51 protein-coding genes, 1 tRNA gene and 1 riboswitch (1 of these 53 running past the window's edge) are annotated in these 56,771 nt (G+C 72.8%); of the genes, 39 read left to right on the top strand and 13 right to left on the bottom strand.

The genetic code is table 11. The features are described 5' to 3' along the window. On the bottom strand, window positions 1–504 hold the 5' portion of the coding sequence (locus ACFQ8Y_RS11670; RefSeq protein ID WP_430585543.1) for a class I SAM-dependent methyltransferase. 318 nt of this gene lie to the left of the window's left edge; 504 of the gene's 822 nt are visible here — the first part of the coding sequence; its start codon is at window positions 502–504; the stop codon falls past the left edge of the window. Window positions 505–711: 207 nt separating this feature from the next. On the opposite strand from ACFQ8Y_RS11670, the gene rpsA reads away from it, so the two are divergent. After that, the gene (gene rpsA, locus ACFQ8Y_RS11665) at window positions 712–2,205 is read left to right on the top strand and encodes a 30S ribosomal protein S1 (RefSeq protein WP_430585542.1); all 1,494 of its coding nucleotides are present in this window, start codon (window positions 712–714) and stop codon (window positions 2,203–2,205) included. A gap of 101 nt (window positions 2,206–2,306) precedes the next feature. Here rpsA and ACFQ8Y_RS11660 read toward each other — a convergent pair whose 3' ends face one another. After that, on the bottom strand, window positions 2,307–4,190 hold the full coding sequence (locus tag ACFQ8Y_RS11660) for an ABC transporter ATP-binding protein (RefSeq protein WP_430585541.1): 1,884 nt from the start codon (window positions 4,188–4,190) through the stop codon (window positions 2,307–2,309). 78 nt (window positions 4,191–4,268) lie between these two features. Between ACFQ8Y_RS11660 and coaE the strand changes: the two genes are divergently transcribed. After that, window positions 4,269–4,901 carry a dephospho-CoA kinase gene (gene coaE, locus ACFQ8Y_RS11655; RefSeq protein ID WP_430552006.1) on the top strand — a complete coding sequence of 211 codons (633 nt, stop codon included), beginning with the start codon at window positions 4,269–4,271 and terminating at the stop codon, window positions 4,899–4,901. A 194-nt stretch (window positions 4,902–5,095) separates the two neighbouring features. Here coaE and ACFQ8Y_RS11650 read toward each other — a convergent pair whose 3' ends face one another. Then, the gene (locus tag ACFQ8Y_RS11650; protein WP_430585540.1) at window positions 5,096–6,589 is read right to left on the bottom strand and encodes a choice-of-anchor A family protein; all 1,494 of its coding nucleotides are present in this window, start codon (window positions 6,587–6,589) and stop codon (window positions 5,096–5,098) included. A gap of 185 nt (window positions 6,590–6,774) precedes the next feature. On the opposite strand from ACFQ8Y_RS11650, the gene uvrB reads away from it, so the two are divergent. The 3 genes from uvrB to ACFQ8Y_RS11635 all read left to right on the top strand — a co-directional run bounded on the left by uvrB (window position 6,775) and on the right by ACFQ8Y_RS11635 (window position 11,287). After that, a complete protein-coding gene (gene uvrB / locus ACFQ8Y_RS11645; RefSeq protein ID WP_430552004.1) occupies window positions 6,775–8,889 on the top strand; it encodes an excinuclease ABC subunit UvrB in 2,115 nt (704 codons plus the stop codon). Between the two features lie 257 nt (window positions 8,890–9,146). After that, window positions 9,147–10,160, top strand: a complete 1,014-nt coding sequence (locus tag ACFQ8Y_RS11640; protein WP_430552003.1) for a TerC family protein — start codon at window positions 9,147–9,149, stop codon at window positions 10,158–10,160. Beyond that, window positions 10,157–11,287 carry a TerC family protein gene (locus tag ACFQ8Y_RS11635; RefSeq protein ID WP_430585539.1) on the top strand — a complete coding sequence of 377 codons (1,131 nt, stop codon included), beginning with the start codon at window positions 10,157–10,159 and terminating at the stop codon, window positions 11,285–11,287. Before ACFQ8Y_RS11640 ends, ACFQ8Y_RS11635 begins: the two co-directional genes overlap by 4 nt. 59 nt (window positions 11,288–11,346) lie before the next feature. On the opposite strand, the gene ACFQ8Y_RS11630 is transcribed toward ACFQ8Y_RS11635, so the two are convergent. Beyond that, entirely contained in the window at window positions 11,347–11,643 is a 297-nt protein-coding gene (locus ACFQ8Y_RS11630) for a YciI family protein (RefSeq protein ID WP_430552001.1), read from the bottom strand. A gap of 143 nt (window positions 11,644–11,786) precedes the next feature. Between ACFQ8Y_RS11630 and uvrA the strand changes: the two genes are divergently transcribed. From uvrA to ACFQ8Y_RS11555, 15 genes are all read left to right on the top strand, one after another. Next, on the top strand, window positions 11,787–14,813 hold the full coding sequence (gene uvrA, locus ACFQ8Y_RS11625; protein WP_430552000.1) for an excinuclease ABC subunit UvrA: 3,027 nt from the start codon (window positions 11,787–11,789) through the stop codon (window positions 14,811–14,813). Between the two features lie 17 nt (window positions 14,814–14,830). Continuing rightward, the gene (locus ACFQ8Y_RS11620; RefSeq protein ID WP_430585538.1) at window positions 14,831–15,349 is read left to right on the top strand and encodes an OsmC family protein; all 519 of its coding nucleotides are present in this window, start codon (window positions 14,831–14,833) and stop codon (window positions 15,347–15,349) included. Between the two features lie 260 nt (window positions 15,350–15,609). Continuing rightward, window positions 15,610–17,055, top strand: coding sequence for an N-acetylglucosamine/diacetylchitobiose ABC transporter substrate-binding protein (ngcE, locus tag ACFQ8Y_RS11615; RefSeq protein ID WP_430585537.1), 1,446 nt, complete (start codon window positions 15,610–15,612; stop codon window positions 17,053–17,055). Next, entirely contained in the window at window positions 17,052–18,074 is a 1,023-nt protein-coding gene (locus ACFQ8Y_RS11610) for a carbohydrate ABC transporter permease (protein ID WP_430551997.1), read from the top strand. The genes ngcE and ACFQ8Y_RS11610 overlap by 4 nt, the downstream gene beginning before the upstream one ends. Beyond that, window positions 18,071–18,970, top strand: a complete 900-nt coding sequence (locus ACFQ8Y_RS11605) for a carbohydrate ABC transporter permease (protein ID WP_430551996.1) — start codon at window positions 18,071–18,073, stop codon at window positions 18,968–18,970. Before ACFQ8Y_RS11610 ends, ACFQ8Y_RS11605 begins: the two co-directional genes overlap by 4 nt. Window positions 18,971–19,030: 60 nt before the next feature. After that, on the top strand, window positions 19,031–21,184 hold the full coding sequence (gene uvrC / locus ACFQ8Y_RS11600) for an excinuclease ABC subunit UvrC (RefSeq protein WP_430585536.1): 2,154 nt from the start codon (window positions 19,031–19,033) through the stop codon (window positions 21,182–21,184). Then, window positions 21,181–22,116, top strand: coding sequence for an RNase adapter RapZ (gene rapZ / locus ACFQ8Y_RS11595; RefSeq protein ID WP_430551994.1), 936 nt, complete (start codon window positions 21,181–21,183; stop codon window positions 22,114–22,116). Before uvrC ends, rapZ begins: the two co-directional genes overlap by 4 nt. A 32-nt stretch (window positions 22,117–22,148) precedes the next feature. Next, window positions 22,149–23,081, top strand: a complete 933-nt coding sequence (gene yvcK, locus ACFQ8Y_RS11590; RefSeq protein WP_430551993.1) for a uridine diphosphate-N-acetylglucosamine-binding protein YvcK — start codon at window positions 22,149–22,151, stop codon at window positions 23,079–23,081. Window positions 23,082–23,144: 63 nt separating this feature from the next. After that, window positions 23,145–24,125: a DNA-binding protein WhiA gene (gene whiA, locus ACFQ8Y_RS11585; protein WP_429729139.1), complete on the top strand. Its 981-nt coding sequence runs from the start codon at window positions 23,145–23,147 to the stop codon at window positions 24,123–24,125. Window positions 24,126–24,431: 306 nt separating this feature from the next. Next, window positions 24,432–25,436, top strand: a complete 1,005-nt coding sequence (gene gap / locus ACFQ8Y_RS11580) for a type I glyceraldehyde-3-phosphate dehydrogenase (protein WP_429729141.1) — start codon at window positions 24,432–24,434, stop codon at window positions 25,434–25,436. Between the two features lie 173 nt (window positions 25,437–25,609). Beyond that, window positions 25,610–26,809 carry a phosphoglycerate kinase gene (locus ACFQ8Y_RS11575; RefSeq protein WP_430551992.1) on the top strand — a complete coding sequence of 400 codons (1,200 nt, stop codon included), beginning with the start codon at window positions 25,610–25,612 and terminating at the stop codon, window positions 26,807–26,809. 73 nt (window positions 26,810–26,882) lie between these two features. Then, complete coding sequence (gene tpiA, locus ACFQ8Y_RS11570) at window positions 26,883–27,650, top strand: triose-phosphate isomerase (protein ID WP_430552021.1); 768 nt, start codon at window positions 26,883–26,885, stop codon at window positions 27,648–27,650. Window positions 27,651–27,845: 195 nt separating this feature from the next. Further along, window positions 27,846–28,088, top strand: a complete 243-nt coding sequence (gene secG / locus ACFQ8Y_RS11565) for a preprotein translocase subunit SecG (protein WP_380326827.1) — start codon at window positions 27,846–27,848, stop codon at window positions 28,086–28,088. Between the two features lie 146 nt (window positions 28,089–28,234). Next, on the top strand, window positions 28,235–28,600 hold the full coding sequence (locus ACFQ8Y_RS11560; RefSeq protein WP_430551991.1) for an RNA polymerase-binding protein RbpA: 366 nt from the start codon (window positions 28,235–28,237) through the stop codon (window positions 28,598–28,600). Between the two features lie 67 nt (window positions 28,601–28,667). Next, window positions 28,668–29,564, top strand: a complete 897-nt coding sequence (locus ACFQ8Y_RS11555) for a phenylalanine 4-monooxygenase (protein WP_430585535.1) — start codon at window positions 28,668–28,670, stop codon at window positions 29,562–29,564. Window positions 29,565–29,568: 4 nt separating this feature from the next. Here the strand turns inward: ACFQ8Y_RS11555 and pgl are convergent, their stop codons facing one another. From pgl to tkt, 5 genes are all read right to left on the bottom strand, one after another. Next, the gene (gene pgl, locus ACFQ8Y_RS11550; protein WP_430585534.1) at window positions 29,569–30,360 is read right to left on the bottom strand and encodes a 6-phosphogluconolactonase; all 792 of its coding nucleotides are present in this window, start codon (window positions 30,358–30,360) and stop codon (window positions 29,569–29,571) included. After that, on the bottom strand, window positions 30,357–31,313 hold the full coding sequence (opcA, locus tag ACFQ8Y_RS11545) for a glucose-6-phosphate dehydrogenase assembly protein OpcA (protein WP_430551988.1): 957 nt from the start codon (window positions 31,311–31,313) through the stop codon (window positions 30,357–30,359). The genes pgl and opcA overlap by 4 nt, the downstream gene beginning before the upstream one ends. 97 nt (window positions 31,314–31,410) lie before the next feature. Beyond that, window positions 31,411–32,952: a glucose-6-phosphate dehydrogenase gene (gene zwf, locus ACFQ8Y_RS11540; protein WP_429763413.1), complete on the bottom strand. Its 1,542-nt coding sequence runs from the start codon at window positions 32,950–32,952 to the stop codon at window positions 31,411–31,413. Window positions 32,953–33,031: 79 nt separating this feature from the next. Next, window positions 33,032–34,162, bottom strand: coding sequence for a transaldolase (gene tal / locus ACFQ8Y_RS11535; protein WP_430551987.1), 1,131 nt, complete (start codon window positions 34,160–34,162; stop codon window positions 33,032–33,034). Window positions 34,163–34,262: 100 nt separating this feature from the next. Further along, window positions 34,263–36,398 carry a transketolase gene (gene tkt / locus ACFQ8Y_RS11530; protein ID WP_430585533.1) on the bottom strand — a complete coding sequence of 712 codons (2,136 nt, stop codon included), beginning with the start codon at window positions 36,396–36,398 and terminating at the stop codon, window positions 34,263–34,265. Between the two features lie 407 nt (window positions 36,399–36,805). On the opposite strand from tkt, the gene ACFQ8Y_RS11525 reads away from it, so the two are divergent. From ACFQ8Y_RS11525 to ACFQ8Y_RS11505, 5 genes are all read left to right on the top strand, one after another. Beyond that, a complete protein-coding gene (locus tag ACFQ8Y_RS11525) occupies window positions 36,806–37,828 on the top strand; it encodes a heme o synthase (protein WP_430551985.1) in 1,023 nt (340 codons plus the stop codon). 56 nt (window positions 37,829–37,884) lie between these two features. Beyond that, window positions 37,885–38,898 (top strand): site-specific tyrosine recombinase XerD, encoded by a 1,014-nt coding sequence (locus ACFQ8Y_RS11520; protein WP_430585532.1) that lies wholly within the window; start codon window positions 37,885–37,887, stop codon window positions 38,896–38,898. An 89-nt stretch (window positions 38,899–38,987) separates the two neighbouring features. Continuing rightward, entirely contained in the window at window positions 38,988–39,956 is a 969-nt protein-coding gene (locus ACFQ8Y_RS11515; protein WP_429729163.1) for a ParA family protein, read from the top strand. After that, window positions 39,949–40,926, top strand: coding sequence for a segregation and condensation protein A (locus ACFQ8Y_RS11510; protein ID WP_430585551.1), 978 nt, complete (start codon window positions 39,949–39,951; stop codon window positions 40,924–40,926). The genes ACFQ8Y_RS11515 and ACFQ8Y_RS11510 overlap by 8 nt, the downstream gene beginning before the upstream one ends. Then, the gene (locus ACFQ8Y_RS11505) at window positions 40,923–41,612 is read left to right on the top strand and encodes an SMC-Scp complex subunit ScpB (RefSeq protein WP_430585531.1); all 690 of its coding nucleotides are present in this window, start codon (window positions 40,923–40,925) and stop codon (window positions 41,610–41,612) included. The genes ACFQ8Y_RS11510 and ACFQ8Y_RS11505 overlap by 4 nt, the downstream gene beginning before the upstream one ends. A gap of 20 nt (window positions 41,613–41,632) precedes the next feature. On the opposite strand, the gene ACFQ8Y_RS11500 is transcribed toward ACFQ8Y_RS11505, so the two are convergent. Next, a complete protein-coding gene (locus tag ACFQ8Y_RS11500; RefSeq protein WP_430585530.1) occupies window positions 41,633–42,055 on the bottom strand; it encodes an organic hydroperoxide resistance protein in 423 nt (140 codons plus the stop codon). A gap of 104 nt (window positions 42,056–42,159) precedes the next feature. Between ACFQ8Y_RS11500 and ACFQ8Y_RS11495 the strand changes: the two genes are divergently transcribed. The 10 genes from ACFQ8Y_RS11495 to ACFQ8Y_RS11450 all read left to right on the top strand — a co-directional run bounded on the left by ACFQ8Y_RS11495 (window position 42,160) and on the right by ACFQ8Y_RS11450 (window position 51,336). Beyond that, entirely contained in the window at window positions 42,160–42,783 is a 624-nt protein-coding gene (locus tag ACFQ8Y_RS11495; protein ID WP_430585529.1) for a TetR/AcrR family transcriptional regulator, read from the top strand. A gap of 86 nt (window positions 42,784–42,869) precedes the next feature. After that, window positions 42,870–43,730, top strand: a complete 861-nt coding sequence (locus tag ACFQ8Y_RS11490) for a pseudouridine synthase (RefSeq protein WP_430551980.1) — start codon at window positions 42,870–42,872, stop codon at window positions 43,728–43,730. A 100-nt stretch (window positions 43,731–43,830) separates the two neighbouring features. Next, window positions 43,831–44,523 (top strand): (d)CMP kinase, encoded by a 693-nt coding sequence (gene cmk, locus ACFQ8Y_RS11485; protein ID WP_430551979.1) that lies wholly within the window; start codon window positions 43,831–43,833, stop codon window positions 44,521–44,523. 92 nt (window positions 44,524–44,615) lie between these two features. Further along, window positions 44,616–46,199, top strand: a complete 1,584-nt coding sequence (gene der, locus ACFQ8Y_RS11480) for a ribosome biogenesis GTPase Der (protein ID WP_430585528.1) — start codon at window positions 44,616–44,618, stop codon at window positions 46,197–46,199. Window positions 46,200–46,217: 18 nt separating this feature from the next. Further along, window positions 46,218–47,261, top strand: a complete 1,044-nt coding sequence (locus ACFQ8Y_RS11475) for a hypothetical protein (protein ID WP_430585527.1) — start codon at window positions 46,218–46,220, stop codon at window positions 47,259–47,261. A gap of 119 nt (window positions 47,262–47,380) precedes the next feature. Beyond that, a riboswitch (FMN riboswitch) is annotated at window positions 47,381–47,510 on the top strand. Between the two features lie 139 nt (window positions 47,511–47,649). Continuing rightward, window positions 47,650–48,717: a bifunctional diaminohydroxyphosphoribosylaminopyrimidine deaminase/5-amino-6-(5-phosphoribosylamino)uracil reductase RibD gene (gene ribD / locus ACFQ8Y_RS11470; RefSeq protein ID WP_430585526.1), complete on the top strand. Its 1,068-nt coding sequence runs from the start codon at window positions 47,650–47,652 to the stop codon at window positions 48,715–48,717. 3 nt (window positions 48,718–48,720) lie between these two features. Beyond that, a complete protein-coding gene (locus tag ACFQ8Y_RS11465; RefSeq protein ID WP_430585525.1) occupies window positions 48,721–49,362 on the top strand; it encodes a riboflavin synthase in 642 nt (213 codons plus the stop codon). Continuing rightward, window positions 49,359–50,687 (top strand): bifunctional 3,4-dihydroxy-2-butanone-4-phosphate synthase/GTP cyclohydrolase II, encoded by a 1,329-nt coding sequence (locus ACFQ8Y_RS11460; protein ID WP_430585524.1) that lies wholly within the window; start codon window positions 49,359–49,361, stop codon window positions 50,685–50,687. The genes ACFQ8Y_RS11465 and ACFQ8Y_RS11460 overlap by 4 nt, the downstream gene beginning before the upstream one ends. Next, window positions 50,684–51,211, top strand: a complete 528-nt coding sequence (gene ribH, locus ACFQ8Y_RS11455) for a 6,7-dimethyl-8-ribityllumazine synthase (protein WP_430585523.1) — start codon at window positions 50,684–50,686, stop codon at window positions 51,209–51,211. Before ACFQ8Y_RS11460 ends, ribH begins: the two co-directional genes overlap by 4 nt. 51 nt (window positions 51,212–51,262) lie before the next feature. Next, window positions 51,263–51,336: transfer RNA gene (locus ACFQ8Y_RS11450), tRNA-Pro, on the top strand. A gap of 84 nt (window positions 51,337–51,420) precedes the next feature. Here the strand turns inward: ACFQ8Y_RS11450 and ACFQ8Y_RS11445 are convergent. Then, window positions 51,421–51,924 (bottom strand): tyrosine-type recombinase/integrase, encoded by a 504-nt coding sequence (locus ACFQ8Y_RS11445; RefSeq protein WP_430585550.1) that lies wholly within the window; start codon window positions 51,922–51,924, stop codon window positions 51,421–51,423. A gap of 204 nt (window positions 51,925–52,128) precedes the next feature. Between ACFQ8Y_RS11445 and ACFQ8Y_RS11440 the strand changes: the two genes are divergently transcribed. Both ACFQ8Y_RS11440 and ACFQ8Y_RS11435 read left to right on the top strand, forming a co-directional pair. Then, window positions 52,129–53,094: a hypothetical protein gene (locus ACFQ8Y_RS11440; protein WP_430585522.1), complete on the top strand. Its 966-nt coding sequence runs from the start codon at window positions 52,129–52,131 to the stop codon at window positions 53,092–53,094. Between the two features lie 253 nt (window positions 53,095–53,347). Then, the gene (locus ACFQ8Y_RS11435) at window positions 53,348–53,875 is read left to right on the top strand and encodes a hypothetical protein (RefSeq protein ID WP_430585521.1); all 528 of its coding nucleotides are present in this window, start codon (window positions 53,348–53,350) and stop codon (window positions 53,873–53,875) included. Between the two features lie 214 nt (window positions 53,876–54,089). Here ACFQ8Y_RS11435 and ACFQ8Y_RS11430 read toward each other — a convergent pair whose 3' ends face one another. Beyond that, window positions 54,090–54,323 carry a hypothetical protein gene (locus ACFQ8Y_RS11430; protein WP_430585520.1) on the bottom strand — a complete coding sequence of 78 codons (234 nt, stop codon included), beginning with the start codon at window positions 54,321–54,323 and terminating at the stop codon, window positions 54,090–54,092. 227 nt (window positions 54,324–54,550) lie between these two features. Here ACFQ8Y_RS11430 and bsh point away from each other — a divergent pair, with 227 nt between their 5' ends. Next, on the top strand, window positions 54,551–55,498 hold the full coding sequence (gene bsh / locus ACFQ8Y_RS11425; RefSeq protein ID WP_430585519.1) for a choloylglycine hydrolase: 948 nt from the start codon (window positions 54,551–54,553) through the stop codon (window positions 55,496–55,498). A gap of 58 nt (window positions 55,499–55,556) precedes the next feature. Next, window positions 55,557–55,994, top strand: coding sequence for an alternative ribosome rescue aminoacyl-tRNA hydrolase ArfB (gene arfB / locus ACFQ8Y_RS11420; protein WP_430585518.1), 438 nt, complete (start codon window positions 55,557–55,559; stop codon window positions 55,992–55,994). 21 nt (window positions 55,995–56,015) lie between these two features. On the opposite strand, the gene ACFQ8Y_RS11415 is transcribed toward arfB, so the two are convergent. Then, window positions 56,016–56,654 carry a dihydrofolate reductase family protein gene (locus ACFQ8Y_RS11415; protein WP_430562455.1) on the bottom strand — a complete coding sequence of 213 codons (639 nt, stop codon included), beginning with the start codon at window positions 56,652–56,654 and terminating at the stop codon, window positions 56,016–56,018. Window positions 56,655–56,771: the final 117 nt, after the last annotated feature.

The raw sequence follows: 56,771 nt of genomic DNA, 5'->3' as shown, positions 1-56,771 counted from the left end.
GCCGCCGGGCCGCAGCACGCGGGCGGCCTCGGCGTGCACCCGCGGCGCGTCCGCCACGAAGGGGATCGCCCCGTACGAGGTGAACACGATGTCGACGCTGGCGGGGGCGAACGGGAGCGACCGGGCGTCGGCCTGCACCAGCGGCACCGGTGTGCCCGTCGCCGCGTTGAGGCGTGCCGCGCCGGAGAGCATCCGTGCGGAGACGTCGGTGGCCACCACCCGGGCGCCGCGGCCGACCAGCCAGCGCGAGCAGTGCGCCGCACCGGCGCCGATCTCGACGACACGTGCCCCGGCGACGTCGCCGAGCAGGCCGGCCTCCGCCTCGGTGAGGCCCTCCGGGCCCCAGCGGAAGCCCGCGTCGCCGAGGAACGACCCGTGGTCGGCGAGGTAGTCGTCGGCGTTCTCGTCCCACCAGCCGCGCGCGGCCGCGTTGCCGGCGTCGTCGGGGACGTCGTCGTACCCCGCGTGCGTGACGGGACGGGGCGCGGGAGGATGGTCGCTCACCCGGCCATCGTGGCACGGGGCCCCGCGTTGACCCCTCGCCTGGCCATCGATAAGATTGTCCGCGGTGCAGTGCGCCCGGGGCCGTCCTTGAGCTCGAATCGCCGTCGTCACGACGTTGCGGCGGATCGATCGTCACGTCGACAACCCGGTGCCCTCGCCACAGACCCTGTCCGCACTACGTCCTGTCCGCATCGGAGCATCTACTCAATGACCATCTCCACCACGAAGTCCGCCCCGCAGGTTGCCGTCAACGACATCGGCACCGAGGAGGACTTCCTTGCCGCCGTCGACGCCACCATCAAGTACTTCAACGATGGTGACATCGTGGAAGGCACGATCGTCAAGGTCGACCGCGACGAGGTCCTCCTCGACATCGGTTACAAGACGGAGGGTGTGATCCCGTCCCGGGAGCTCTCCATCAAGCACGACGTGGACCCGGGCGAGGTCGTCGCCGTGGGCGACGCCGTCGAGGCTCTCGTCCTCCAGAAGGAGGACAAGGAGGGTCGCCTGATCCTGTCGAAGAAGCGCGCCCAGTACGAGCGCGCCTGGGGCACGATCGAGAAGATCAAGGAGGAGGACGGCGTCGTCACCGGCACCGTCATCGAGGTCGTCAAGGGTGGCCTCATCCTCGACATCGGTCTTCGTGGCTTCCTCCCCGCCTCCCTCGTGGAGATGCGTCGCGTCCGCGACCTCGCGCCGTACGTCGGCAAGGAGATCGAGGCCAAGATCATCGAGCTCGACAAGAACCGCAACAACGTGGTCCTGTCGCGCCGTGCCTGGCTCGAGCAGACGCAGTCCGAGGTCCGCTCCACCTTCCTGCAGACGCTGCAGAAGGGCCAGGTGCGCCCCGGTGTCGTCTCCTCGATCGTCAACTTCGGTGCGTTCGTGGACCTCGGCGGCGTCGACGGTCTGGTGCACGTCTCGGAGCTGTCCTGGAAGCACATCGACCACCCGTCCGAGGTCGTCGAGGTGGGCCAGGAGGTCACCGTCGAGGTGCTCGACGTCGACCACGACCGCGAGCGCGTCTCCCTGTCGCTGAAGGCGACGCAGGAGGACCCGTGGCAGACCTTCGCCCGCACGCACGCCATCGGCCAGGTCGTGCCCGGCAAGGTCACGAAGCTCGTGCCGTTCGGTGCGTTCGTCCGCGTCGAGGACGGCATCGAGGGCCTGGTGCACATCTCCGAGCTGGCCGTCCGCCACGTCGAGCTGCCCGAGCAGGTCGTCAGCGTCGGTGCCGAGGTGTTCGTCAAGGTCATCGACATCGACCTCGAGCGTCGCCGCATCTCGCTGTCGCTCAAGCAGGCCAACGAGGGCATGGACCCGGAGTCCGAGGACTTCGACCCCGCGCTCTACGGCATGGCTGCCGAGTACGACGAGAACGGCGAGTACAAGTACCCCGAGGGCTTCGACCCGGAGACCAACGAGTGGCTCGAGGGCTTCGAGACGCAGCGCGAGGCCTGGGAGGCGGAGTACGCCAAGGCGCACGCCCGCTGGGAGTCCCACCGCGAGCAGGTCCGTGCGGCCATCGCGGCGGACGCCGACGCGGCCGTGAACGACGCGGTCCCCGGCGGCAGCTCCAGCAGCTCGTCGTCGTCCTCGTCCTCCTCCTACTCGTCGGCCCCGCCGGCGCAGGAGGCCGCGGGCACGCTCGCCTCGGACGAGGCGCTCGCCGCGCTCCGCGAGAAGCTCACGGGCAACTGATCGGCGACTGACACCGTCGGGTCGTCCGCGACCCACCGGTAGCCCACGGCGGCCCGTCACCCCTCGGGGTGGCGGGCCGCCGTCGTGCGCCCGGCCGGTCGTTACTCGTTCGTGCTCGCCGCAGCGCCCGCGAACTGCGTCGCGTGGAGCTCGGCGTACAGGCCGCCCGCGGCGAGCAGCTCGGCGTGCGTGCCGGTCTCCACCACGCGGCCTTCGGCGAGGACGACGATCGCGTCCGCCGCCCGGACGGTCGACAGCCGGTGCGCGATGACGAGGGACGTGCGGCCCGCCAGCGCCTGGTCGAGCGCCGCCTGCACGGCGGCCTCGGACTCCGAGTCCAGGTGGGCGGTCGCCTCGTCGAGCACGACGACGTCCGGCGCCTTGAGCAGCAGCCGCGCGATCGCGAGCCGCTGCCGTTCGCCGCCGGACAGGCGGTAGCCGCGGTCGCCGACCACGGTGTCGACGCCCTCGGGCAGCCGGCCGACCAGGTCCCAGATGCGCGCCTGGCGCAACGCCCGCTCGAGGTCCTCGTCGGTCGCGTCGGGCCGGGCGAAGCGGAGGTTGGCCGCCACGGTGTCGTGGAAGAGGTGCGCCTCCTGGGCGACCACGCCGACCGTGCCCCGCAGCGACGCGGCGGTGACGTCCCGGAGGTCCGCGCCGGCGATGCGCACGGCACCGGAGGTGGGGTCGTACAGGCGCGAGACGAGCTGGGAGACGGTCGTCTTGCCGGCCCCGGAGGGCCCGACCAGCGCGACCATCGCGCCGGCGGGCACGGAGAACGACACGTCGCGCAGCGTGTCCTCGGTGGGGTCGGAGCGCAGCGTCGCGACCGACTCGAGGGAGGCGAGGGAGACCTCGTCGGCCCTCGGGTACCGGAAGGTCACGTGGTCCAGCTCGACGGAGGCGCCCCGGGCGGCCACGGCCGCCCTCAGGTCGGCGGCGCCGGGCTTCTCGGCGAGAGCAGGCGCGAGGTCGAGCACCTCGAGCACGCGCTCGAAGCTGACCAGGGCGGTCATGACGTCGACCTGGACGTTCGACATCGCGGTGAGCGGCCCGTAGAGGCGACCGAGGTAGGCGGTCAGCGCGACGACGGTGCCGACGGTGAGCTTGCCGGCGATCGACTGCAGCCCGCCCAGACCGTAGACGGCGGCGATCGCCAGGGACGCGAGCGTCGTCAGCCCGACGCGGAACCAGGTGCCGAGCAGCGCGGTGCGGACGCCGAGGTCCCGCAGCCGGCGCACCTGGGCCGCGTACCGCGCGCTCTCCGCCTCCGGGTCGCCGAACACCTTGACCAGGTGGGCGCCCGCGACGTTGAACCGTTCGTTCATCATCTGCCCGGCGTCCGCGTTGAGGTCGTACCCGGTGCGCGCCAGCCCGGCGAGGCGGCGCCCGAACCAGCGGGCGGGCAGCACGAACGCCGGGACGAGCACCAGGGACACCAGGGTGAGCTGCCACGACATCGCGAGCATCGCGGCGAGGGTGAACGCGATCGTCAGCCCGTTGGAGACGACGGTCTGGAGCGTGGACGTGAACGCCTGCTGCGCGCCGAGCACGTCACCGTTGAGCCGCTGCACGAGAGCGCCGGTCCGCGCCCGGGCGAAGAAGGCGAGGGGCATCGCCTGGACGTGGTCGAAGACGGCGGACCGCAGGTCGAGGATCAGTCCCTCGCCCACCCGCGACGACAGCCAGCGCTCCGCCACCGCCAGGGCGGCCGTGACGAGCGCGATCCCCGCCGCCGCGGCGGCCATCGCCAGCACGAGCCCGCGGTCGCCGGTCCCGATGCCGTCGTCGATGAGGCGGCGGAACAGCAGCGGCGTGACGGCGCCGGCGGCCGCGCTGAGCACCAGCAGCCCGACGAACGCCGCGAGCTGTGCCCGGTACGGGCGGGCGAAGCCGAGGATGCGGCGGAGCGTCGGGCCCGCGAGCCGGCGGTCCTTCACGGTCGCGTCGTTCAGGTACGACCGCATCATCGGTCCGCCCGCCATGGCACCTCCCGGCCCGCCCCGGCCCGGTGCCGCTGGGCGCTCATGGCGGGAAGCCTACGCCGGGGGCAGGATGGGCCCATGCTTCGCATCGGCCTCACGGGCGGCATCGCCGCAGGCAAGTCCGTCGTCGCGCGCCGCCTCGCCGAGCTGGGCGCCGTCGTGATCGACCACGACGTCCTCGCCCGGGAGGTGGTGGAGCCCGGCACGGTGGGGCTCGAGGAGGTCGTCGCGGCCTTCGGCGAGGGCGTCCTCGCCCCGGACGGCTCCCTCGACCGCCCGGCGCTGGGGCGGCTCGTCTTCGACGACACGGCCTCCCGGGCACGGCTCGAGGGCATCCTGCACCCGGAGATCCGCCGCCTGGCGGCCGAGCGGGAGGCGCTCGCCGGGGCCGCGGACGACCGGGCCGTCGTGGTCCACGACATCCCGCTGCTGGTCGAGACCGGCCAGGCCGATCATTTCCACCTGCTCGTGGTCGTGCACGCCCCCGCGGAGCAGCGGGTCGCGCGCCTCGTCGACGGACGCGGCCTCGACGACGGTGCGGCGCGGGCCCGCGTCGGGGCGCAGGCGACGGACGAGGAGCGGACCGCCGTCGCTGACGTGGTGCTGGACGGTTCCGGCACGGAGGACGGGCTGCGCGAGCAGGTCGACGCGCTCTGGCAGCGGCTGCGCGCGGAGGTGGACGAGGAGTCCGACGCCGCGTCGTCGGCCTGACGCCGCCGACGCACGCCCGGGCGGCCGGCGACGGCACGACGACACCACGAGGGCGCCCGACCGGAGGGAGCCGGTCGGGCGCCCTCGTCGTCGGGTCGGCCGCGACCCCGGCGGGGCGGCGATCACGGCCGGCGCGCCGGTGGCCACCCGGAGCGCGGCGGGCGTCGGCCGCCGCCGTCTGCCCGGGCGACGGCTCAGCCGCGGGACGTGCCTCGGGTCGTCCGACGACGCAGCGCGACGAGGAGCGCGCCCGCACCGAGCAGGGCCGCGGCCGCGGCGGCGACGAGGCCGACCTGCGCGCCGGTGCGGGGCAGCGCGTCCTCGGCCGGTCGGTCGGAGGACGGCGGCGTGGGCTCCGCGCCGGCCACGGCCGCCGCGGCGGCGAGGTCGTCGTCCGGGAGCGTCGTGCCCTCGTCGCTCCCGCCGACGGGAGCCGCGCCGTCCGCGGGGCTCTCGCCGTCCGCCTCCGAGGCCGGTGACGTCGCGGACGGGCCGGGGGTGGCGTCCTCGGTGGTCGTGGGGGACGGCTCCGTGGTCGGCGCCGGGGTCTGCGACCCGTCCCCGCCGTCGTCGCCGTCGCCCTCGTCGGTGGCGCCGCCCGGCGGGGTGACCGCGGGGAGGTCGACGCACTCCCCGGTCCACGGGTAGTTGTGGTGTTCGATGCCGTGTCCGCCCGTGTAGGAGACGTCGCCCGCGGCGAGGACCCGGCCGTTCGTGCTCGTCGCGACGGTGAGGGTGCTGTCCGTGCCGGGGACGACGAGGCTGCCCGGGAGCTGGCCGTTCGTGCCGAGGTCGACGGAGGCGGCGTCGGGGAAGGACCACAGGAGGGACCTGCCGAGGAACTGGGTGGCCTGGTAGACCCGGTCGCCGGCGACCTCGACGTGGTCGAGCGTCATCGACACGGCTGCCCCCGAGACCGTGATCGTGACGGGCTCCCTCCCGTCGATCCTGAGGACCTGGAGGTCGCGCGCCTCGGCGGCGGTGATCCGGTAGGAACCGGGGGCCCGCAGGGTCAGCACCCCGCTCTCGGGATCGACGTCGGTCGCCGACGCCTCGGCCTGGTCGGACAGGGCGCGCGCCAGGGCCGGGTAGCCGGAGTAGGCGGCGAGCGCGGCCTCGCGTCCGACCTCCGCGCGGACGCTGCCCCGGGCGCGGTCGACGAAGGACTCCGTGCTCACGTCGCCGACGATCCGTCCGCCGACCACGACGTTGCCGCCGCCGGGAGTGTTGAAGCCGACCTGGAGGCGCGGTCCGGCCGCCAGGTCACCGCCCACCACGAGGTGGTCGCGGCCGCCCGCGGGCGCGATCGCGGAGCCGCCGCCCCCGGCCGTGCCGACGTTGAGGGAGTCGGGGCCGCCGTCGCGTGCGAGGTCGGCGTCTCCCGCGACGACGACCCTGCCCTCGAGCTCCTTGGCGCGGGAGACGGCGAGGTCGCCGCCGACGTAGATGCCGACCCCGTCGTCCACGACGACGGCCTCGTCGTAGACGCCGACGGGACGGTCGGCCCCCAGGTCGGCGCACCACGCGACCGGTGCCGCGCCGTCGGTCGCGAGGGCGGCGACGGGGGCCAGGGCCGGCGCGGCGACGAGCGCCGCGCACGCACCCAGGACGACCGGGCGACGCAGGGCGACACGGGGGACACGGGGGACACGGGGGACACGGGGGACACGGGGGGCGACGGCGGGCATAGGTCTCCACGGGACTCGGGCGCGCCGCGAGGGCGCGGGCGGACGTGCGGTGCCCGGGCACGGGCTCGCCGTCACCCTAGGGTTACGACTCTTTCCTTACAAAATAAATGTCGGAAATTCACCCCCTGTCCGGGTCGTTCCCCGGGGCGGCAGTGGGTGTCGGGGGCGCGCCGTACGGTGGTGCCATGCGACCCGTGACCGACCTGCAGCGTGCGGTGGCCCCCTTCGAGGTGGTGTCCGACTACGAGCCCTCGGGAGACCAGCCCACCGCCATCGCGGACCTCGCGTCCCGTGTGCAGGCGGGGGAGAAGGACGTCGTCCTGCTCGGCGCGACCGGCACCGGCAAGAGCGCGACGACGGCGTGGCTCATCGAGAAGCTGCAGCGGCCCACGCTCGTCATGGCGCCCAACAAGACGCTCGCCGCGCAGCTCGCCACCGAGTTCCGCGAGCTGCTGCCGAACAACGCCGTCGAGTACTTCGTGTCGTACTACGACTACTACCAGCCCGAGGCGTACATCGCGCAGACGGACACCTACATCGAGAAGGACTCGTCGATCAACGACGAGGTGGAGCGGCTGCGGCACTCGGCGACGTCGTCGCTGCTGACCCGGCGCGACGTCATCGTCGTCGCTTCCGTGTCGTGCATCTACGGCCTCGGCACCCCGCAGGAGTACGTCGACCGCATGGTGCGGCTCGACGTCGGCGACGTGGTCGACCGGGACGACATGCTCCGTCGTTTCGTGCAGATGCAGTACACGCGCAACGACCTGGCGTTCACGCGCGGGACGTTCCGCGTGCGCGGCGACACGGTGGAGATCATCCCGGTGTACGAGGAGCTCGCCGTCCGCATCGAGATGTTCGGCGACGAGATCGAGTCGATCCAGACCCTGCACCCGCTCACGGGCGAGGTGATCCGCAACGAGCAGAGCGTCTACCTCTTCCCGGCCACGCACTACGTCGCGGGCCCGGAGCGGATGGAGCGGGCGATCGGCGGCATCGAGGCCGAGCTCGCCGACCGCCTGGCGGACCTCGAGCGGCAGAACAAGCTGCTGGAGGCGCAGCGGCTGCGCATGCGCACCACGTACGACATCGAGATGATGCGCCAGATCGGCACGTGCAGCGGCATCGAGAACTACTCGCGGCACATCGACGGCCGCGAGCAGGGCTCGCCCCCGAACACCCTGCTCGACTACTTCCCCGAGGACTTCCTGCTCGTCATCGACGAGTCGCACCAGACCGTGCCTCAGATCGGCGCGATGTTCGAGGGCGACATGTCGCGCAAGCGGTCGCTCGTGGAGCACGGGTTCCGCCTGCCGAGCGCGATGGACAACCGGCCGCTGCGCTGGGAGGAGTTCGTCGAGCGGATCGGGCAGACGGTCTACCTGTCCGCGACCCCGGGCGACTACGAGCTCTCCATGTCCGACGGCGTCGTGGAGCAGGTCATCCGGCCCACCGGCCTGGTGGACCCGCAGGTGGTCGTCAAGCCGACCACGGGTCAGATCGACGACCTGCTGCACGAGATCCGCGAGCGCGTCGAGAAGGACGAGCGCGTGCTGGTCACGACGCTCACCAAGAAGATGGCCGAGGACCTCACGGACTACTTCCTCGAGAAGGACGTGCGCGTGCGGTACCTGCACTCGGAGGTCGACACGCTGCGTCGTGTCGAGCTGCTGCGCGAGCTCCGGCTGGGCGAGTACGACGTCCTGGTCGGCATCAACCTGCTGCGCGAGGGCCTGGACCTGCCCGAGGTGTCCCTGGTGGCGATCCTCGACGCCGACAAGGAGGGCTTCCTGCGCTCCGAGCGGTCGCTCATCCAGACGATCGGTCGCGCGGCGCGCAACGTCACCGGCCAGGTGCACATGTACGCGGACAAGATCACGCCGGCCATGCGGTACGCCCTCGACGAGACCGACCGCCGACGTGCGAAGCAGGTGGCGTACAACGAGGAGCACGGGATCGACCCGCAGCCGCTGCGCAAGAAGATCGCGGACGTCACCGACATGCTCGCCCGCGAGGACATCGACACGCAGGAGCTGCTGTCGGGCGGGTACCGCAAGGCCCCGGCGTCCGCGCAGGGCAAGGGCCGCGCGCCCGTGCCGGGCTCGCCGAAGGAGGGCGCCACCACCGGCAACAGGCTCGCCGGCGCCGCCGCGGGCGAGCTCGCGGAGCTGATCCAGGAGCTCAGCGACCAGATGCACGCCGCCGCCGCGGAGCTGCAGTTCGAGGTCGCGGCGCGCCTGCGCGACGAGATCGGCGGGCTGAAGAAGGAGCTGCGGCAGATGCAGGCCGCGACGGCCTGAGCGCGCGAGCCGTGCGCCGCGGCGCACGTTCGTGGCCACCGCGGCAGGCGGCGATCGCGTCGTGACATGCGCGGATGGCCGGTCCGAGGTCTCATGTAAGGTGTGCGGGTTGGAGGGGAGTACCCCGCCCACGGTGAGGTCGTCATCACGTCCGGCACGGATGCCGGACCGGCCTCGTCGGCCCGGACGTCAGGCTCGCAGCCGCTCCGGGTGGGGAAGACCTCCGGTGCTCAGTGCTACGTACCGGAGGAGTTTCCATGGATGTGCCCGTCTGGGTCTGGATCGTCACCGTCGGCGTGATCCTCGCCATGCTCGCGGTCGACTACGTCGGCCACGTGCGCACCCCCCACGCCCCCACCCTGCGCGAGTCGGCCACGTGGTCCCTGGCCTATGTCGCGGTCGCGGTCGTGTTCGGCGTGATCGTGTGGATCGTGTGGGGCGGGACGTACGGCGGCGAGTACTTCGCCGGGTACATCACCGAGAAGTCGCTCAGCGTCGACAACCTGTTCGTCTTCGTCCTGATCATGACGAGCTTCCGGGTGCCCCGGGAGTACCAGCAGCGGGTGCTCCTCATCGGCATCACGATCGCGCTGGTGCTGCGCACGGTGTTCATCATCGCCGGCGCCGCGATCATCGCGAACTTCGCCTGGGTGTTCTACATCTTCGGCGCCTTCCTCATCTGGACCGCGATCGCCCAGGCGCGCTCGGGCACGGGCCACGACGAGGAGTGGAACGAGAACGGCCTGCTGCGCCTGACGCGCCGGGTGTTCCCCACGACCGACTCCTACGTCGGCGACCGGATGACCACGAAGATCGACGGCAAGCGGTTCATCACGCCGATGCTCATCGTGATGGTCGCGATCGGCAGCGCCGACCTCCTGTTCGCGGTGGACTCGATCCCCGCGATCTTCGGCCTCACCCAGGAGACGTACCTGGTGTTCGCGGCCAACGCGTTCTCGCTGCTCGGCCTGCGCCAGCTCTACTTCCTCGTGGACGGGCTGCTCGACCGGCTCGTCTACCTCAACTACGGGCTGGCGGCGATCCTCGGCTTCATCGGTGTCAAGCTGGTGATCCACGCGCTGCACACCAACGAGCTGCCGTTCGTCAACGGCGGTGAGCACGTCGAGGCCATCCCCGAGATCCCGACCACCCTGTCGCTGGGCTTCATCGTGGTGGTGCTCGCCGTCACGACGATCGCCTCGCTCGCCCGTGACCGGCGCGACCGTCGGGCCCGCGCGGTCGTGGCCCCGTCCTCCGAAGGAGATGCATGATCCACGAGCTGCCGATCTGGTTCGAGTGGGCGTCGCTCGCGGCGCTGATCGTCCTGCTCGCCGTCGACCTCGCGATCGTCGGCAGGCGCCCCCACGTGCCGAGCATGAAGGAGAGCGGCCTGTGGGTCGGCTTCTACGTGGCCCTGGCGCTGGTGTTCGGACTGGTCGTGCTCGCCGTGGGCGGCTCCGCCCCTGCCGGGGAGTTCTACGCCGGCTGGCTCACCGAGTACTCCCTGAGCGTGGACAACCTGTTCGTCTTCGTGATCATCATGTCGCGGTTCGCGGTGCCGAAGCAGCACCAGCAGATGGTGCTGATGGTCGGCATCATCATCGCGCTGGTGCTGCGCGGCGCGTTCATCCTCGCCGGTGCGGCGATCCTCGAGCAGTTCGTGTGGGTGTTCTACCTCTTCGGCGCGTTCCTCATCTACACGGCCGTGAAGCTGGTGGCGGGCGGTGACGACGAGGAGGAGTTCAAGGAGAACGTCGCGATCCGCCTCCTGCGCCGCGTGCTGCCGGTGAGCAAGGAGTACGACGGCGCCAAGGTGCGCACGGTGGTCGACGGCAAGAAGCTGTTCACCCCGATGCTCGTCGTGTTCGTGGCGATCGGCTCGACGGACCTGCTGTTCGCGCTCGACTCGATCCCGGCGATCTTCGGGCTGACGAAGGACCCCTTCATCGTCTTCACCGCGAACATCTTCGCCCTCATGGGGCTGCGGCAGCTGTACTTCCTGCTCGGCGGCCTGCTCGAGCGGCTGGTGTACCTGCCGATCGCCCTGGCCGTCATCCTCGGGTTCATCGGCGTCAAGCTCATCCTCGAGGCGCTGCACACCAACACGCTCCCGTTCATCAACGGGGGCGAGCACGTCGCCTGGGCGCCCGAGATCCCGATCTGGCTGTCCCTGACCGTGATCCTCGGCTCGATCGCGATCGCCACCGTCGCGAGCCTGGCGAAGACGCGGCGCACGGCCGCGGTGGCCGCGAAGGAGACGGCCCCGACGGACGCGACCGGCCCGGAGCCGTCGTCGACGCCGGTGACGCAGGACGCGGAGCCGGAGTCCAGCTCCTCGTCCGCCTCTTCGTCCGCCTCCTCGTCCGCCTCACCGGGGCCGGAGGCCACGGGGCGCTGACGACACGAGCGCGGGCCCCGGACGGTACGCCGTCCGGGGCCCGCGGTCGTCGACGGGCGTCAAGCGGCGAAGCCGCCGATCACCGGGACGAACTCACGTGCCGCGCGGTGCGCGACCAGTCCTTCGCGGCGCATGGGGTCGGCCGCGAGCAGTTCGAGCGCCCCGGTCGCGTCGGCAGCCTCGACGACCAGGAGCGCGCCGCCGGGCTCGCCGTCGGGCGTGGCGGGCAGCGGGCCGGACACGCGGAGCGCGCCGCTCTCGTGCAGGCCGCGGAGGAACGCCCGGTGCTCGGGCCGGACCTCCGCGAGGCGGTCGGGGTCGGTGACGTAGACGTACGTGACGGCGTAGACGGACATGGCCGTATCCAAGCACCCCGGGCCGGTGCGGGCGGTGGGCGTCCAGGCGGGGTCAGGGAGGACGTCCGGGTGTGACCGGTCAGGCACCGGAAACCGCATAGAACGCCTGTACGAATGTCGGCGCTCCGACGTAGGATGCCCGGGTGAGCAACCGCCTCGTCATCTCCGGCGCCCGCGAGCACAATCTGCGCAACATCGAGCTCGACCTCCCGCGCGACGAGCTGATCGTCTTCACCGGCCTGTCCGGCTCGGGGAAGTCCTCCCTGGCGTTCGACACGATCTTCGCCGAGGGGCAGCGACGCTACGTGGAGTCGCTCTCCGCGTACGCGCGCCAGTTCCTCGGGCAGATGGACAAGCCCGACGTCGACTTCATCGAGGGCCTCTCGCCCGCGGTGTCGATCGACCAGAAGTCGACCAACCGCAACCCCCGGTCGACGGTCGGAACGATCACCGAGGTCTACGACTACCTGCGCCTGCTGTTCGCCCGCGCGGGGACGCAGCACTGCCCCGTGTGCGGGGAACCGGTGCGTTCGCAGACGCCGCAGCAGATCGTCGACAAGCTCCTCGAGCTGCCGGAGGGCACGCGCTACCAGGTGCTCGCGCCCGTCGTGCGGGGGCGCAAGGGCGAGTACGCCGACCTGTTCGCCGAGCTGCAGACGCAGGGCTTCGCCCGCGCGCGGGTCGACGGCGAGGTGGTGCAGCTGACCAGCCCGCCCACGCTCGAGAAGAAGCTCAAGCACGACATCGAGGTCGTCGTGGACCGCCTCGTCTCACGGGACGGCGTCCAGCGTCGCCTGACGGACTCGGTGGAGACCGCGCTGCGGCTCGCGGGCGGCCTCGTCATGGTAGAGCTCGTCGACGCCGACATCGACGACCTCGACCGGGTGCGCAAGTTCTCGGAGAAGCGGGCGTGCCCCAACGACCACCCGCTCGCGCTCGACGAGATCGAGCCGCGGACCTTCTCCTTCAACGCGCCGTACGGCGCGTGCCCGGAGTGCACCGGCATCGGCTTCCGCCTCGAGGTGGACGCCGACCTCGTCGTCCCGGACGAGGAGAGGACCCTGCGCGACGGCGCCGTCGTGCCGTGGGCGCAGACGTCGTCCGAATACTTCGAGCGGGTGCTCACCGCCCTGGCGGAGGAGATGAGCTTCTCCATGGACGTGCCGTGGCGCGCCCTGCCGCAGCGCGCCCGCGACGCGATCCTGTTCGGCCGCAACCACCAGGTGCACGTGCGGTACAAGAACCGGTGGGGCCGCGAACGGCAGTACTCCACGGGCTTCGAGGGCGCGGTGACCTTCCTGGAGCGGCGGCACCGGGAGACCGAGTCCGACTGGTCGAAGGAGAAGTACGAGGCGTACATGCGGGAGGTGCCGTGCCCCGTGTGCTCGGGGGCGCGGCTCAAGCCCGAGGTCCTCGCGGTCACGGTGGGGGGCAAGTCGATCTGGGACGTGTGCCGGCTGCCGATCGACCAGGCCAAGCACTTCCTCGACGGGCTCGAGCTGGGCGAGCGCGAGCGTGCCATCGCGGCCGAGGTGCTCAAGGAGATCCACGCCCGGCTCGGCTTCCTCGTCGACGTGGGCCTGCACTACCTGTCGCTCGAGCGCCCGGCGGGCACCCTGTCGGGTGGGGAGGCCCAGCGCATCCGGCTCGCGACCCAGATCGGCTCCGGCCTGGTCGGCGTGCTGTACGTGCTCGACGAGCCGTCGATCGGCCTGCACCAGCGCGACAACCACCGCCTCATCGAGACGCTGACCCGCCTGCGGGACCTCGGGAACACGCTGATCGTCGTCGAGCACGACGAGGACACCATCCGCGCGGCCGACTGGATCGTCGACGTCGGCCCGGGCGCGGGCGAGCACGGCGGCCGCGTGGTGCACTCGGGCGACTACGCCGGGCTCCTCGAGGCCGAGGGCTCGATGACCGGCGCCTACCTCTCCGGCCGGCGCAGCATCGCGCTGCCGGCGGAGCGCCGCGCGACCGACCCCGGCCGGAAGGTCACGGTCGTCGGTGCCCGGGAGAACAACCTGCGGGGGATCGACGTGTCGTTCCCGCTCGGGGTGCTCACGGCGGTCACCGGCGTCTCGGGGTCGGGCAAGTCGACGCTCGTCAACTCGATCCTGCACACCGTGCTCGCCAACGAGCTCAACGGCGCGCGCCAGGTGGCGGGCCGCCACACCCGGGTCACGGGCGTGGACCAGCTCGACAAGGTGGTGCACGTCGACCAGGGCCCGATCGGGCGCACGCCGCGGTCCAACCCGGCCACCTACACCGGCGTGTGGGACCGGATCCGCAAGATCTTCGCGGAGACGGAGGAGGCGAAGGTCCGCGGCTACGGGCCGGGTCGCTTCTCCTTCAACGTCAAGGGCGGCCGGTGCGAGGCGTGCGCGGGCGACGGCACGCTGAAGATCGAGATGAACTTCCTGCCCGACGTCTACGTGCCGTGCGAGGTGTGCCACGGCGCGCGGTACAACCGCGAGACCCTCGAGGTGCACTTCAAGGGCAAGACGGTCGCGGACGTGCTGGACATGCCGATCGAGGAGGCCGCGGAGTTCTTCGCGGCGTTCCCCGCGATCTCGCGCTACCTCACCACGCTGGTCGAGGTGGGCCTCGGATACGTCCGCCTCGGGCAGCCGGCGCCGACGCTCTCGGGCGGTGAGGCGCAGCGGGTCAAGCTCGCGAGCGAGCTGCAGAAGCGCTCCACGGGCCGCACGATCTACGTGCTGGACGAGCCGACCACGGGCCTGCACTTCGAGGACATCCGCAAGCTGCTCGGCGTGCTGCAGTCGCTGGTGGAGAAGGGCAACACCGTCCTCGTCATCGAGCACAACCTCGACGTCATCAAGAGCGCCGACTGGATCGTCGACATGGGGCCGGAGGGTGGCTCGGGCGGCGGGACGGTCGTGGCGGAAGGGACTCCTGAGGAGGTCGTGCGGGTCGAGGCCAGCCACACGGGTCGGTTCCTCGCGCCGATCCTCCAGGCGCACCCGGCCGTGCCGGTGGCGGCCCCGGCCGGCCGGGCGAGGTCCGCCGCCGCGACGTCGACCTCGTCGGCGCCGCGGGCCCGCGGCTCGGCGAAGGCCACCGCCCAGGGGGCGGCGAAGGGCTCCGGGAAGACGAAGGCGACGGGGAAGTCCACGACGAAGCGTCCCGGTAAGCGCAGCGCCGCCTGACGCCCTAGCGTGTGGCCATGGGTGCGCACCACAACTACGCCGTGACCGTCGCCTGGCCCGATGCTGCCGAGGGCGGTGCTGCTGCCCCCGGTGACGGGCCGGGGACGACGTCCTACACGTCGTACTCCCGGGACCACACGGTGCTCGTCGCGGGCAAGCCGCCGCTTCCGGGCAGCGCCGACCCGGCGTTCCGGGGCGACCCGGCGCGGTACAACCCGGAGGAGCTGTTCGTCGCGAGCCTCGCGCAGTGCCACATGCTGTGGTTCCTGCACCTGGCCGCCGAGCACGGCCTCGTGGTCCGTGAGTACGTGGACGAGACGACCGGCACGATGCGCGTGGAGTCCCGGGGCGAGGGGCAGTTCACGGACGTCACGCTGCGGCCGAGGGTGACCGTCGACGCGGGGCCGCAGGCGACGGACGAGGCGGTGGCGGCGCTGCACCACCGCGCGCACGCCCTGTGCTTCATCGCTCGGTCGGTCAACTTCGCGGTTCTCGTGGAGCCCGCGCCGGTGCGGCTCGCGGCGCCGGCTCCGTAAGGGGCCGCCCCGACCCGAGCGGGTGATCTATACCAGTCCGGTCACACTGTCGTGTCGGCTGTTGACGTGGCGTCCGCGCGTGAATATTTTCCACTCCATCCCCGTGGTGGATGGGAGATATTTCCGTGAGCGGTGCGGAACCCGCCGCAACGGCTCACCGTGGCGCGAGACGAGGAGGTCGGCGCAGGGCCCGAGCGGGCAGGCAGCACGGTTGACGGGGCGTCCAGCGACGCACCCTGACACGAAGGGCATCAACGACGATGACCAACAACCTCACCACTGACCAGAGCAACATCACCCCCCAGCCCTCCCGTCGGTCGGTGCTCCGTGCCGTGATGTACACGGCCGCCGCCGTCCCGTTCGGCCTCCCCCTCGCGGCGTGCGCCACGGGTGGGGGAGGCGGCGAGGAGACCACCAGCGCCGCACCCGGCGGCGAGCAGGACGCGAAGAACCCGTTCGGCATGGCCGAGAACACCACGGTCGACGCGGTGATCTTCGACGGCGGCTACGGCGTCGACTACGTGGAGTTCGCCGGCACGGTCCTCGCCGGGTTGCACGCCGGCTCGACCGTGAAGGTCTCGCCCTCGACGCAGATCGCCACGGAGCTGCAGCCACGGTTCGTCGGCGGCAACCCGCCCGACCTGGTGGACAACTCCGGCGCCCAGTCGATCGGGTTCAACACGATCCTCGACCAGCTCGAGGACCTCACGGACATCATCGACGCGCCCAACGTCGAGGGCACGACCATCCGGGAGACCCTCTACGAGGGCGTCCTCGCGCCGGGGACCTACGGTGACAAGTTCGCGGCCCTCAACTACGTGCTCACCGTCTACGGCGTCTGGTACTCGGGCAGCCTGTTCGAGAAGAACGGGTGGACCCCGCCCGCGACCTGGGAGGAGGCCAAGGCACTCGGCGCGGAGGCGAAGAAGGCCGGCAAGTACCTGTTCCTGTGGGGCACCGAGGCCGCGACCTACTACCAGACGCTCGCGATCGAGTCGGCCATCAAGGAGGGTGGGGACGAGGTCCGGCTGTCGCTCGAGAACCTGGAGCCCGACTGCTGGTCGAACGACGCGCTCCAGGCGACCTTCACGATCATGAAGGAGATCATCGACGCCGGGTACTTCAAGCCCGGCGGGTCGGGGACGCAGTTCACGGCCGCGCAGGCGCAGTGGAGCAACAAGCAGGAGGCGCTGCTCTACCCGTCGGGCTCCTGGATCGAGAACGAGATGAAGGACCAGACGGCGTCGGACTTCCAGATGAAGGGCGTCCCGAGCTTCTCTGTCACGGCGAGCCCGGCCATGCCGGCCACCGCGCTGCACTCGACCGCCGGCGAGCCGTTCATCGTGCCGTCGCAGGCGAAGAGCGTCGCGGGCGGCAAGGAGCTGCTGCGCGTCATGCTCTCGAAGGAGGCGGCCACCAACTTCTCCAAGACGAAGCTGGCCCCGACGATCGTGAAGGACATCGTCCCCGCCGACGGGTTCGGGTCGACGGCGCTGGTGTCGCAGACCGAGATGCTCAGCGCGGCCGGGACCGACATCTTCACGTTCAACTTCGTCAACACGTACGGCATGAACCAGGAGCAGCTCCCGATCTGGAACTCCTTCCTCGACGGCAAGAAGTCGGTCGCCGACCTGACCAAGGAGCTGCAGGCGATCACGGACCGCATCGCGAACGACGACACGATCGACAAGATCGAGGTGTCATGACCGCCATCCCTGGCGCCGGGCAGATCCTGCCCACCGGCGAGGGGGCCGCCGCGGGGCCCGGCAACGGGCCCCGCCGGCGGCGGGCCGGTGGGTGGTCGTTCGACACCGTGAGCTTCTTCGTCGTCTGCCTCGGTCTGCCGCTCGCCCTGTTCCTCGTCTTCGTGATCTGGCCGTTCGTGCAGGCCGCGTTCTACGCCCTCACCAACTGGTCGGGCTTCTCCACCCAGTTCGACGTCGTCGGTATGGCCAACTTCACGACGCTGCTGCAGGACCCGCGGTTCGTCAACGCCGTCGGCAACAGCGTGATGTTCGGCCTGTTCATCCCGCTCATCACCATCGCCATCGCCCTGACGTTCGCGATCCTCATCACGGTCGGCGGGTCGGGCAAGGGACAGGTGCGCGGCGTCCGCGCCGCGGGCTTCTACCGCGTGGTCTCCCTCTTCCCCTACGTGATCCCGGCCATCGCCGTCGGCATCATGTGGCGCCTGATCCTCGACCCGAGCAACGGGCTCGTCAACGGCGTCCTCACGGGGCTCGGGCTGGACCGCTTCCAGTCGTTCGCCTGGTTGGGGAACGTGGGCACCGCGATGCCGGTGACGATGTTCGTCGTCGTGTGGGGGTTCGTCGGCTTCTACATGCTGCTGTTCATCGCGGCGATCAAGGGCGTGCCGTCGGAGATCTACGAGGCGTCGCGGATCGACGGCGCCGGACGGTGGCGCACGTCGTGGTCCATCACCCTGCCGCTCATCCGGGACAACGTGCAGACCGCCTACATCTACCTCGGGATCATCGCGCTCGACCTCTTCGTGTACGTGCAGGCGCTCAACCCCCAGGGCGGCCCGGACAACTCGACGCTCGTGATGTCCCAGCAGCTGTTCCGCACGGCGTTCACGGAGGGGAAGTTCGGCTACGCCAGCGCGATGGGCGTGGCGATGGCGATCGTGACCCTGGTGTTCGCCGCGCTGGTGTTCACCGTGAACCGCCTCGCCGGCGGGCGCAGCGAGAGGGGCCGAGGATGACCGCCCACGCCCAGGCGATGCCGCGCACGGCTCGCGCCGTCCCGCGGTCCCGGGCCGCCCACGCGGCCGGCGGCGACCGTCTCGCGGCCGGGGTCTCCCACACCGTCCTCGTGATCTGGTGCATCCTCGTCATCGCGCCGATGATCTGGGTGTTCATCGGATCCTTCAAGACGAGCGCGGAGATCTTCGCCTCGCCGTTCTCGTTGCCGGCGAACTGGTCGTTCACGAACTACGAGAACGCGTGGGTCGACGCCCAGATCGGCCGAGCCTTCGTGAACACCATCATCGTGGTCGGGACCGCCCTGGTGCTCGTCATGCTCCTCGGGGCGATGTGCGCCTACGTGCTCGCCCGCTTCGAGTTCCCCGGGCGACGGGCGATCTACTACCTCATGCTGGCGGGCCTGACGTTCCCGGTCTTCCTCGCGATCGTCCCGCTGTTCTTCGTGCTCCAGAACGCCGGCCTGCTCGGCACGCTGCCAGGGCTGATCGTCGTGTACGTGGCGTTCGCGCTGCCCTTCACGGTGTTCTTCCTCTACGCGTTCTTCCGAGGCCTGCCGGACGACATCGCCGAGGCGGCGGCGATCGACGGCGCGGGGCACTGGCGGACCTTCTTCCAGGTGATGATGCCCATGGCGCGGCCGGGCATGGCGTCGGTGGCGATCTTCAACTTCCTGGGACTGTGGAACCAGTTCATCCTCCCGATCGCGCTGAACCCCGAGCAGCAGAACTACGTCTTGTCCCAACGGCTGGCCGCGTTCGTGTCGTCGGCGGGGTACGCCGTGGACTTCGGCGCGATGTTCGCGGCGGTGGTGGTGACGATCGTGCCGGTGCTCATCGCGTACCTGATCTTCCAGCGACAGCTCCAGGGGTCGGTCTCGGCGGGCACGATGAAGTAGCCGGCTCCGGGCCGCCGGTCGCGACGCCGGGGCGTCGGTGGCCTGACCTAGGCTGACGGCATGGCCGACCCAGCGACCTATCGCCCGAAGCCGGGGGAGATCCCCACGTCGCCCGGCGTCTACCGGTTCCGCGACGCGCACGGCCGCGTGATCTACGTGGGCAAGGCGAAGAACCTGCGGGCGCGGCTGTCGAGCTACTTCCAGGACGTCGCCCACCTGCACCACCGCACGCAGAGCATGGTGACCACGGCGGCGTCGGTCGAGTGGACGGTGGTGGGCACCGAGGTCGAGGCCCTGGCGCTCGAGTACTCGTGGATCAAGGAGTACGACCCGCGGTTCAACGTGAAGTACCGCGACGACAAGTCGTACCCGTTCCTCGCGGTGACCATGGGGGAGGAGGTGCCCCGCGCCCAGGTGATGCGCGGCGCCAAGCGCCCCGGCACGCGCTACTTCGGACCGTACGGCCACGCCTGGGCGATCCGCGAGACCCTCGACCTCCTGCTGCGGGTCTTCCCGATCCGCACCTGCTCCGCGGGCGTCTACCGCCGAGCGCACCAGACCGGCCGACCGTGCCTGCTCGGGTACATCGACAAGTGCTCGGCGCCCTGCGTCGGGCGCATCACCGTCGACGACCACAAGCAGCTGGCGCAGGACTTCTGCGACTTCATGGCCGGCGACACCCAGCGGTTCGAGCGGCGCCTCACCGCACGCATGAACGAGGCCGCCGCGTCCATGGAGTACGAGCAGGCGGCCCGGCTGCGCGACGACATCCAGGCGCTGCGCCGCGCCACGGAGAAGAACGCCGTCGTGCTCCCGGACGCGACCGACGCCGACATCTTCGCCCTGGCGGGGGACGAGCTCGAGGCCGCCGTCCAGGTGTTCCACGTGCGCGGCGGGCGCATCCGCGGGCAGCGCGGCTGGGTGGTGGAGAAGGTCGAGGACGTCACGGACGCGGAGCTCGTCGAGCACCTGCTGCAGCAGGTGTACGGCGCGGTCGAGGACGCGCGCGCGGCGGCGGAGGTGGCGGACCTCGACTCCGAGGGCCGCGCCGCGTCCCGGCGCGAGACGCGCGACGCCGTCCCGCGGGAGGTGCTGGTCCCGGTGCTGCCACCGGACCCGGAGCAGATGACGGCGTGGCTGACCGGCCTGCGCGGAGCCCGGGTGGAGCTGCGGGTGCCGCAGCGTGGCGACAAGCGCGAGCTCGCCGCCACCGTGAGGGCGAACGCGGAGCACGCCCTGACCCTGCACCGGACCCGCCGTGCGGGCGACCTCACCACCCGGAGCCAGGCGCTCCGGGAGATCCAGGAGGCGCTGGGGCTGGAGTCGGCGCCGCTGCGCATCGAGTGCTACGACATCTCCCACACGCAGGGCACGTACCAGTCGGCGTCGATGGTGGTGTTCGAGGACGGTCTGCCGCGCAAGAGCGAGTACCGCACCTTCTCGGTCCGCGGGCCCGAGGGCGACGGGGCACGGGACGACACGGCGGCCATGCACGAGGTGATCACGCGCCGGTTCCGGCGATACCTGGCCGACCGGCTGGCGTCGGGCGACGTGGAGCTCGACGACAGCGACGACGACCGCGACGGTGCGATGGCGTCCGCACGGGTCCCCGCCCGTCCGCGCTCGGGCGAGGTGCCCGCCGAGGAGCCGGGGGAGCGCAAGCGGTTCGCGTACCCGCCGAACCTCGTGGTCGTCGACGGCGGGCCGCCGCAGGTGGCGGCGGCGCAGCGCGCCCTCGACGAGCTGGGCGTCACCGACGTCGCGCTCTGCGGGCTCGCGAAGCGGCTCGAGGAGGTCTGGGTGCCCGGCGAGGACTACCCGGTGATCCTGCAGCGCTCCTCGGAGGGCCTCTACCTGCTGCAGCGCGTGCGCGACGAGGCCCACCGGTTCGCCATCACGCAGCACCGGCGGCGTCGGAGCAAGGGCATGATCACGTCGGCCCTGGACGACGTGCCCGGCCTCGGGCCCACCCGTCGCAAGGCGCTGCTGACCACGTTCGGGTCGGTGAAGAAGCTGCGCGCGGCCAGCGTCGACGAGATCGCCGCGGTGCGGGGGGTGGGCAGGCGCACGGCGGAGGCGGTGGTCGCCGCCCTCGGCAGGGACGGCGGCGCACCCGACGCGGCGTCCGGGGCGACCTCGGCGGACGTGCCGACCGGCGCCGGCAGCGCGCCGACCAGCCACGACGGTGCGGGTCCTGGCATGCTGGGCGCATGAGCGAGCCGGACCCCATCACCGTCCCGCAGGGCATCCCCGAGATCGAGGCCACGACCCCGGCTCCGGAGCAGGCCGAGACCGAGGTCCTGATCATCACCGGCATGTCGGGCGCCGGGCGCTCGCGTGCCGCGGGCGTCCTCGAGGACCTCGACTGGTTCGTGGTCGACAACCTGCCGCCGATGATGATCGTGCCGCTCGTCGACCTCATGACCCGGGCCGGCTCCTCCGTGGAGCGGCTGGCGGTCGTGGTCGACGTGCGCGGGCGGGAGTACTTCGCCGAGCTCACCCGGGTGCTGCAGCACCTGCGCGACGCCGGGGTGAACTACAGGATCCTGTTCCTGGACGCGCGCGACGAGACCCTGGTGCGGCGCTACGAGAGCGTCCGCCGCCCGCACCCCCTGCAGGGCGAGGGCCGGATCCTCGACGGCATCGGCGAGGAGCGTCGTGCGCTCGCGTCGATCGCCGAGCGCGCCGACGTCGTCATCGACACGTCGGAGCTGTCGGTGCACGACCTCGCGCGCGAGGTGCGCGCCGCCGTCGCGGACGGCGCGCCCGACGCGCTGCGCGTGAACGTGCTCGCCTTCGGCTTCAAGTACGGCATCCCGCTCGACGCCGACCACGTCGTGGACGTGCGCTTCCTGGCGAACCCGTACTGGATCACCGAGCTGCGTCACCTCACGGGGCGCGACGCCCCGGTGCGGGAGTACGTGCTCGCCCGGCCCGGGGCGCAGGAGTTCGTGGACCGGTACGTGGCGGCGCTCGAGCCGGTCCTTGCCGGCTACCTGGCCGAGGAGAAGCGGTACGTGACGATCGCCGTCGGGTGCACGGGGGGCAAGCACCGCTCGGTCGCGATCGCGGGCGAGATCGCCCAGCGGCTGCGGGACGCGGGCCAGCGGGTCTCCCTCACGGCGCGCGACCTGGGGAAGGAGTGACGGCGCCGGTCGGGAGCCCGGGGGCGCCGGCGGTGACGGCGCTCGGGGGAGGGCACGGCCTGTTCGCCAGCCTGTCCGCGCTGCGCCTGATGTCCGACCGGCTGACCGCCGTCGTGACGGTCGCGGACGACGGCGGGTCGTCGGGCCGCCTCCGTGACGAGCTCGACGTGCTGCCGCCCGGCGACCTCCGGATGGCGCTCGCGGCGCTGTGCGACGACTCCGAGTGGGGCCGCACCTGGAGCGACCTGCTGCAGCACCGGTTCGTCTCGGGCGGCAGCCTGGACAAGCACGCCATGGGCAACCTCCTGATCGTCGCGCTGTGGGAGCTGCTCGGCGACACGGTGACGGGGCTCGACTGGGTCGGCCGGCTGCTCGGCGCGCGGGGTCGCGTGCTGCCCATGGCGTCGGTGCCCCTCGTGGTCGAGGCGGACGTGCGTCGCGACGGCGTGGCGACCCTCGACACCGTCGTCGGGCAGAGCCGCGTCGCCGTGTCCGAGGGCCGGATCGAGCAGCTGCGGCTGGTGCCGGCGGACCCGCCGGCGTGCCCGGAGGCTGTGGAGGCGGTCCGCACCGCGGACTGGGTCGTCCTGGGCCCGGGATCCTGGTACTCGTCGGTGCTCGTGCACCTGCTGGTGCCGGAGCTCGCGAAGGCTCTGCACGAGACCGACGCGCGCGTGTGCGTGACGCTCAACCTGGCCGCCGAGCGCGGCGAGACCCAGGGGCTGACCGCGACCGACCATCTCGAGGCGCTGTACCGGCACGCGCCGGGACTGCGCGTCGACGCGGTGCTGGCCGACCCGTCGGCCGTGGAGGACGTGGACGAGCTCGCCGACGCCGCCCAGGCCGTGGGCGCCCGGCTCCTCATGCGCCAGGTGCGTCGCGGCGACGGGACGGCACGCCACGACCCGCTGCGCCTCGCGGCGGCCTACCGGGACGTGTTCGAGGGCGTCTACGGGGACGTGTGACCGCTGCCCGGCGGCACGCTGCCGACGGCTCGGGGTGCTTGCCTCGCGTGGCAGGATGACGCCATGGCGCTGACGGCAGAGGTGAAGGACGAGCTCGCGCGGATCAAGGTGACCCGGACGTCGTGCCGCAAGGCCGAGGTCTCGGCGACGCTGCGGTTCTCCGGCGGGCTGCACATCATCTCGGGCCGCGTGGTGATCGAGGCGGAGCTCGACGACGAGGCGGCCGCGGCGCGGCTGCGGCAGTCGATCACGGAGCTCTACGGGCACACGAGCGACCTGATCGTGGTGCAGGCCGGGGGTCTGCGCAAGAACAACCGGTACGTGGTGCGGGTGGTGCGCGACGGCGAGTCGCTCGCCCGCCAGACGGGCCTGCTGGACTCCCGGGGGCGGCCGGTGCGCGGCCTGGCCCCGGAGGTCGTGTCGGCGGGCGTCGCGGAGGCCGAGGCGGTGTGGCGGGGTGCGTTCCTCGCGCACGGGTCGCTGACGGAGCCCGGCCGGTCGATGGCGCTGGAGGTCACGTGCCCCGGGCCCGAGGCGGCGCTCGCGCTGGTCGGCGCCGCGCGGCGCCTGGGCGTGCAGGCGAAGTCCCGGGAGGTGCGGGGCGTGGACCGCGTCGTGGTCCGCGACGGCGAGGCGATCGGGGAGATCCTGCGGCGCATGGGTGCCGTCCGCACCCGCGAGATCTGGGAGGAGCGGCGTGCGCGGCGCGAGGTGCGCGGCACGGCCAACCGGCTCGCGAACTTCGACGACGCGAACCTGCGGCGGTCGGCGCGGGCCGCCGTGGCGGCCGGCGCCCGGGTGCAGCGCGCCTTCGAGATCCTGGGCGAGGACGTGCCCGAGCACCTGCGCCAGGCGGGGGAGCTGCGCCTGGCGCACAAGCAGGCCTCCCTGGAGGAGCTGGGGCAGCTGGCGGACCCGCCGCTGTCCAAGGACGCCGTCGCGGGCCGGATCCGGCGGCTCCTGTCGACGGCGGACAAGCGGGCGCTCGAGGTCGGGATCCCGGACACCGAGTCCGGCCTGAGCCCGGAGCTCCTCGACCTCTGACGGCGTCCGGCCGCCCGGGCGGACAGGCCTCGCGACGCGCGTCGGCCGGCTCTGGCCCGGGTCCTGTCCATATGGTCAGACCACATGTCTCACGGTGCCGTCGAGGGTCAGCGGCACGGCCCGTTCGGGTATAGGCTCATTCCGTCAGGTGACGACGACGTGACCCGAGGCTGACCGCCCGGTGGAAGAACGTCGGGTGGTTCCGGGGTCACGACGTGAATCATCAGCACGCCCCTCGCGGCGTGCGGAAGTCGGCATCAACCGTGTGCGCCGGGATCTCACCGGCGCGCCCTGAGGAGGGCAATCGTGACCATCCGCGTCGGGATCAACGGCTTCGGTCGGATCGGACGGAACTTCTACCGCGCTCTCGTGGAGTCGGGTGCGGACATCGAGGTCGTCGGCGTCAACGACCTGACCGACAACAAGACTCTGGCCCACCTGCTCAAGTACGACACGGTGCTCGGCCGCTTCCCGAAGTCGGTCGACTTCGACGACGAGAACATCATCGTCGACGGCCAGAAGATCCGTGCGCTCGCGGAGCGCGACCCCGCGAACCTCCCCTGGGGCGAGCTGGGCGCGGACATCGTCATCGAGTCCACCGGCTTCTTCACCGACGCCACCAAGGCCAAGGCGCACATCGACGCCGGTGCCAAGAAGGTCATCATCTCCGCCCCGGCGAAGAACGAGGACGCGACCTTCGTCATGGGTGTGAACAACGACCAGTACGACCCGGCCGCGCACCACATCATCTCCAACGCGTCGTGCACGACGAACTGCCTCGCGCCGCTCGCCAAGGCCCTCAACGACTCGATCGGCATCGAGCGTGGCCTCATGACGACGATCCACGCGTACACCGGCGACCAGAACCTGCAGGACGGCCCGCACAAGGACCTCCGCCGCGCCCGCGCCGCCGCGCAGAACATCGTGCCGACCACCACGGGTGCCGCCAAGGCCGTCGCCCTGGTGCTCCCGGAGCTGAAGGGCAAGCTCGACGGCTACGCCCTGCGCGTCCCGGTCATCACCGGTTCGGCCACCGACCTCACCTTCGAGGCCCCGAAGGAGGTCACGGTCGAGGAGGTCAACGCCGCGGTCAAGGCCGCCGCCGAGGGCCCGCTCAAGGGCACCCTGGAGTACGTGGACGACGAGATCGTGTCGTCGGACATCGTCACCAACCCGCACACGAGCATCTTCGACTCGAAGCTGACCAAGGTGATCGGCAACCAGGTCAAGGTCGTCTCGTGGTACGACAACGAGTGGGGCTACTCCAACTCCCTCGTCGCGCTGACCGTCCACGTCGGCGAGAAGCTCTGACGACTCCGGCGCCCGACACCGCTCGAGCGTGAGTCACGACGTCCGCGTGCGCGCCGAACTCCGGCCGCGCACGCGGACGTCGTCATGTACGGACCAGATCACCCCGGCCCAGGACGTGCGGACGCATGAGGGTCGCGCCGCGCGCACCGGGCCCTGACGGACAGGTGTGCCCCATGAAGACCATCGACACCCTGGGCGAGCTGCGCGGCAAGCGCGTCCTCGTCCGCTCGGACTTCAACGTGCCGCTCGACGGCACCACCATCACCGACGACGGCCGGATCAAGGCCGCGCTGCCCACGCTGAAGCGCCTCACGGACGCCGGCGCGCGCGTGGTCGTGACCGCCCACCTCGGCCGCCCCAAGGGCGAGCCGAACCCGGCCTACTCCCTGGCGCCCGTGGCCGCGCGCCTCGGTGAGCTGCTGGGCCAGGACGTGGCCCTGGCGGCCGACGTGACCGGGCCGTCGGCCCAGGAGACCGTCGCCGCCCTGGCCGACGGCCAGGTCGCGCTCCTGGAGAACGTCCGGTTCGACGCGCGCGAGACCTCGAAGGTCGACGCGGAGCGCGAGGAGCTGGCCGGCGAGCTGGCCGCGCTGGCCGACGCGTTCGTGTCCGACGGCTTCGGCGTCGTGCACCGCAAGCAGGCGTCGGTCTACGACGTCGCGAAGCTGCTCCCGGCCGCGGCCGGCGACCTCGTCCTCAAGGAGGTCGAGGCGCTCTCGCGCGCCACCACCGACCCGCAGCGCCCGTACGCCGTCGTCCTGGGCGGCTCGAAGGTCTCCGACAAGCTCGGCGTCATCGAGAACCTCCTGACGAAGGCGGACCGGCTGCTCATCGGTGGCGGCATGGTCTTCACCTTCCTCGCCGCGCAGGGCCACTCGGTGGGCTCGTCGCTGCTCGAGGCCGACCAGGTGGACACCGTCAAGGGGTATCTCGCCCAGGCCGCCGAGTCGGGCGTGGAGATCGTGCTCCCGACCGACATCGTCGCCGCCGACTCGTTCGCCGCCGACGCGCCCCACCGCACCGTCCCGGCCGACCAGATCCCCGACGGGACGATGGGCCTCGACATCGGCCCCGAGTCCGGTGCGCTGTTCGCCGCGCGGCTCGCGGACGCGAAGACGGTCGTCTGGAACGGCCCGATGGGCGTGTTCGAGTTCGCGGCGTTCGCCGCGGGCACCCGCGCCGTCGCGCAGGGCATCGTCGACGCGACCGCGGCCGGCGCGTTCTCGATCGTGGGCGGTGGCGACTCGGCCGCGGCCGTGCGCGCGCTCGGCTTCGACGAGGACGGCTTCAGCCACATCTCCACCGGCGGCGGCGCCAGCCTGGAGCTGCTCGAGGGCAAGGAGCTCCCGGGCCTCGCGGTCCTCGCGGACTGACAGCCTTCCGATCCTTCCCACCCCAGCACGAGAGAACGAGGAGCCCATCGTGGCCACCACCCGCACGCCCCTGATGGCGGGCAACTGGAAGATGAACCTGGACCACACCGAGGCGATCGCCGCGGTGCAGAAGCTCGCGTGGACGCTCAAGGACGCGAAGCACGACTACGAGGCCGTGGAGGTCGCCGTCCTGGCGCCGTTCACCGACCTGCGCTCCGTGCAGACCCTCGTGGACGCCGACAAGCTCGGGGTGCGCTACGGCGCCCAGGACCTGTCGACGCACGCGTCGGGCGCCTACACGGGCGAGATCTCGGGCCCGATGCTGGCCCGCCTGGGCTGCACGTACGTGGCGGTCGGGCACTCCGAGCGCCGCGAGTACCACGCCGAGGACGACGCGCTCGTGAACGCCAAGGTGCGTGCCGCCTTCGAGCACGGGCTCGTGCCGATCCTGTGCGTCGGGGAGGGGCTGGACGTGCGCAAGGCCGGCGAGCAGGTGTCCTACACCCTCGCGCAGGTCGACGCCGCCCTCGCCGACGTGCCGGCGGAGCAGGCCGCGCAGGTCGTCATCGCCTACGAGCCCGTCTGGGCGATCGGCACCGGCGAGGTCGCGACGCCGGACGACGCGCAGGAGGTCTGCGGTGCGATCCGCGGCCGCCTCGCGGAGCTGTACGACGCCGAGCTCGCCGCGGGCGTGCGCGTGCTGTACGGCGGGTCGGTCAAGTCGGGCAACGTCGCGCAGATCATGGCGCAGCCCGACGTCGACGGCGCGCTCGTCGGTGGCGCGAGCCTCGACCCGGTCGAGTTCGCGAAGATCGCGCGCTACCAGTCGCACGTCGCCTGACGCGACACCCCACGGCGGGCCCGGACCCGTCCGACGGACGCCTCCCGAGGATCGTCACCCGATGGAAACATCGGTGTTCGCCTCGAGAGGCGTCCGTCACTTACTCTTGACCCGGCCGGGACGACGTCCTGGTCGGGTGACGAACAGAAGCCCGCCCCGCGGGACGGACGACGAACGAGGACAGCCGAGGACACCGTGGACGTTTTGCAGATCATCCTTCAGGTTCTCCTGGTGATCACCAGCGCCTTCCTGACCCTGCTCATCCTGATGCACAAGGGCAAGGGCGGCGGTCTGTCCGACATGTTCGGCGGGGGGATCTCGAGCGCTGCCGGAAGCTCCGGCGTCGCCGAGCGCAACCTCAACCGGATCACGGTGAGCTTCGCACTCGTCTGGTTCGTCGTGATCGTGCTGCTCGGCCTCATCACGAAGGTGAGCTGAGGCCGCACGACCGCGACCGTCACCGGCCCGGGCTCAGGCTCGGCCGGTGCGGGGGCAACGGAGCCGGGTGGCGAGCCCGGCTCCACGGTTCACGAAGATCGTCCGTGGGCGTACGCCCACTGAGTCGAAGGTGAGGACGACAGGACGTGGCTACAGCCGGTCATGCGATCCGGGGCTCGCGCGTGGGCGCGGGTCCGCTGGGAGAGTCCGAGCGCGGCGAGGCGGCACCCCGGGTGCGGGTCTCGTACTGGTGCGCGAACGGGCACGAGACGACGCCGAGCTTCTCGGCGAACGAGGGCGTCGAGCCCCCGGAGTTCTGGGACTGTCCGCGCTGCGGCTTCCCCGCCGGGCTGGACGCGGCCAACCCGCCGGAGCCGGTGCGGAACGAGCCGTACAAGACGCACCTCGCATACGTGAAGGAACGCCGGTCCGAGGAGGACGGTGCCGCCCTCCTCGAGGAGGCGCTCGCGACCCTGCGGGCACGCCGGACGGGCCTGCGCCGGGCGAGCTGACGGCGGCGGGTCGGGCTCCGACCCGACGGGGTGTCCACCTGTCGAGACGGTGGCGTAGTCTGGCCGCATGTTCGAGGAAGGACAGCTCTACGCCCCCGTCACCGAGGACGAGCACGGCGTCACGGTGCACCTCACGGACGACCACCCCGGCGCGAACGACCCGGAGTACCGGCGCCGCCGGGAGGTCATCGCCGGCCCTGCGTTGCGCTGGTCGCCGGGAGACCCCGTGCCCCGCGTCGAGTACACCGACGGGGAGAACGAGATCTGGCGCACCGTGTGCGCCGAGCTCGCGCCCAAGCACGAGCGCCTGGCGATCCGTGGGTACCTCGAGGGCAAGGAAGCCCTCGGCCTGCCGACCGACCGGGTGCCGCAGCTCGACGAGGTGAGCGCGGGCCTGGAGTCGCTCAGCGGCTTCCGGCTCCACCCCGCCGCGGGGCTGGTGCCCCTGGACCAGTTCTACGGGTCGCTCGCCGACGGCGTCTTCCACTCCACGCAGTACCTGCGCCACGGGTCGCAGCCCCTGTACACCCCCGAGCCGGACATCATCCACGAGGTCGTCGGGCACGGGAACCTGCTCGCCAACCCGGCGATCGCCGAGGTGAAGCGCCGGGCGGGCGAGGCCGCGCGGCGCTGCGAGACGGCCGAGGGACTGCAGTTCGTGGCGGACGTCTTCTGGTTCACCATCGAGTTCGGCGTGATGTACGAGGACGGGGAGCTGCGGGCGTACGGCGCCGGCCTGCTGTCCTCGTACGGCGAGATCGAGGAGTTTCGTGGCGCCACGATCCTGCCGCTCGACTTCTACTCCATGGGCACCGTGGAGTACGACATCTCGCACTACCAACCGACCCTGTTCGCGTGCGACGGGATGAGCGAGCTCACCGAACGGGTGGGGGAGTTCTTCGCCGAGTTCGACGACGAGACGCCCGCCCGCCTGCTCGCCGACCGGCACCGGTCGGCGAGCTAGCAGGTCAGGCGGCCGGGCCGGCCGCGGCGGCGGCGTCCAGGAGCCACAACGTGCCCTCGGTGCCGTGGGCCCCGGCCGCCGGGACGTCGGTCACCGCGCCGCCGGCGAGGGCGGCGGCGGCCTGGGCCGCCTTCTCGGCGCCGGCCGCGACGACCCACACCTCGCGCGCCCGCCGCAGGGCGTCGAACGTGAGCGAGACGCGCTCCGGCGGCGGCTTCGGGGAACCGTGCACCCCGACCGTCGCGCCGCGGGCCGACAGGCCGTCGTGCCCGGGGAACAACGAGGCGACGTGCCCGTCCGGCCCCATGCCCAGCAGCAGCACGTCGAACTCCGGCACGGCCGGCTCCTGCGAGTCGGCCGCGGGCGAGGGGGCGAAGGCCGCGAGCTCGGCCGCGTAGGCCGCGGCCGACTGCTCCGGCGTCTCGACGGTGTCGCCGTCGAGCACGGCGCCGCGCGCGGGCATCGCGTGCACGTGGGCGCCGGGCAGGCCGGATTCCGCGACGAGCGAGTCCACGAGGGCGGCACGGGCCTGGGTCTCGTTGCGGTCGGGGTCGCCGTCCGGCAGGAACCGTTCGTCGCCCCACCACAGGTGCACCCCGGACCAGTCCACGGCCGCACGCAGCGGGCTCGCGGCCACGGCCTCGAGCGTCTTGATGCCCACGGTGCCGCCCGTCAGCACCGCGTGCACCGGCGTGCGGACCGACTGCACGTCGAGCAGGCGGGTGAGCAGCCGGGCCGCGGCGGCCTCCGCGAGGACGGCCGGGTCCGGGTGCACGACGACGAGCGGCGCGCTCACGCCCGGGCCTTCGCCGTCGACTTCGCCTTGACGGTCTCGACCCGCGTGAGGCCCTTGGTGAGCACCTCGCCGTAGAGCTCGTCGGGGTCGAGGCGCCGCAGCTCCTCGATGAGGGCCTCGCTCAGCGCGCGGATGGGCAGCGCCATGCGGCGCTCCGGCTTCTCGGGCTGCGTGATCGACACGACGCGGCCGTCGGGGCGGTCGAGCACGATCGGCCCGCTCCTGCGCTCCAGGGTCACGCGGGTGATCGCGTCGTCGCTGTCGGTGCGCACGACCGTGGCAGGGCAGCGCAGGCGCTGGCCGAGCCAGGCGGCGAGCAGGTCGAGCGACGTGTGCTGCTCCTGCCCCTCGACGGTCACCGCGGTGACGGGCTCGAACGGCGGCTGTTCCACCGCGGCCGCGATGAGCCCGCGCCACAGGGTGACGCGCGCCCACGCCAGGTCGGTGTCGCCGGGGCTGAACGTGCCCGCCAGCCGGTGCAGCATCGCGACCGGGTCCGCTGCCGTCGTCGTGTCCGTGATACGGCGCTGGGCCATCGCGCCCATCGGGTCCGCCGACGGGGCGTCCGGGCCGCCGGTGGGCCACCAGACGACGATCGGGGCGTCCGGCAGCAGCAGGGGCATGACGAGCGTGTCCGGGTGGTCGAGCATCGGCCCGCCGGCCCGCAGGACGACGACCTCCGAGGCGCCGGCGTCGCCGCCGACGCGGATCTCGGCGTCGAGCCGCGGCGCGGAGCGGTCGCGCTGCGCGAGCGGCGCGATGACGACGACCCGGCACGGGTGCTCGTGGCTGGCCTGGTTGGCGGCGCGGACGGAGTCCTCGATGTCGGCCTCCTCCGCGACGACGACGAGGGTGAGCACCCGGCCGAGCGCCACGGCGCCGCCCTCGTCGCGCAGGTGGGCGAGCCGCTTGCCGACCGCGTTCGTGGTCGTGTCCGGCATGTCGATGATCATCGGGGCTCTCCTCGCTGGGTGCGGCGCGGGTGGATGCGGCGCGGGTGGATGCGGCTCGCCGCGGCGCGGGCGGCGTCGTCGGGGGCGCCGGAGGGCCTCACGGGCGCCGCCACGAGCGGCCGTCGCGGGCCATCATCTTGTCGGCGGACTCCGGGCCCCAGGTCCCCGAGGCGTACTGCTCCGGCTTGCCCTTGCCCGCCCAGTACGCGGTGACCGGGTCGAGGATCTTCCAGGAGAGCTCGACCTCCTCGCGCGTCGGGAAGAGCGGCGGGTCGCCGAGGAGGACGTCGAGGATGAGGCGCTCGTAGGCCTCGGGGGACGACTCGGTGAACGAGTGGCCGTAGCCGAAATCCATCGTGACGTCGCGGACCTCCATCGCGGTACCGGGCACCTTCGCACCGAACCGGAGGGTGACGCCCTCGTCGGGCTGCACGCGGATGACCAGCGCGTTGTTGCCCAGGTCGGACGTGAGCGACGACTCGAACGGCAGGTGCGGCGCCTTCTTGAAGACGACGGCCACCTCGGTGACGCGGCGGCCCAGGCGCTTGCCCGTGCGCAGGTAGAAGGGCACGCCCGCCCAGCGCCGGTTGTCGATCTCGAGCTTGACCGCGGCGAAGGTCTCGGTCGTGGAGTCGGGGTTGAAGCCCTCCTCCTCGAGGAACCCGACGACCTTCTCGCCGCCCTGCCACCCGGAGGCGTACTGGCCGCGTGCGGTGTGACGCCCGAGGTCGCGGGGGAGCCGCACCGAGGAGAGCGCCTTGATCTTCTCCGCGCGCAGGGCCTCGGCGTCGAAGTTGACCGGCTCCTCCATGGCGACGAGCGCCAGGAGCTGCAGCAGGTGGTTCTGGATCACGTCGCGGGCGGCGCCGATGCCGTCGTAGTAGCTCGCACGCCCGCCGATGCCGATGTCCTCGGCCATCGTGATCTGCACGTGGTCGACGTAGTTGCTGTTCCACAGCGGCTCGAACATCTGGTTCGCGAACCGCAGGGCGAGGAGGTTCTGGACCGTCTCCTTGCCGAGGTAGTGGTCGATGCGGAACACCGACTCCGGGTCGAAGACCTGGGAGACGACGGCGTCCAGCTCGCGCGCGCTCTCGAGGTCGTGCCCGAAGGGCTTCTCGATGACGACGCGGCGCCAGGCGTCCGGGGACGACTTGGAGAGCCCCGACTCGGACAGCTGCCGGCACACGATCGGGAACGCGCTGGGCGGCACGGACAGGTAGAAGGCGTGGTTGCCGCCGGTGCCGCGCTCGGCGTCGAGCTGCTCGACCGTCTGGCGCAGGCGCTCGAACGCCTCGTCGTCGTCGAACGAGCCCTGCACGAAGCGGATGCCCTCGGCGAGCTGGCGCCACGTGGCCTCGCGGAACGGTGTGCGGGCGTGCTCCTTGACCGCGTCGTGCACGACCTGGGCGAAGTCCTCGTCCTCCCAGTCGCGGCGGGCGAAGCCCGTCAGCGCGAAGCCGGGCGGCAGCAGGCCGCGGTTCGCCAGGTCGTAGACGGCGGGCATGAGCTTCTTGCGCGACAGGTCGCCCGTGACCCCGAAGATCACCAGGCCGCTGGGGCCGGCGATGCGGGGGAGCCGCAGGTCGAGGGGGTCGCGCAGGGGGTTGTGCTCGGCGGTGATCTTGGCCGGTCTCACGAGGTGGGCACCGTTCTTCGTCGTGCGGGCGGGAGGTGGTGCGGGCCCGGGGGCGCCGTGGCGCCCCCGGGGTGAGGGCTCAGGCCCCCTGGGCCTTCAGCCCGGCGGACGCGGTGTCCAGGAGCTCGGTCCAGGAGTCCTCGAACTTGCGGACGCCGTCCGTCTCGAGGTGGTCGGTGACCTCGGCGAGGGAGACGCCGAACGACTCGATGGTCTCGATCGTGCGCCGCGCGGCGCCCGCGGTGCCGCGGACCGTGTCGCCGGTGACGACGCCGTGGTCGGCGAACGCCTGCAGGGTCGGCTCGGGCATCGTGTTCACGACGCCGTCCGTGACCAGCTCGGAGACGTACAGGGTGTCCGAGTACTCGGGGTTCTTCACGCCGGTCGACGCCCACAGCGGCCGCTGCGGGTGCGCGCCGGACGCCGCGAGCGACCGCCACTCGTCCGTGCCGACGAACTGCTCGTAGGCCTCGAACGCGAGCCGGGCGTTCGCGACGGCGGCCTGCCCGCGCAGGTCGAGGGCCTCCGGCGTGCCGATCTTCTCCAGCGCGGCGTCCACCGAGGAGTCGACCCGGGAGACGAAGAAGGACGCCACCGACCCGATCGGGCCGAGGTCGATCCCGTCGGCGCGCGCCTGCTCGAGGCCGATCGCGAACGCCTGGAGGACGGAGCGGTAGCGCTCGATCGAGAAGATCAGGGTGACGTTGACGCTGATGCCCTGGGCGAGGGTCCGCGAGATCGCGTCCAGGCCGGGCACGGTCGCCGGGATCTTGATGAAGACGTTCGGGCGGTCGACGGTGCGCCACAGGCGCTCCGCCACGACCACGGTCTTGTCGGCGTCGTACGCGAGGCGGGGGTCGACCTCGATCGACACGCGCCCGTCCACGCCGTCGGTGGCGTCGTAGACCGGGCGCAGCAGGTCGGCGGCGGCGCGCACGTCGTCGGTGGTGATGGTCTCGACGGCGGCGTCCACGTCTCCGTCCGCACCGAGGCGGGCGAGCTCCGCCAGCTGGGCGTCGTAGGCGTCGCCGCTGGACAGCGCCTTGGCGAAGATCGTGGGGTTCGTCGTCACGCCGACGACGCCCCGCTCGGCCACGAGGGCCGCCAGGTTGCCGCTGCGCAGGCGCTCCCGCGACAGGTCGTCGAGCCAGATGGACACCCCGGCGCCGGTCAGGTCGGTGATCGGTGCGGGGACGGTGCTCTGCGTCATCGGACGTCCTTCCAGGTCGGAAGCCCCTGAGCGGGAGGTCTCGACAGGGGCCGGGTGGGGCGCCGGCCGGCGACGCCCCACCCTGGGAATCTACGAGCGCTCAGGCGGCGTCGCCAGCGCCGCGCACGGCGGCGAGCGACTCGCGGGCGGCGGCCGCGACGGCCTCCGCCGTGATCCCGAACTCCCGGTACAGCGTCTGGTAGTCGGCCGACGCGCCGTAGTGCTCGAGCGAGACGCTGCGGCCGGCGTCGCCGACCACGTCGCGCCAGCCCTGCGCGACGCCCGCCTCGACGGACACGCGCGCCTTCACCGCGGAGGGCAGCACGGACTCGCGGTACGCGGCGTCCTGCTTGTCGAACCACTCGCGGCTCGGCATCGACACGACGCGGGCGGCGATCCCCTCGGCGGCGAGCTGCTCGCGCGCCTGGACGGCGAGCTGCACCTCGGAGCCGGTGCCGACGAGGACGACGTCGGGCGTGCCGGTCTCGTCGTTCGTGGCGTCGACCAGCGTGTAGCCGCCCTTGAGCGTGCCCTCGGCGCCGGCGAAGCCGTCGGTGCCGCGCGGGAACGTCGGGACGTTCTGGCGCGTGAGGACGATGCCGGCCGGGTTGGCGGTGTTCTCGAGGATGCCGCGCCAGGCCCACGCGGTCTCGTTCGCGTCGGCGGGGCGCACGACGTCGAGGCCGGGGATGGCGCGCAGCGCCGCGAGGTGCTCGACCGGCTGGTGCGTGGGGCCGTCCTCGCCGAGCCCGATGGAGTCGTGCGTCCACACGAACGTCGTCGGGATCTCCATGAGGGCCGCGAGGCGGACCGAGGCCCGCATGTAGTCGGCGAACTGGAGGAAGGTGCCGCCGTAGGGGCGGGTGAGGCCGTGCAGCACGATGCCGTTGAGGATCGCGCCCATGCCGTGCTCGCGGATGCCGAAGTGCAGGGTGCGCCCGTAGGGGTTGCCCGGGAACTTCTTGGTCGCGTGCTCGACGGGGATGAACGACGGCTCGCCGTCCATCGTGGTGTTGTTCGAGCCGGCGAGGTCCGCGGACCCGCCCCACAGCTCGGGCAGCACGTCCTTGAGCGCGGTGAGGACCTTGCCGGACGCGGCGCGCGTGGCGACGCCCTTCTCGGAGGCCTCGAAGACGGGCAGCTCGTCGGTCCAGCCGGCGGGCAGCTCGTGGGCCACGAGGCGGTCGAGCAGGGCCGCCCGCTCCGGGGCGGCGGTGCGCCACGCGTCGTACGAGCGGTCCCAGGCGGCGCGCTGCTCGGCCTGGCGGGCCGCGACGTCGCGCGTGTACCCGAGCACCTCGTCGTCGACGGCGAAGGTCGCCTCGGGGTCGAGACCGAGGGCGATCTTGAGGCCCGCGACCTCGTCGGCTCCCATCGCGGAGCCGTGGATCCCGCCCGTGTTCTGCTTGGTGGGCGACGGCCAGCCGATGATGGTGCGCAGCGCGATGAACGACGGGCGGTCGGTCTCCGCCTTCGCGGCCGCGATGGCCGCGGCGAGCGCGTCGACGTCCTCGGCGTAGCCGGTGCCGCCCTGCGTCCAGTCCACCCGCTGGGTGTGCCAGCCGTAGGCGGCGTAGCGCGCGAGGGTGTCCTCGGTGAACGCGATGTCCGTGTCGTCCTCGATGGAGATCTTGTTGTCGTCCCAGATCACCACGAGGTTGCCGAGCTTCTGCGTGCCGGCGAGCGACGACGCCTCGGACGTGACGCCCTCCTGCAGGTCGCCGTCGGAGGCGATGACGTAGACGTGGTGGTCGAACGGCGACTCGCCGGGCGCGGCGTCGGGGTCGAGCAGGCCCCGCTCGCGGCGGGCCGCGAACGCCATGCCGACGGCGGACGCGAGGCCCTGGCCGAGCGGGCCGGTCGTGATCTCGACGCCGGGGGTGTGGCGGTACTCGGGGTGGCCCGGGGTCTGCGAGCCCCAGGTGCGCAGCGCCTCGAGGTCCTCCAGCTCCATGCCGTAGCCGGAGAGGAACAGCTGCAGGTACAGCGTGAGCGAGGAGTGGCCCGCGGAGAGGACGAACCGGTCACGACCGACCCAGTGCGGGTCGGAGGGGTCGTGCCGCATCGTCTTGCCGAACAGCAGGTACGCGGCGGGGGCGAGGGAGATCGCCGTGCCGGGGTGGCCGTTGCCGACCTTCTCGACGGCGTCCGCCGCCAGCGCCTTGATGGTCTTCACCGCGCGGTCGTCGAGCGAGCTCCACTCGAGCGGGGCGACGACGGGGTCGAACGCGTTCACAGATGTGCCTCTTTCCTGCCCGGAGCGAGCCCCGGGTGATTGCTGCTGCTCTGCCGGTACGGGGCGCCGTCGCGTCGGACGCCGCACGGGGTCCTGGGGGCGACGGCGGGGCACGGCGTCGAGGGGCCGACCGGGTGGGCGGCCCGCTGTTCACCGTTGTGCAGCACCACCCTAGCGCCGAGCATTCCCGTCACGCCCGTCCCGGAGCCGTTCGTCCCACCAGTTGAGCGGCGCGCCGTGCGCGCCGGAGGATGTCCGGGGAGATGACGCCGGCGCGGGCATTTCTCACAGCCGGGCGGCCGCCGTCCGGGCCGCCGGGTCGCTGACCTCGGCGTACGATGAGGCGGCGACCGTCCCACGTCGCCCGAGCTCCCCGGACCCCCAGCCGAGAACGGACAAGCACGCGCGTGAGCACCACGAGCACCACGACGTCCCACCCCCAGGCGCCGACCCGCGCGGCCGCGCGCGCCGAGCGGGAGCGTGCCGATGCGGACCGGGCGGACCGCCGCGGAGGGAACGCGGAGCAGGGCCGGGGGGCGAGCACGGGATGGCGCGACCGCGTCGGGGCGTACGTCGCGCTGACCAAGCCGCGCATCATCGAGCTGCTGCTGGTCACGACGCTCCCCACCATGATCCTCGCGCAGGGCGGCCTGCCCTCGCTGTGGCTCGTGGTCAAGACGCTCGTCGGCGGGACGCTCGCGGCCGCGTCGGCGAACGTCTTCAACTGCTACCTGGACCGCGACATCGACCAGGTGATGAACCGGACCAAGCGGCGCCCGCTGGCCACGGGGGAGATCACGCCGCGGGCGGCCCTGGTGTTCGCCACGGTGCTCGGCGTCGTGTCGCTGCTGTGGTTCGCCCTGCTGGTCAACGTCCCGGCGGCGTGGCTCACCTTCGCGGCGATCGCGATCTACGTGGTCGGCTACACGATGATCCTCAAGCGGCGCACGCCGCAGAACATCGTGTGGGGCGGGATCGCGGGCTGCATGCCCGTGTTCATCGGCTGGGCCGCCGTCACGGAGTCGCTCAGCTGGGCGGCGGTGGCGCTCTTCGGCGTCATCTTCTTCTGGACGCCGCCGCACTACTGGCCGCTGTCCGTGAAGTTCAAGAAGGACTACGCCAACGCCGGCGTCCCGATGCTCCCGGTCGTCGCGACGGACCGTCGCGTCGCGGTCGAGATGGTCGCGCACACGGTCGCGATGATCGCCTGCTCGCTCGCGCTCATCCCGCTCGCGGGCATGTCGTGGTTCTACTCGGCCGTCGCCGTCGCCTCGGGCGGCTGGTTCCTCTGGCTCGTGATCGCGATGCTGCGCCGCGCCGGCCACCCCGAGCGGGGCAAGCTCGGCGCGATGAAGGTCTTCCACGGCTCGATCACGTACCTCACGGTGCTGTTCATCGCGGTCGCGGTGGACGTCTTCCTGCCGTTCTGACCCTCCCGGTGACGCGGCCCGTCCGGGACGTCGCGGCCCCGGGGCATGATGTTCCGGTGCCCGACACCACGTCCGCCCCGCCCCTCCCGCCCGCGCTGACGGCCGCGCTGCAGGACTACCTGGCGCACCTCGGCGTCGAGCGCGGGCTGTCGGCGAACACGGTCGCGGCCTACCGCCGCGACCTCGGTCGCTACGCGCGCCACCTGCACGCCACGGGTCGCTCCGGGCTCGACGACGTGGGGGAGCGCGACGTCGAGGACTACGTCGTCGTGCTCCGTCAGGGATCGGACGGCGGGGCCCCGCTGTCGCCGTCCTCCACCGCCCGCGCGCTGGCCGCGGTCCGCGGCTGGCACCGGTTCGCGCACGCCGAGGGCGCCACGAGCGCCGACCCCGCGTCGCAGGTGCACGCCCCGAGCGCGCTGCGCCGGCTGCCGCACGCGCTGTCGATCGACGAGGTGGCCCGTCTGCTCGACGCGGCGGGCGCCGGCGACGGCGCGGTGCCGCTGCGCGACCGCGCCCTGCTGGAGCTGCTCTACTCCACCGGCGGGCGCATCAGCGAGGTCGTGGGTCTCGACGTCGACGACGTCGACGGCCTCCTGGACGGCGTGGGCCGCCGCACGGACCCGCCCGACGCGCACGACGACGGGGTGCCGCGCGCCGGGTCCGTGCGCCTGCGGGGCAAGGGCGACAAGGAGCGCGTGGTGCCCGTCGGCTCGTACGCGCGGGCCGCGCTGGAGGCGTACCTGGTGCGCGCCAGGGCGCCCCTCGCGTCGGCGGGACGCGGCACGCCGGCGCTGTTCCTCAACACCCGCGGCGCCCGGCTGTCGCGGCAGAGCGCCTGGTCCGTGCTGCAGGCCGCCGCGGAGCGCGCCGGCCTGACGCAGCACGTGTCGCCGCACACGCTGCGGCACTCGTTCGCCACCCACCTGCTCGCGGGCGGCGCCGACGTCCGCGTGGTGCAGGAGCTGTTGGGACACGCCTCGGTGACGACCACGCAGATCTACACGATGGTGACGCGCGATGCGCTGCGCGAGGTGTACGCCGCGGCGCATCCCCGCGCGCTCGGCTGAACCCCCGTCAGCACGCCCGCCGCGGCCCGCCCGCCGGAACGACGGCGCGCCCGGCGTGCCGCCCGGACCCCGGCAGGCCCTGGGGTAGCGTGACGCAGGTGAGCGAGGGACTCGGGAGCGACACCATGACGCAGACGACCACGAGCGACGCCTCACCGGCCGCGGCCACCGCGACCAGCCCCGCGCCGGGCAGTCCGGCCGGCGGGCTCGAGGAACCGCGTACCGACGTCGTCGGGCGGCCGCTGCCCGACTTCCGCGACCCGGCGCCGCTGGCGTCCCACGGGCCCGCGCGCATCGTCGCGATGTGCAACCAGAAGGGCGGCGTCGGCAAGACCACGACCACGATCAACCTGGGCGCCGCGCTGGCCGAGTACGGCCGCCGCGTCCTGCTCGTCGACTTCGACCCGCAGGGCGCCGCCTCGGTGGGCGTCGGCGTCAGCCCGCACGACCTCGACCTCAGCGTCTACAACCTGCTCATGGAGCGCGACGTCAGCTTCACCGACGTGCTGCAGCCCACGAACATCGAGGGCATGGACGTGCTGCCCGCGAACATCGACCTCTCGGCCGCGGAGGTCCAGCTCGTCGGCGAGGTGGCCCGCGAGTCGGTCCTCGCCCGTGCGCTGCGCCCGGCCCTGGACGACTACGACGTGATCCTCGTGGACTGCCAGCCGTCGCTGGGCCTGCTCACGGTCAACGCCCTCACCGCGGCGCACGGCGTGCTCATCCCGCTGGAGTGCGAGTTCTTCGCGCTGCGCGGCGTGGCCCTGCTCGTGGAGACGATCGAGAAGGTGCGCGACCGGCTCAACCCGGCCCTGGAGATCGACGGCATCCTGCCGACCATGTACGACTCGCGCACCCTGCACTCGCGGGAGGTCGTGGCGCGCGTGCACGAGGCGTTCGGCGACACGCTGCTGCACACGGTCATCGGACGCACGGTGAAGTTCCCGGACGCGTCCGTGGCGGCCGAGCCGATCACCAACTACGCCCCGACCCACGCCGGCGCCGCCGCGTACCGGCAGCTCGCGCGGGAGCTCGTCGCCCGTGGTGACGCTGCCTGACCTCGCCCCGGAGCAGGGGGAGGCGGTCGACGCCGTCGACGGCTCCGACGCCCGGCCGGGGTTCGAGGTGCACCTCGACAACTTCACGGGCCCGTTCGACCTGCTGCTGTCGCTGATCGCGAAGCACGAGCTGGACGTCACCGAGGTGGCGCTCGCGGCCGTGACCGACGAGTTCGTCGCGCACATCCGCGCGGCCGAGGCCGCGTCGCGCGAGGCGATGGCTCGCGGCGAGGAGCACCCGTCGTGGGACCTCGGGACGGCGAGCGAGTTCCTCGTCGTCGCGGCCACCCTGCTCGACCTCAAGGCCGCTCGGCTGCTGCCCGGCGTGGTCGAGGAGGACGCCGAGGACCTGGAGCTGCTCGAGGCCCGCGACCTGCTGTTCGCCCGGCTGCTCCAGTACCGCGCGTACAAGGAGGTCTCCGGCCTCCTCGCCGAGCGGCTGGAGACCGAGGGGCGCCGCGTGCCACGGTCCGTCCCGCTCGAGCCGCACCTCGTGGCGCTGCTGCCGGAGCTGGTGTGGACCCTCGACGGCGCGCGTCTCGCCGAGCTGGCGGCCAAGGTGCTGGAGCCGAAACCCCCGCCGGTCGTCGGGCTGGACCATCTCCACGCCCCCGCCGTGAGCGTGCGGGAGCAAGCGGGCGTGATCGCGCGCCGGCTGCGGCGCGAGCACGTCGCGACCTTCCGCGCGCTCGTCGCGGGGGAGGAGCGGCTCGTGGCCGTCGCGAGGTTCCTCGCCCTGCTGGAGCTGTTCCGCTCCGGCCGGGTGGCGTTCGAGCAGGCCACGGCGCTGGGTGAGCTCACCGTGCGGTGGACCGCGGGCGCCGGAGGCGACCGCGACGACGAGGACGACGAGGACGACGACGGCGAGCTCGCGGCGGGCTTCGAGGAGTTCGACGGGACGCCCGGGCAGGACGAGGGGACCGGCGAACCCGCCGCAGGCGGCGCCGGCGTGACGGAGGTCGTGGCATGACGCAGCAGACGGACGAGCAGGCCGAGGCCGTCGGGCCGGCGGCCGAGGCCGAGCGGATGGCCGAGGTCGAGGTGGACGTCGACGACCTGCCGGGCGGGCTGGCGGCGGCGCTGGAGGCCGTGCTCATGGTCGCGGAGTCCCCGGTGCCGGTCGAGCGCCTCGCGGCGGGCGTCGCGCGGCCGGTGCCGGTGGTCGCCGGGGCGCTCGAGGAGCTGGCCGCGGAGTACCGGGGCGAGACGGGCGGGCGGCCGCGCGGCTTCGAGCTGCGCCAGGGGGCCGAGGGATGGCGCGTGTACTCCGCGCGGGCACAGGCCGACGTCGTGGGCGCCTTCGTCCTCGAGGGGCAGTCGTCCCGGCTCAGCCAGGCGGCGCTGGAGACCCTCGCCGTGATCGCGTACCGCCAGCCCGTGACCCGCGGGCAGGTCTCGGCGGTGCGCGGGGTGAGCGTGGACGGCGTGGTGCGCACGCTGCTGGCCCGCGGCCTGATCGCGGAGACGGGCCAGGACCCGATGACGGGGGCCGTGCTGTTCGGCACGACGGGCGAGTTCCTCGACCGGATGGGCTGGTCGTCGCTCGAGGAGCTGCCGCCCCTGGCGCCGCACCTACCGGACGTGGGGGAGGCGATCGCCCTGGACCCGTCCTCGGCCCTGCGTCGCGGGCTGGCGGAGGACGGGCCCGACGCCTGAGGATCAGGCGTCCGCGGCTGTCAGGCGACCGTCGCGTCGACCGTGACGTCGACGTTGCCCCGCGTGGCGTTGGAGTACGGGCAGACCTGGTGCGCGGCGGCGACGAGGGCGTCGGCGGTGGCCTGGTCGACGCCGCCGAGCTCGGCGTGCAGCGCGACCGTCAGCGCGAAGCCGCCCTCGGGCGTCGGGTGCAGGGAGACCTCGGCCACGACCGCGGAGTCGCTCACGGTGGCCCGCTCGCGCCGCGCGACGAGCTTCAGCGCGGAGTGGAAGCACGCGGCGTACCCCGCGGCGAAGAGCTGCTCGGGGTTCGTGGCGCCGCCGGCGCCGCCCATCTCCTTCGGGATCGCGAGGTCGACGTCGAGGATCCCGTCGTCGGAGCGGGACCGCCCGTCCCGTCCCTCGCCGGTCGCGGTGGCGACCGCCGTGTAGATCGCGCTCATGGTGTGTCCTCTCGGTAGAGTTACTAGTTCGTCTACTAGATCATGCGGCGACCGTCGCCGCAAGCAAGGGCCCGGTGCCGGGCCGGACGTGAGAGGTTGGGCAGATGGAGACCAGCGCGCCGGAGGAGACGGCCACCGGACCGGCCGGGCGGGCGGTCGGGCACGGCCGCGGGCGGGTGCGCGAGCGGATCGTCGAGGCGGGGAGCGGGCTCTTCTACGCGGAGGGCATCCGTGCCGTGAGCGCGGACAAGGTCATCGCCGCGGCCGGCGTGTCGAAGGTCACCTTCTACCGGCACTTCCCGACGAAGGACGACCTGGTCGTCGCCTACCTCGGGGAGCTCGCGGCCGCCGAGCGCGAGCGGCTGGAGGAGATCCGGTCGCAGCACGCGGGCGACGCGGCCGGGGCCCTCGCGGCGCTCGCCGGGGCGCTCGGCGAGGTGGCGCGGGGCGACCGGTTCCGCGGCTGCGCGTTCGTCAACGCCGGGGCCGAGTTCGCCGACCCCGCACACCCCGTCCGGCGCGCGGTCGCCGACCATCGCGCCTGGTACGCGGCCTTCCTCGCCGCCGTCGCCCGCGACGGCGGCGCCGACGACCCCGCGGCCGCGGCCGCCGAGCTGATGATGCTCCGCGACGGGGCGATGGTGTGCGGGGACGTGGACGACGCGAGCGTCGTGGCGCCGCGCCTCGCCGCGGGCTTCGCCGCGGTCCTGGCCGCCCACCGGGGGTGACCGCCCGGGCGTCGGGCGGCAGTCGAGCAGGTGTGTCGAGCAGGTGTGTCGAGCAGGTTCGGGGGGACCTGAGAGAATCGAGCACCATGAGCACCGAACGCCGCGGCGGGAGCCGCCGCACCAGCCGTCCGCAGGGTCCCGCTGCGCAGCGCCCCCGCAAGGCCGCACCCCGTCGCCCCGCACCGCGCTCGGGCGAGCCCGACCGTGACGTCCACGTCGCCGACGGCGTCCGCCTGCAGAAGGTGCTCGCCCAGGCGGGCCTGGGCTCGCGCCGCAAGTGCGAGGAGCTCATCGCCGAGGGCCACGTCGAGGTGGACGGCGTCCTCGTCACGGAGCTCGGCGTGCGCGTCGACCCCGCCACCGCCGCCGTGCACGTGGACGGCATGCGCGTGCAGCTCGACACCTCGAAGATCACCCTCGCGCTGAACAAGCCGCTCGGCGTGGTCTCCACGATGAGCGACCCCGAGGGCCGCCCCACGCTCGCCGACCTGGTCAAGGACCGGTCGGAGCGGTTGTTCCACGTCGGCCGGCTCGACGCCGACAGCGAGGGCCTGCTGCTCCTCACGAACGACGGCGAGCTCGCGAACCGGCTCGCGCACCCCCGGTACGAGATCCGCAAGACGTACCTCGTCACCGTGACGGGCGGCGAGTTCTACCCCCGCCACGCGAAGCAGCTCACCGACGGCGTCGAGCTCGAGGACGGCCTCGCGCGCGCCGACAAGGTCCGCGTGGTGGACTCGGTGCCCGGCGAGACCATGATCGAGGTGGTGCTGCACGAGGGCCGCAACCGGATCGTGCGGCGCATGCTCGAGGCCGTCGGCTTCCCGGTGACGCGCCTGGTGCGGACCCGGATCGGCCCCATCGCCCTCGGCGACCTGCGAGTCGGGCGCTCGCGGGTGCTCGGGCGCACCGAGCTCGGCACCCTCATGCGCGACGTCGACATGTGACGCCGTCGCACCAACCTGCGTCGTCCCAGCAGTTCGAGCAGCACCCGTAGTCCCGCAGTCCCGCGCGGCAGAACCGCGCGACAACAGAAGGTGAGCACACGTGGTCGTCATCGCCGTCGACGGTCCCTCCGGGTCCGGCAAGTCCAGCGTCTCCAAGGCGGTGGCGGCCCGGCTGGGGCTCGCCTACCTCGACACCGGGGCGATGTACCGGGCCGCGACGCTGTGGTGCGTCGACGGCGGCACGGACCTCGCCGACCAGGCCGCGGTGGCCGACGCCGTGCGCGCCATGCCGCTCGAGATGGGCGTCGACCCGGCGGCCCCGACGGTGCACCTCGGCGGTCGCGACGTCGCCGCGGCGATCCGCACCACCGAGGTCTCCACCGCCGTCTCGCAGGTGGCCACCAACCTCGAGGTGCGCGCCGAGCTCCGACGCCGGCAGCGCGCCGTCATCGAGACCGAGGGCGCGCCGGGCGGCTTCTCGGGCGGCAAGGGCATCGTCGCTGAGGGGCGCGACATCACGACCGTGGTCGCGCCCGACGCCGACGCCCGCGTGCTCCTGACCGCCAGCGAGGAGGCGCGCCTGCGCCGCCGCTCCCTCGAGGTGCACGGCGCGGCCGACGAGTCGGCCGTCGAGGCGACGCGCGACCAGGTGCTGCGCCGCGACCGCGACGACTCCACCGTCAGCCAGTTCCAGGTCGCCGCCGACGGCGTCGTCACCGTCGACTCCTCCGACCTCGACTTCGACCAGACGGTCGACGCCGTGCTCGCGGTCGTCGCGCAGGTCACCGCCTGACGCGCCGCCGCGACGGCTGCGCGACGCCGCGCCGGACGCGGTGACGCGGGTCTCGTTCGTGACACGTCGCTCGGCCTGGGAGAATGGTGCGCATGACCACTCCCGCCGACGGCTCCGTGCCTGCTGCCGAGCCCACCGACGAGCCCACCGCCCCGCCTGCGCCCGGTGTCGCCGCGGCGCCCGCGGACCGTGCGGACACCGAGGGCCGTGACGCCGTGGCGGAGGTCCTCGAGTCCGACGGCGACGACGAGGCGCGCGAGCGCGCGCTGCGCGTCGGCCTGGAGGACTTCGAGCTCGACGAGGCCGACCGCGCGCTGCTGGACGCCGAGTGGGACGAGGAGGGCTTCGGCCCGGGCGAGGCGCCGCTGCCGGTGCTCGCCGTCGTCGGGCGCCCCAACGTCGGCAAGTCGACCCTCGTCAACCGCATCCTCGGCCGCCGCGAGGCCGTCGTGGAGGACACCCCGGGCGTCACGCGCGACCGCGTGAGCTACCCCGGTGAGTGGGCCGGCCGCGACTTCACCCTCGTGGACACCGGTGGCTGGGAGGTCGACGTCGCCGGCATCGAGTCGAAGGTCGCCGAGCAGGCAGAGGTCGCCGTCGAGCTGGCCGACGCGGTCATCTTCGTCGTCGACTCCACGGTGGGCGCGACGTCGACCGACGAGCGCGTCGTGGAGCTGCTGCGCCGCTCGGGCAAGCCCGTCGTGCTGGCCGCCAACAAGGTGGACGGGCCGTCGGGCGAGGCGGACGCCGCCTACCTGTGGTCGCTCGGCCTGGGCGAGCCGCACCCCGTGTCCGCGCTGCACGGCCGCGGCACCGGCGACCTGCTGGACGCCGCGATGAAGGTGCTGCCCGAGGTCTCCGAGCACGGGGAGCTGCGGCCCGCCGGCCCGCGCCGGGTGGCCCTCGTGGGCCGCCCGAACGTCGGCAAGTCCTCGCTGCTGAACAAGATCGCCGGGGCCGAGCGCGTCGTCGTCGACGAGACCGCGGGCACCACGCGCGACCCGGTCGACGAGCTCGTGGAGATCAAGGGCGTGCCGTACTGGTTCGTCGACACGGCCGGCATCCGCCGCCGCGTGCACCAGACGCGCGGCGCCGACTTCTACGCGTCGCTGCGCACGCAGGCGGCGATCGAGAAGGCCGAGGTCGCCGTCGTGCTGGTCGACGCCTCGGAGCCGATGACCGAGCAGGACACGCGCGTCATCTCCCAGGCCGTCGACGCCGGCCGGGCGCTCGTCATCGCGTACAACAAGTGGGACCTCATGGACGACGACCGTCGCCCGTACCTCGAGCGCGAGATCGAGCGGGACCTGGTGCAGGTGCAGTGGGCGCCGCGCGTCAACGTCTCCGCCCGCACGGGCTGGCACACCGACAAGCTGACGCGCGCGCTCGAGACGTCGCTCGAGTCGTGGGACACCCGCATCCCCACCGGCCGCCTCAACGCCTTCCTCGGCGAGCTGGTGGCCGCCCACCCCCACCCGCTGCGGGGCGGCAAGCAGCCGCGCATCCTGTTCGGCACGCAGGCCTCGACCCGCCCGCCGCGGTTCGTCATCTTCGCGACCGGGTTCCTCGAGGCGGGCTACCGCCGGTTCATCGAGCGCCGCCTGCGCGAGACCTTCGGGTTCGAGGGGTCGCCCATCGAGATCAGCGTCCGCGTGCGGGAGAAGCGGCGCCGATGAGCCGCCGATGAGCTGCCGATGAGCGCTGCCCCGCTGGCCCGCCGGGGCCGCCTGCTGCGCCTGGGCGTGGCGCGCGACACGTCCGCGGTGCGCCACCTGGTGACGTTCCTGGTGGTCGCGGTGGCGACGGTGCTCGTGACCCGGTTCCTCCTCGCCGCGTCCGGCTACCCGCAGGTGGGCGGCGGCGGTCTGCACGTGGCGCACGTGCTCTGGGGCGGTCTCGGCATGGCGCTCGCGGTGGTGGTTCTGCTCTCCTGGGTGGGGCCGGCGCCGCGGTCGCTCGGCGCGGTGCTGGGCGGCGTCGGCTTCGGGCTGTTCGTCGACGAGATCGGCAAGTTCGTCACCTCGGACAACGACTACTTCTACGAGCCGACGGCGGCGCTCATCTACGCGGTCGTCGTCGTGCTCGTGCTGCTCGTGGAGGCCCTGCACGGGAGGCGGTCGCACCACCCGGCCGAGTACCTCGCGGTGGCGACCGACCGTGCCGTGGCCGGGGTGGCGGGCGGCTTCACCGACGCGGAGCGCGAGGAGGCGCGGGCGCTCGTGGAGCGGGGCCGCGGCGAGCCCGCCGCCGACGAGGTGGCCGCGCTCGTCGAGGCCGTGCCCGCGGACGCGGTCGCCGTGCCGGACCCCGTGCGGGCGCTGGTCGTCCGGGTGTCGGCGTGGTTCGCCGACGCGATGGAGCACCGCTGGGCGGCCGCGGTCGTGACGGTGGCGGTGCTCGGCACCAGCGCGGGGTCGGTCGTGGTGGCGCTGCGGGTGCTGCTCGGCGGGGTCGCGGTCCCGACCTGGGTCGGCGTCGGCATCGTCGCGGCTGTCGCCGTGACGGTGGCGTGCGTCGTGCGGGCGCTCGTCGTCGGCCCGCGCGACCATCGCGCGGGCGCGGTGTGGGTGCGCCGGGGCGTCCTCGTCAGCCTGCTGGTCACCCAGCTCCTCGCGTTCCGCGCGGTGCAGTGGGTGGCCGTGGCGGGGCTGGCGGTCGACCTCCTCGTGCTCGTCGCCCTCGGGGTCGCCCTGGGGCGGGACGACGAGCGACGCTCCGTCCGGCCGCGGGCGCGCTGAGCGCCGTCGCGCGGACGCACGGGCCCGACGGAGCGACGGCCGGCCCGTGAGACGTCCGCCACTCGGGCTTGCCAGGTGGTCGCGGAGCGTGGCACGGTCGGCGGTGACGAGCGAAAAGCTCGCGTGCTCTGGGGTCGGTGAAATTCCGAGCCGGCGGTGAAAGTCCGCGACCCGGTCACAGCCTGTGACCGGTTGACCAGGTGGAACTCCTGGACCGACGGTCAAAGTCCGGATGGGAAGCGCACGCGACGGCTCCCCGTCCGGTCCGTCCCCGGCCCTCGTGGCCGGCGTCGTCCGTCGTGACGACGTCCGGGACCGGAGGTGCGAGCACGTCCCGACCCCGCCTTCCTGCCCCGGGGTCCGCGACCGGACGACAGGGGCAGGACGCATGAGTGCCACGACGGCGGAGCGCGCCGCGATGCAGCGCGCGCTGGAGCTGGCCGGGCAGGTGCCGGCCCGAGGACCCAACCCGCGCGTCGGGTGCGTGCTCCTCGACGCCGACGGCGCGACGATCGCGGAGGGTCTCCACCGTGGCGCGGGCACGCCCCACGCCGAGGTCGAGGCGCTGCGCCGCGCGACCGAGTCCCGCGGCCCGGGCGCCGCGCGCGGGGCCACCGCCGTCGTCACGCTCGAGCCCTGCAACCACCACGGGCGCACCGGGCCGTGCGTGGCCGCGCTCCTGGAGGCGGGGGTCGCGCGGGTCGTGCACGCCCAGCACGACCCCAACCCGGCGGCGTCGGGGGGTGCCGCGCGCCTGCGTGCCGCAGGCGTGGAGGTGGTCGGCGGCGTCCTGGCGGACGAGGCCCGCGCCCTCAACGCCACCTGGACGCGCGCGCTGGAGCTCGGCCGTCCCGTGGTCACCTGGAAGGTCGCGAGCACGCTCGACGGACGTTCCGCGGCCGCTGACGGCACCTCGCGCTGGATCACCGGGCGGGCCGCGCGGCACGACGTGCACCGGCTGCGGGCCGGGGTCGACGCCGTCGTCGTCGGCACCGGCACCGCGCTCACCGACGACCCCGACCTCACCGTGCGGCACGTCCCGCTGACGGGGCAGCAGCCGGACCGGGTCGTCGTCGGGCTGCGGGACCTGCCCGCGTCGTCCCGGCTCGCGCGGGCCGCGGCCGCCGGGGAGGCGGTGATGCACCTGCGCACCCACGACCCGCACGAGGTGCTGGACCTGCTCTGGTACCGCGAGCACCGGCACGTGCTGCTCGAGGGCGGTCCCGCCCTCGCCGCCGCCTTCTGGCGCGCCGGTCTCATCGACGACGTCGTCGCCTACGTCGCCCCCGTGCTGCTCGGCGTCGGCGCCTCCGCCGTCGCCGACCTCGGCATCGGGACCATCGCGGACGCCGCGCGCCTCGACCTCCTCGACGTCGCCGTCCTGCCCCGGGACCCGGACGACCCCACCGACATCCCCACCGTGCGGCTGGCCCTGCGGCCGCGGAAGGAGCACTGAGCCATGTTCACCGGAATCGTGGAGGAGCTCGGCGCCGTCGTGGCCGTGCGCGAGCACGCGGACGGCGCCCGTCTCACCGTCGCGGCCGAGAGGGTGCTCGACGGCGTCCGGCTCGGCGACTCGATCGCCGTCGACGGCTGCTGCCTGACCGTCGCGGAGACGGGGGAGCACGACGGTCGTGCCACCTGGACGGCCGACCTCATGGCGGAGACCCTGGCCCGCACGAGCCTCGGCGGGCGGCGTGCCGGCGACCCGGTCAACCTCGAGCGGGCGCTCGCGGCCGACGGGCGGTTCGGCGGGCACGTCGTGCAGGGGCACGTCGACGGCGTCGGCACGGTGCTCGCGCGCACGCCGGGCACGCAGTGGGAGGTCGTCGAGATCGCGCTGCCCCCGGAGCTGGCGCGGTACGTCGTGGCGCAGGGCTCGATCGCCGTCGACGGTGTGAGCCTCACCGTGGTGGACGCGCGGGACGACGCGTTCACCGTGAGCCTCATCCCCGAGACGCGGGCGCGCACGACGCTCGGCGCCCGCGCCGTGGGGGAGCAGGTCAACCTCGAGGTCGACGTGCTGAGCAAGTACGTCGAGCGGCACCTGGCGTCCGGCACCGCGCACGGCTTCGCGGCTGCGGCGGGAGCGGTGCGGTGAGCGCCGTCGGGCGGGTCGAGCGGGCGATCGCGGACGTCGCGGCCGGGCGCCCCGTCGTCGTCGCGGACGACGCCGACCGCGAGAACGAGGGCGACCTCATCCTGGCCGCGGACGCCGCGACGCCCGAGCTCATGGGGTTCCTGGTGCGGCACACCAGCGGCCTCGTGTGCGTGGGCGTGGCGGGCGCGCAGCTCGACCGGCTCGGCCTGCCGCTCATGGTCGAGGCGAACCAGGACGCCTACCGCACGGCCTACACGGTGACGGTCGACGCCGCCACGGGCGTCTCGACCGGGATCTCCGGCACCGACCGGGCCCGCACCGCGCGCCTGCTCGCCGACCCGGCGACCGGGCCCGCGGACCTCACGAGGCCCGGGCACGTGCTGCCGCTCCGGGCCCGTCCCGGCGGCGTCCTGGAGCGGCGCGGGCACACCGAGGCGGCCGTCGACCTCGCGCGCCTCGCCGGGCGGGGCGAGGCCGGCGTGCTCGCCGAGCTGGTGCACGACGACGGCACGATGATGCGGCTGCCCGCGCTGCGGGAGTTCGCGGCCGAGCACGGGCTCACGCTGATCAGCGTGGCCGACCTCGTCGCCTACCGGCGGGCGACCGAGCTGCTCGTCGAGCGCGTCGCCGTCACGACCCTGCCCACCCGGCACGGCGACCTCACCGCCGTGGCCTACCGGGACACCCGCTCGGGCGACGAGCACGTCGCGCTGGTGGCAGGGGCCCTGGACGCCCTGGCCGCCCCCGAGCACGGCCCCGTGCTGACGAGGGTGCACTCCGAGTGCCTCACGGGGGACGCGTTCGGCAGCCTGCGGTGCGACTGCGGGCCGCAGCTCGACGAGTCGCTGCGGCGGATCGCCGAGGCCGGCCGAGGTGTCGTCGTCTACCTGCGCGGGCACGAGGGACGGGGGATCGGGCTGGCCGCCAAGCTCGCCGCCTACGCCCTGCAGGACGTCGGGCGCGACACCGTCGACGCCAACCTCGACCAGGGGCTGCCCGCCGACGCCCGCGACTACACCGCCGCCGCGCACGTGCTGAGGGACCTGGGCGTCCCGGCCGTGCGCCTGCTGACCAACAACCCCGCCAAGGTCGACGGCCTCGTCGCCGGGGGAGCGGACGTCGTCGAGCGGCTGCCCCTCACCCTGCCCGCCCACCCGCGCACGCTCGGCTACCTGCGCACCAAGCGCGACCGCATGGGGCACGACCTGCCCCACCTGACCGACGTCCCGCACGACACCGGAGGAACGATGCACGACGCCCCGACTCTCCCTTCGACTCTCCCCGCGACCCGGCCCGCCCCGACGGCCGCCGGAGCCGCCCGATGAGCGGCGCCGGCGCCCCGACCGCGGCGCCCGTCGACTGCTCCGACCTGCGCGTCGCCGTCGTCGCGGCGAGCTGGCACCAGGTGGTCATGGACGGGCTGCTCGACGGCGCGCTGCGCGCGTGCGCCGACCACCGGGTCGGCGACCCCCGGGTCGTGCGCGTGCCCGGTTCGTTCGAGCTGCCCGTCGCCGCCCAGGCGCTCGCGGAGGCCGGGTACGACGCCGTCGTCGCCCTGGGCGTCGTGATCCGCGGCGGCACCCCGCACTTCGACTACGTGTGCGCCGCCGCGACCGACGGGCTGAGCCGGGTGGCCCTCGACCACACCGTCCCCGTGGGGTTCGGGCTCCTGACGTGCGACGACGAGCAGCAGGCCCTCGACCGCGCCGGGCTGGACGGCTCGCACGAGGACAAGGGGTACGAGGCCGCCGCCGCGGCGCTGGCCACCGCGCGCGTCCTCGGCGACGTCCGGGCGACACCCGTCGGCGGTGCTCGCGTCGATGCAGGAGCAGTGTCTGACCTGGGGTAGTATTTCGGTCGGCCCTGCGGGGTGGCACCACGGTGTCACGTGCGGGGTCGACGGGCTGTGGCGCAGCTTGGTAGCGCACTTGACTGGGGGTCAAGGGGTCGCAGGTTCAAATCCTGTCAGCCCGACCGTGAAACGCCAGGTCAGACGGTTGTCTGGCCTGGCGTTTCGTTGTTCCCAGACGGGAGGACAGCCACGTGGACAGCCACGCCTCAACCGGACAGCCCGAGGTGTGCCGAGAGCAGTTCCACGGCGTCCCGTGACGCTTCCTCGGATACGTGCCCGTACAGGTCCACAGTCGTGGTGATCGACTTGTGCCCGGCGGTGCGCGAGACGACGGACAGCGGGACGCCTGCCACGGCCATGGCCGTGAGTGCGGTGTGCCGCAGCGTGTGGAGCGAACCCCCGACGTCAGCGCGACCGGCGAGCGATTCGAACGCCCGCGAGACGTTACGTGGGTCCAGGGGGGTGCCGCCCTCGGTGGTGAGTACGTGGCCGGTGTCGATCCACGATGGCCCTGCCGCCAGCCGCTCGGCTGCTTGCTGCCGACGCTGAGCGCGCAAGGCCTCGGCAGCCGAGGCCGACAACGGGATAGTTCGCCAGCCGTTGGCGGTCTTGGGCGGCTGGGCGAGGTGAGCCTGACCGAGACCCCGGCGTTCGGCCTGGACGAGACTGGCGTCAAGCGCGTGGCTGACGTGCTCCGGTTCGCCTCCCAGGCGCTACGCCGCGAGCGTCACGACGAGCACGAGGTGCTTGCCCTGGACGCCGGAATACGCGCACGGGGCGGGGCCGCCAGCCGGGTGCAGACGAGGTATTACCCCACCGCTCAGATCACCGTGCGATAAACACCCTCAAGATCACCCTGCACGATCGCCACAGCCTGCCCGAAGCGTCACCACGCCCTGTGCCAGGATCAGGCGGTGACCAAGGACTTCCCCGACCCAGCGACAGACACCGATGCCTTTCTGCGCTGGCTCAGGGAGGGCGCGGCACAGGGCCGGGAGTTGGCCGCCGCCCGCCCCAGCCTGCGGGACGTCGCTCAACACCTCCTCGCGTTCGAGGAGGAGATGGTCGACGCGCTATGGGACGGGCGCGATACGGAGAAGTTCCGCATGCACCCGCTCGAACCGCACCGCTCGGCACCGGGCGACATCGCTGGGACGCCCCACCTCAACCCGAACGGCGCACTCACCAACGAGGTCGCAGACGGGTACGTCACGGCAACCCGGGACCACCTGGGCGGGATCGGCTCGCTTGCGGCTGTGGACGGGTCGAGGCGTTCTCTACTCGTGCTCGCGCGGACACTTCTGGACGTTTCGACGCGTGCGGCGTACTTGCTGGAGCCCGACATCGATGACATGGAGCGCACCCGGCGCGCGTTCAACTTCCTGATGGACGCGATCCGTGAGGAGATCGCCGACGGAGACGACTCAACAGGGTTGCTGGAACGGCAGGCCGAGCTGCGGGCAGCGGCAGAGGCGGACGGCTTCGAGTTCGCAACGAAGCGGAACAAGGCGGGAAACCCGGTGCCAGATCGAAACGTGCTCGCCCCGCGCGTCGATCCCCGAAAGGTCCGGGGGGAGTTCCTGGGCGACGTCGAGTTTGCGTGGCGCGCGCTCTCCTCTGTGACCCATGGTCAGGAGCGCGAGGTGCTGCGTTTCGCGCTGGGACTGGGGCCTGTCAGCCCTGGAGTACACGGCGACTCGTACTCGTTGGTCTGGCTGGCCACGTCCGTCGAGTCGGCGGCGGTTGCGGCCGCTCATGCAGCGGACTACTACGGGGCCCAACTCGACGAGCTGCTGATCCAGAGGGTTCGCGAAGTGCTGTGGGCCGCTGCGGGTATGCGCGACGACGCCGTGCGCCGTCGGCTCGGGTTCGATAGTTAGCGTGTGTGAGCGAAGACGGGGCTGCTCGACTGGTTCCGCTTGCTGCGTGGCCCTCGCGTTTTTTGAGGCCGGGGCCCTGGACGACCCCGTGCCACAGAACTTGTCGCCGCAAGTAAAGGGGAGGCAAGCGTTCTGGCCGGGTCCAGCCGGGAGGCCTAGAGGGGCAAACCATTGGCCACGGATCGGAGCCGAGGCGGGCTTTCACCCGTCGCCCGCCGCGCCATCCCTTCGCCTGGCCTGGATCATGGGCGCGGTGGACACCGGGCTCACCATCCTCACCTCCGGCCTCGTGGCGGCGGTCGTCACTTGGCTGTTGAACCTGTGGCGAGACAAGCACGCTGCCGACGAGGCCCGCCGCGAAAAGCATCGTGACCGTGTGGTCGCGGCAGTGGCCGACTTCCTCGCCGCCGACCACGCTAGATACGTACTCGACGTCGAACTGACGAAGGCCTGGGACGACGTCCAGCGTGGGGCCGACGAGGTAGAGAGCCGACCCGACTACAACCGTGGGAATCCCCCACCCGCATACAAGTCCCGCGCCGAGAGCACCATCGAAGAAAAGCGGCCGCTGCTCACCGCGCGGACGATGGAAACCGATCAGGCCGCTGCGCGGGTGGACCTTCTGGACGACGTTCTCGGTGGGCTCGCCCGCAAGGTCGCCGCCGCCCACCCATCACCGGCCTACCCTCCGTCGCCAGAGCCGCGCCCCGACAAGCACGCCGCCGCACTCGACAGGCTCAAACTTGCGACGCGTGAGGTGCTGGACCTAGCCAACGGATGACCCGTTTGGGGCGACAACGCCGTGGGTTCTAGGCGGCTGGCTGGACAGCCACGTGGACAGCCACGCACCCCCGAGCGCGTCGTTTCGCGGGATTGCCAATTGCTGCAGGTCGCGCGCGTTCCCGCAGGTCAGGCCGTGATCGCGGTTTCGTCGTGCTTCCTGCGATTCGTGCTCGGAATAACTGGGGGTCAAGGGGTCGCAGGTTCAAATCCTGTCAGCCCGACCAGCACACGAACGAGAGGCTCGGACCGGAGACGGTCCGAGCCTCTCGCCGTTCGGGTCGATCGGCACTGCGGTCCTTGTCGGTTCCGCGCCCGACGGTCCTCCCATGGGACGGCAACGCCGATACAGCGACGATCAGCTCGGCCGTCGCGAGCGCACGGTCATGGCGGCGGGCCATTCGAGAGCTCAGGATGTCGGCCACGTCGGCGGGCTGCACGCGATCCACGTGGGCTCGTACGCCCGGTACAGGCTGCCGACCCTCGCGCCCGACGGACCTGCTGCCGACGTGTCCTGACCCCGCCACCGGACGAACGCGTCTGCGGCCCCGTGCGTCGCCCCCCGGGCGACCCGGTCCGCTGCGGGCGACGATGGCCACGAGACGGGACACGATGCGGCAAGGGCGAGCACGCCTCAGTCACGTCGCATCGACACGACGACGAGGGGAAACACGACATGTGCACGGGAATCCGGTTCTCCGACGGTCACGGCAGCGTCTACCTCGCACGAAACCTCGACTGGACGACCGGCTATGGGCAGCAGGTGGTGATGACGCCCACCGGGTTCGCGCCGAGGTCGCCGTTCGGTGCCGTGCCCGACATCAAGCACGCCACCATCGGCATGGGCATCGTGGAGGAGGCCACGCCGCTCTACTTCGACTGCGGGAACGCCGCGGGGCTGGCGGTCGCGGGGCTCAACTTCCCGGGATACGCGGCCTACGCCCCCGCCCCGGTGGACGGCGCCCACAACGTCGCCGCGTTCGAGTTCCCCCTGTGGGTCTGCTCGCAGTTCGCGAGCGTGGACGAGGTCGAGGCCGCGCTCGCGGACGTGGTGATCGTCGACCGGCCGATCAACGACAAGTTCCCCAGCTCGCTGCTCCACTGGATCGTCGCCGACGGCACGCGGGCGATCGTGGTGGAGCACACGAGCGACGGCATGCACGTGTTCGACGACGACGTCGACGTGCTGACGAACCAACCCGGGTTCGCCTGGCACCACGAGAACCTGCGCAACTACCTCAACACCTCGCCGGAGTTTCCTCAGGACGTCACGCTGGGCAGGGCGCTCCTCGGCCCGTTCGGGTCGGGTTCGCACATGCGCGGGATCCCCGGCGACTACTACTCGCCGTCCCGGTTCGTCCGCGCGGCGTACGTCAACGCGCACTACCCCGGCAGGGAGAGCGAGGCGGAGAACGTCAGCCGCGCCTTCCATACCCTGCAGCAGGTGGCGATGGTCGACGGCTGCGCCGCGATGGGCTCGGGCGAGTTCGAGATCACGATCTACACGGGGCTCTTCTCCTCCCAGACCTCGACGTACTACTGGAACACCTACGACGACCCGGCGATCCGCAGCGTCGCGATGGCCGACCATCCGGCCGACGGCTCGGACCTGGTCCTGGCGTAGCGCGACGTGGACGAGGTCGAGGCCGCGCTCGCGGGCACGCACCGGGCATGATGGACGCGTGCCCGACGACCCTCACTCCGGCCTGCGCGTGACGGCGGCCCTCGTCGTCCCCGAGCGGGAGCTGTCCTGGCGGTTCTCGCGCTCGTCGGGTCCGGGCGGTCAGGGCGTGAACACGGCGGACTCGCGCGTCGAGCTGTCGTGGGACGTGGGGGAGTCGAGGTCGCTCACGGAGGCGCAGCGCGCGCGGGTCCTCGAGCACCTGGCGGGCCGTGCCGTGCGCGGGGTCGTGACGGTCGCGGCCTCCCAGCACCGCGCCCAGCTGCGCAACCGGGAGGTCGCCCGGACCCGTCTCGCGGCGCTCGTCGCCGAGGCGCTCGCGCCGCCGGGGCCGCGCCGCCGCCCGACGCGGCCGACCCGCGGGTCGGCGCAGCGGCGCATCGACGCGAAGAAGCGTCGTGCGGGCGTCAAGCGGATGCGGCGCCCGCCGCTGGACTGAACCGGCGGACCGCGGCGGTCGTCAGGCGCCGCGGTCCGGAGCTCCCATGTCCCCCGTGGCGGGCACGCCGTCGGCGAGGCCGTAGTGGAGGTACACGGTGCCGCTGGGGCCGGCGGCAGGGGGCTCGAGCAGCCGGAGGTTCGTCGGCACCTCCCCGCCGTCGAACACCTTCTTCCCGACGCCCAGGACGATGGGGTGGACCCAGAGGTCGATGCGGTCGAACAGCTTCTCGTGCAGGAGGGTCTGCACGAGGTTCAGGCTGCCGACGACCCTGACGTGCTCGTGGCGGTCGCGGATCTCCCGCACGGCGGCGGGCAGGTCCGGGCCGAGCTGGGTGGAGCCCGCCCAGGAGAGGTCGGGGGTGCCGCGGGAGGCCACGTACTTCGGGATGCTGTTGAAGAGGGTCGCGATGTCGCCGTCCTGGCCGCCGCCGCTCTGGTGCGGCCAGTACGCGGCGAAGATGTCGTAGGTCCGCCGGCCCAGCAGGAGCGCGTCCGTCCCCTCGCCGTAGGCGGCGTCGATCTGCTCCCCGGCGACCTCGTCGATCAGCGGGGCCTGCCAGCCCCCGAACGGGAAGCCCTGCGGGTCCTCGTCGGGGCCGCCCGGCGCCTGGGCGACCAGGTCCAGGGTGGCGAACAGCTCGAGGTGGATGAGTCCCATGGTGTCCTCCGGAAGGTCGTCCGGCCCACATGGTCGGCCGGCTCACGGGAAGGACCTCCCGGGTCGGAGGAACTCATCGGCGCAGAAACCTTCCACTGTGAGGTTTTGGGGGTAGGC

The organism is Isoptericola sp. NPDC056605, assembly GCF_042792795.1.
Classification (GTDB): Bacteria; Actinomycetota; Actinomycetes; order Actinomycetales; family Cellulomonadaceae; genus Isoptericola.
This window is presented reverse-complemented; position numbering and strand designations above follow the sequence as displayed.

What these genes read in the sequence shown, in the direction of transcription:
- ribD (WP_430585526.1), top strand. Translation starts at nt 47,650, where the DNA reads ATGAGTGCCACGACGGCGGAGCGCGCCGCGATGCAGCGCGCGCTGGAG.
- ACFQ8Y_RS11630 (WP_430552001.1), bottom strand. Translation starts at nt 11,643, where the DNA reads ATGTCCGTCTACGCCGTCACGTACGTCTACGTCACCGACCCCGACCGC.
- ACFQ8Y_RS11605 (WP_430551996.1), top strand. Translation starts at nt 18,071, where the DNA reads ATGACCGCCCACGCCCAGGCGATGCCGCGCACGGCTCGCGCCGTCCCG.
- tpiA (WP_430552021.1), top strand. Translation starts at nt 26,883, where the DNA reads ATGGCGGGCAACTGGAAGATGAACCTGGACCACACCGAGGCGATCGCC.
- ACFQ8Y_RS11610 (WP_430551997.1), top strand. Translation starts at nt 17,052, where the DNA reads ATGACCGCCATCCCTGGCGCCGGGCAGATCCTGCCCACCGGCGAGGGG.
- ACFQ8Y_RS11475 (WP_430585527.1), top strand. Translation starts at nt 46,218, where the DNA reads ATGAGCGCTGCCCCGCTGGCCCGCCGGGGCCGCCTGCTGCGCCTGGGC.
- ACFQ8Y_RS11575 (WP_430551992.1), top strand. Translation starts at nt 25,610, where the DNA reads ATGAAGACCATCGACACCCTGGGCGAGCTGCGCGGCAAGCGCGTCCTC.
- uvrB (WP_430552004.1), top strand. Translation starts at nt 6,775, where the DNA reads ATGCGACCCGTGACCGACCTGCAGCGTGCGGTGGCCCCCTTCGAGGTG.
- ribH (WP_430585523.1), top strand. Translation starts at nt 50,684, where the DNA reads ATGAGCGGCGCCGGCGCCCCGACCGCGGCGCCCGTCGACTGCTCCGAC.
- rpsA (WP_430585542.1), top strand. Translation starts at nt 712, where the DNA reads ATGACCATCTCCACCACGAAGTCCGCCCCGCAGGTTGCCGTCAACGAC.
- ACFQ8Y_RS11495 (WP_430585529.1), top strand. Translation starts at nt 42,160, where the DNA reads ATGGAGACCAGCGCGCCGGAGGAGACGGCCACCGGACCGGCCGGGCGG.
- ACFQ8Y_RS11490 (WP_430551980.1), top strand. Translation starts at nt 42,870, where the DNA reads ATGAGCACCGAACGCCGCGGCGGGAGCCGCCGCACCAGCCGTCCGCAG.
- uvrC (WP_430585536.1), top strand. Translation starts at nt 19,031, where the DNA reads ATGGCCGACCCAGCGACCTATCGCCCGAAGCCGGGGGAGATCCCCACG.
- ACFQ8Y_RS11620 (WP_430585538.1), top strand. Translation starts at nt 14,831, where the DNA reads ATGGGTGCGCACCACAACTACGCCGTGACCGTCGCCTGGCCCGATGCT.
- ACFQ8Y_RS11505 (WP_430585531.1), top strand. Translation starts at nt 40,923, where the DNA reads ATGACGCAGCAGACGGACGAGCAGGCCGAGGCCGTCGGGCCGGCGGCC.
- opcA (WP_430551988.1), bottom strand. Translation starts at nt 31,313, where the DNA reads ATGATCATCGACATGCCGGACACGACCACGAACGCGGTCGGCAAGCGG.
- der (WP_430585528.1), top strand. Translation starts at nt 44,616, where the DNA reads ATGACCACTCCCGCCGACGGCTCCGTGCCTGCTGCCGAGCCCACCGAC.
- coaE (WP_430552006.1), top strand. Translation starts at nt 4,269, where the DNA reads ATGCTTCGCATCGGCCTCACGGGCGGCATCGCCGCAGGCAAGTCCGTC.
- ACFQ8Y_RS11660 (WP_430585541.1), bottom strand. Translation starts at nt 4,190, where the DNA reads ATGGCGGGCGGACCGATGATGCGGTCGTACCTGAACGACGCGACCGTG.
- ngcE (WP_430585537.1), top strand. Translation starts at nt 15,610, where the DNA reads ATGACCAACAACCTCACCACTGACCAGAGCAACATCACCCCCCAGCCC.
- ACFQ8Y_RS11415 (WP_430562455.1), bottom strand. Translation starts at nt 56,654, where the DNA reads ATGGGACTCATCCACCTCGAGCTGTTCGCCACCCTGGACCTGGTCGCC.
- ACFQ8Y_RS11555 (WP_430585535.1), top strand. Translation starts at nt 28,668, where the DNA reads ATGTTCGAGGAAGGACAGCTCTACGCCCCCGTCACCGAGGACGAGCAC.
- tal (WP_430551987.1), bottom strand. Translation starts at nt 34,162, where the DNA reads ATGACGCAGAGCACCGTCCCCGCACCGATCACCGACCTGACCGGCGCC.
- rapZ (WP_430551994.1), top strand. Translation starts at nt 21,181, where the DNA reads ATGAGCGAGCCGGACCCCATCACCGTCCCGCAGGGCATCCCCGAGATC.
- whiA (WP_429729139.1), top strand. Translation starts at nt 23,145, where the DNA reads ATGGCGCTGACGGCAGAGGTGAAGGACGAGCTCGCGCGGATCAAGGTG.
- bsh (WP_430585519.1), top strand. Translation starts at nt 54,551, where the DNA reads ATGTGCACGGGAATCCGGTTCTCCGACGGTCACGGCAGCGTCTACCTC.
- ACFQ8Y_RS11640 (WP_430552003.1), top strand. Translation starts at nt 9,147, where the DNA reads ATGGATGTGCCCGTCTGGGTCTGGATCGTCACCGTCGGCGTGATCCTC.
- ACFQ8Y_RS11650 (WP_430585540.1), bottom strand. Translation starts at nt 6,589, where the DNA reads ATGCCCGCCGTCGCCCCCCGTGTCCCCCGTGTCCCCCGTGTCCCCCGT.
- ACFQ8Y_RS11465 (WP_430585525.1), top strand. Translation starts at nt 48,721, where the DNA reads ATGTTCACCGGAATCGTGGAGGAGCTCGGCGCCGTCGTGGCCGTGCGC.
- ACFQ8Y_RS11635 (WP_430585539.1), top strand. Translation starts at nt 10,157, where the DNA reads ATGATCCACGAGCTGCCGATCTGGTTCGAGTGGGCGTCGCTCGCGGCG.
- ACFQ8Y_RS11500 (WP_430585530.1), bottom strand. Translation starts at nt 42,055, where the DNA reads ATGAGCGCGATCTACACGGCGGTCGCCACCGCGACCGGCGAGGGACGG.